This window comes from Demequina soli, from assembly GCF_000971195.1.
Taxonomy (GTDB): domain Bacteria; phylum Actinomycetota; class Actinomycetes; order Actinomycetales; family Demequinaceae; genus Demequina; species Demequina soli.
In genome coordinates, this window is record NZ_BBLZ01000001.1 from 279810 (window position 1) to 335105 (window position 55296).

55 protein-coding genes, 4 tRNA genes and 1 other RNA gene (1 of these 60 cut by a window edge) are annotated in these 55296 nt (G+C 72.5%); 26 read left to right on the forward strand and 34 right to left on the reverse strand.

All coding sequences use genetic code 11. From position 1 onward, the window contains the following. Positions 1-30: 30 nt before the first annotated feature. The 6 genes from AOM04_RS01340 to AOM04_RS01365 all read left to right on the forward strand — a co-directional run bounded on the left by AOM04_RS01340 (position 31) and on the right by AOM04_RS01365 (position 5973). Positions 31-1116: a mechanosensitive ion channel family protein gene (locus AOM04_RS01340; protein ID WP_062461153.1), complete on the forward strand. Its 1086-nt coding sequence runs from the start codon at positions 31-33 to the stop codon at positions 1114-1116. Positions 1117-1127: 11 nt separating this feature from the next. Beyond that, complete coding sequence (locus AOM04_RS01345) at positions 1128-1550, forward strand: globin (RefSeq protein WP_062462287.1); 423 nt, start codon at positions 1128-1130, stop codon at positions 1548-1550. Further along, entirely contained in the window at positions 1550-2422 is an 873-nt protein-coding gene (locus tag AOM04_RS01350) for an acyl-CoA thioesterase (protein WP_062461156.1), read from the forward strand. Before AOM04_RS01345 ends, AOM04_RS01350 begins: the two co-directional genes overlap by 1 nt. 340 nt (positions 2423-2762) lie before the next feature. After that, a complete protein-coding gene (locus AOM04_RS01355) occupies positions 2763-4061 on the forward strand; it encodes a quaternary amine ABC transporter ATP-binding protein (protein WP_062461159.1) in 1299 nt (432 codons plus the stop codon). Next, positions 4061-4969 carry an ABC transporter permease gene (locus tag AOM04_RS01360; protein ID WP_062461162.1) on the forward strand — a complete coding sequence of 303 codons (909 nt, stop codon included), beginning with the start codon at positions 4061-4063 and terminating at the stop codon, positions 4967-4969. Before AOM04_RS01355 ends, AOM04_RS01360 begins: the two co-directional genes overlap by 1 nt. A gap of 107 nt (positions 4970-5076) precedes the next feature. Continuing rightward, the gene (locus AOM04_RS01365; protein WP_082104265.1) at positions 5077-5973 is read left to right on the forward strand and encodes a glycine betaine ABC transporter substrate-binding protein; all 897 of its coding nucleotides are present in this window, start codon (positions 5077-5079) and stop codon (positions 5971-5973) included. A gap of 204 nt (positions 5974-6177) precedes the next feature. Here the strand turns inward: AOM04_RS01365 and AOM04_RS01370 are convergent, their stop codons facing one another. The 5 genes from AOM04_RS01370 to AOM04_RS01390 all read right to left on the reverse strand — a co-directional run bounded on the left by AOM04_RS01370 (position 6178) and on the right by AOM04_RS01390 (position 12365). Then, a complete protein-coding gene (locus AOM04_RS01370) occupies positions 6178-6657 on the reverse strand; it encodes an acyl-CoA thioesterase (RefSeq protein WP_062461168.1) in 480 nt (159 codons plus the stop codon). Between the two features lie 135 nt (positions 6658-6792). Then, positions 6793-8475 carry an energy-dependent translational throttle protein EttA gene (gene ettA, locus AOM04_RS01375; RefSeq protein ID WP_062461171.1) on the reverse strand — a complete coding sequence of 561 codons (1683 nt, stop codon included), beginning with the start codon at positions 8473-8475 and terminating at the stop codon, positions 6793-6795. A 141-nt stretch (positions 8476-8616) separates the two neighbouring features. Beyond that, positions 8617-9171: a single-stranded DNA-binding protein gene (locus AOM04_RS01380; RefSeq protein WP_062461175.1), complete on the reverse strand. Its 555-nt coding sequence runs from the start codon at positions 9169-9171 to the stop codon at positions 8617-8619. Between the two features lie 144 nt (positions 9172-9315). Further along, the gene (locus AOM04_RS14740) at positions 9316-10776 is read right to left on the reverse strand and encodes a GTPase (protein WP_062461178.1); all 1461 of its coding nucleotides are present in this window, start codon (positions 10774-10776) and stop codon (positions 9316-9318) included. After that, positions 10773-12365 carry a dynamin family protein gene (locus AOM04_RS01390; protein WP_062461181.1) on the reverse strand — a complete coding sequence of 531 codons (1593 nt, stop codon included), beginning with the start codon at positions 12363-12365 and terminating at the stop codon, positions 10773-10775. Before AOM04_RS01390 ends, AOM04_RS14740 begins: the two co-directional genes overlap by 4 nt. A gap of 115 nt (positions 12366-12480) precedes the next feature. Here AOM04_RS01390 and AOM04_RS01395 point away from each other — a divergent pair. The 3 genes from AOM04_RS01395 to pntB all read left to right on the forward strand — a co-directional run bounded on the left by AOM04_RS01395 (position 12481) and on the right by pntB (position 15642). Further along, positions 12481-12553: transfer RNA gene (locus AOM04_RS01395), tRNA-Arg, on the forward strand. Positions 12554-12682: 129 nt separating this feature from the next. Then, positions 12683-14236, forward strand: coding sequence for a Re/Si-specific NAD(P)(+) transhydrogenase subunit alpha (locus AOM04_RS01400; protein ID WP_062461185.1), 1554 nt, complete (start codon positions 12683-12685; stop codon positions 14234-14236). Next, a complete protein-coding gene (gene pntB, locus AOM04_RS01405; protein ID WP_062461188.1) occupies positions 14236-15642 on the forward strand; it encodes a Re/Si-specific NAD(P)(+) transhydrogenase subunit beta in 1407 nt (468 codons plus the stop codon). Before AOM04_RS01400 ends, pntB begins: the two co-directional genes overlap by 1 nt. Before the next feature lie 19 nt (positions 15643-15661). Here the strand turns inward: pntB and AOM04_RS01410 are convergent, their stop codons facing one another. Next, entirely contained in the window at positions 15662-16354 is a 693-nt protein-coding gene (locus AOM04_RS01410; protein ID WP_062461191.1) for a DUF4386 domain-containing protein, read from the reverse strand. A gap of 102 nt (positions 16355-16456) precedes the next feature. On the opposite strand from AOM04_RS01410, the gene AOM04_RS01415 reads away from it, so the two are divergent. From AOM04_RS01415 to AOM04_RS01425, 3 genes are all read left to right on the forward strand, one after another. After that, on the forward strand, positions 16457-17164 hold the full coding sequence (locus tag AOM04_RS01415) for a TetR/AcrR family transcriptional regulator (protein WP_062461194.1): 708 nt from the start codon (positions 16457-16459) through the stop codon (positions 17162-17164). 43 nt (positions 17165-17207) lie between these two features. Further along, a complete protein-coding gene (locus tag AOM04_RS01420; protein ID WP_062461197.1) occupies positions 17208-17807 on the forward strand; it encodes a TetR/AcrR family transcriptional regulator in 600 nt (199 codons plus the stop codon). A 106-nt stretch (positions 17808-17913) separates the two neighbouring features. Next, positions 17914-19023, forward strand: a complete 1110-nt coding sequence (locus AOM04_RS01425) for an NADH:flavin oxidoreductase/NADH oxidase (RefSeq protein ID WP_062461200.1) — start codon at positions 17914-17916, stop codon at positions 19021-19023. Positions 19024-19029: 6 nt separating this feature from the next. On the opposite strand, the gene AOM04_RS01430 is transcribed toward AOM04_RS01425, so the two are convergent. The 9 genes from AOM04_RS01430 to AOM04_RS01470 all read right to left on the reverse strand — a co-directional run bounded on the left by AOM04_RS01430 (position 19030) and on the right by AOM04_RS01470 (position 28605). Next, positions 19030-20052, reverse strand: coding sequence for a LacI family DNA-binding transcriptional regulator (locus tag AOM04_RS01430; protein ID WP_062461203.1), 1023 nt, complete (start codon positions 20050-20052; stop codon positions 19030-19032). A 3-nt stretch (positions 20053-20055) separates the two neighbouring features. Continuing rightward, positions 20056-21573, reverse strand: a complete 1518-nt coding sequence (locus tag AOM04_RS01435) for a sugar ABC transporter ATP-binding protein (protein WP_062461206.1) — start codon at positions 21571-21573, stop codon at positions 20056-20058. A 55-nt stretch (positions 21574-21628) separates the two neighbouring features. Continuing rightward, on the reverse strand, positions 21629-22660 hold the full coding sequence (locus tag AOM04_RS01440; protein WP_228373580.1) for an ABC transporter permease subunit: 1032 nt from the start codon (positions 22658-22660) through the stop codon (positions 21629-21631). Next, positions 22660-23709 (reverse strand): ABC transporter permease, encoded by a 1050-nt coding sequence (locus AOM04_RS01445; RefSeq protein WP_062461209.1) that lies wholly within the window; start codon positions 23707-23709, stop codon positions 22660-22662. The genes AOM04_RS01440 and AOM04_RS01445 overlap by 1 nt, the downstream gene beginning before the upstream one ends. Continuing rightward, positions 23706-25241: a sugar ABC transporter ATP-binding protein gene (locus tag AOM04_RS01450; RefSeq protein WP_062461211.1), complete on the reverse strand. Its 1536-nt coding sequence runs from the start codon at positions 25239-25241 to the stop codon at positions 23706-23708. The genes AOM04_RS01445 and AOM04_RS01450 overlap by 4 nt, the downstream gene beginning before the upstream one ends. Positions 25242-25348: 107 nt before the next feature. Further along, on the reverse strand, positions 25349-26347 hold the full coding sequence (locus tag AOM04_RS01455) for an ABC transporter substrate-binding protein (RefSeq protein ID WP_062461214.1): 999 nt from the start codon (positions 26345-26347) through the stop codon (positions 25349-25351). 274 nt (positions 26348-26621) lie between these two features. Next, positions 26622-27371, reverse strand: coding sequence for a hypothetical protein (locus tag AOM04_RS01460; RefSeq protein WP_062461217.1), 750 nt, complete (start codon positions 27369-27371; stop codon positions 26622-26624). Then, positions 27368-28252, reverse strand: a complete 885-nt coding sequence (locus AOM04_RS01465; RefSeq protein ID WP_062461220.1) for an ABC transporter ATP-binding protein — start codon at positions 28250-28252, stop codon at positions 27368-27370. Before AOM04_RS01465 ends, AOM04_RS01460 begins: the two co-directional genes overlap by 4 nt. Next, positions 28249-28605, reverse strand: a complete 357-nt coding sequence (locus tag AOM04_RS01470) for a GntR family transcriptional regulator (protein WP_062461223.1) — start codon at positions 28603-28605, stop codon at positions 28249-28251. Before AOM04_RS01470 ends, AOM04_RS01465 begins: the two co-directional genes overlap by 4 nt. Before the next feature lie 214 nt (positions 28606-28819). Here AOM04_RS01470 and orn point away from each other — a divergent pair, with 214 nt between their 5' ends. The 3 genes from orn to AOM04_RS01485 all read left to right on the forward strand — a co-directional run bounded on the left by orn (position 28820) and on the right by AOM04_RS01485 (position 30343). Further along, the gene (gene orn / locus AOM04_RS01475) at positions 28820-29437 is read left to right on the forward strand and encodes an oligoribonuclease (RefSeq protein WP_062461226.1); all 618 of its coding nucleotides are present in this window, start codon (positions 28820-28822) and stop codon (positions 29435-29437) included. 43 nt (positions 29438-29480) lie between these two features. Then, positions 29481-29556: transfer RNA gene (locus tag AOM04_RS01480), tRNA-His, on the forward strand. 121 nt (positions 29557-29677) lie between these two features. Further along, on the forward strand, positions 29678-30343 hold the full coding sequence (locus tag AOM04_RS01485; protein WP_082104268.1) for a DUF4126 domain-containing protein: 666 nt from the start codon (positions 29678-29680) through the stop codon (positions 30341-30343). 38 nt (positions 30344-30381) lie between these two features. On the opposite strand, the gene AOM04_RS01490 is transcribed toward AOM04_RS01485, so the two are convergent. Then, the gene (locus AOM04_RS01490; RefSeq protein WP_082104269.1) at positions 30382-31137 is read right to left on the reverse strand and encodes an ABC transporter ATP-binding protein; all 756 of its coding nucleotides are present in this window, start codon (positions 31135-31137) and stop codon (positions 30382-30384) included. A 57-nt stretch (positions 31138-31194) separates the two neighbouring features. Between AOM04_RS01490 and AOM04_RS01495 the strand changes: the two genes are divergently transcribed. From AOM04_RS01495 to AOM04_RS01505, 3 genes are all read left to right on the forward strand, one after another. Then, positions 31195-31899 (forward strand): ABC transporter permease, encoded by a 705-nt coding sequence (locus AOM04_RS01495; RefSeq protein ID WP_228373581.1) that lies wholly within the window; start codon positions 31195-31197, stop codon positions 31897-31899. After that, positions 31896-32627 (forward strand): ABC transporter permease, encoded by a 732-nt coding sequence (locus AOM04_RS01500; protein ID WP_082104343.1) that lies wholly within the window; start codon positions 31896-31898, stop codon positions 32625-32627. The genes AOM04_RS01495 and AOM04_RS01500 overlap by 4 nt, the downstream gene beginning before the upstream one ends. Positions 32628-32759: 132 nt before the next feature. Beyond that, positions 32760-33752, forward strand: a complete 993-nt coding sequence (locus AOM04_RS01505; protein WP_062461235.1) for a glycine betaine ABC transporter substrate-binding protein — start codon at positions 32760-32762, stop codon at positions 33750-33752. 73 nt (positions 33753-33825) lie between these two features. Here the strand turns inward: AOM04_RS01505 and AOM04_RS01510 are convergent, their stop codons facing one another. Further along, positions 33826-34875 (reverse strand): NAD-dependent epimerase/dehydratase family protein, encoded by a 1050-nt coding sequence (locus tag AOM04_RS01510; RefSeq protein WP_062461238.1) that lies wholly within the window; start codon positions 34873-34875, stop codon positions 33826-33828. A gap of 390 nt (positions 34876-35265) precedes the next feature. After that, on the reverse strand, positions 35266-35721 hold the full coding sequence (locus AOM04_RS01515; RefSeq protein ID WP_062461241.1) for an Lrp/AsnC family transcriptional regulator: 456 nt from the start codon (positions 35719-35721) through the stop codon (positions 35266-35268). A 154-nt stretch (positions 35722-35875) separates the two neighbouring features. Here AOM04_RS01515 and AOM04_RS01520 point away from each other — a divergent pair, with 154 nt between their 5' ends. Both AOM04_RS01520 and AOM04_RS01525 read left to right on the forward strand, forming a co-directional pair. Beyond that, entirely contained in the window at positions 35876-37306 is a 1431-nt protein-coding gene (locus AOM04_RS01520; RefSeq protein ID WP_062461244.1) for a DUF6421 family protein, read from the forward strand. A 2-nt stretch (positions 37307-37308) separates the two neighbouring features. Then, positions 37309-37980, forward strand: coding sequence for an SDR family NAD(P)-dependent oxidoreductase (locus AOM04_RS01525; protein ID WP_062462294.1), 672 nt, complete (start codon positions 37309-37311; stop codon positions 37978-37980). Positions 37981-38055: 75 nt separating this feature from the next. On the opposite strand, the gene AOM04_RS01530 is transcribed toward AOM04_RS01525, so the two are convergent. Continuing rightward, positions 38056-38128, reverse strand: a tRNA-Lys gene (locus tag AOM04_RS01530). A 130-nt stretch (positions 38129-38258) separates the two neighbouring features. On the opposite strand from AOM04_RS01530, the gene bcp reads away from it, so the two are divergent. From bcp to AOM04_RS01545, 3 genes are all read left to right on the forward strand, one after another. Further along, positions 38259-38729 carry a thioredoxin-dependent thiol peroxidase gene (gene bcp / locus AOM04_RS01535; protein ID WP_062461247.1) on the forward strand — a complete coding sequence of 157 codons (471 nt, stop codon included), beginning with the start codon at positions 38259-38261 and terminating at the stop codon, positions 38727-38729. 33 nt (positions 38730-38762) lie between these two features. Beyond that, a tRNA-Leu gene (locus tag AOM04_RS01540) sits at positions 38763-38847 on the forward strand. A 73-nt stretch (positions 38848-38920) separates the two neighbouring features. Then, the gene (locus AOM04_RS01545) at positions 38921-39550 is read left to right on the forward strand and encodes a LysE family translocator (RefSeq protein WP_062461251.1); all 630 of its coding nucleotides are present in this window, start codon (positions 38921-38923) and stop codon (positions 39548-39550) included. A 102-nt stretch (positions 39551-39652) separates the two neighbouring features. Here the strand turns inward: AOM04_RS01545 and trxA are convergent, their stop codons facing one another. Beyond that, on the reverse strand, positions 39653-40024 hold the full coding sequence (gene trxA, locus AOM04_RS01550) for a thioredoxin (protein ID WP_062461254.1): 372 nt from the start codon (positions 40022-40024) through the stop codon (positions 39653-39655). Between the two features lie 130 nt (positions 40025-40154). On the opposite strand from trxA, the gene AOM04_RS01555 reads away from it, so the two are divergent. Continuing rightward, the gene (locus tag AOM04_RS01555) at positions 40155-40697 is read left to right on the forward strand and encodes a DUF4916 domain-containing protein (RefSeq protein WP_156160559.1); all 543 of its coding nucleotides are present in this window, start codon (positions 40155-40157) and stop codon (positions 40695-40697) included. Here AOM04_RS01555 and AOM04_RS01560 read toward each other — a convergent pair. From AOM04_RS01560 to AOM04_RS01605, 10 genes are all read right to left on the reverse strand, one after another. Next, positions 40694-41230, reverse strand: coding sequence for a mismatch-specific DNA-glycosylase (locus AOM04_RS01560; protein WP_082104272.1), 537 nt, complete (start codon positions 41228-41230; stop codon positions 40694-40696). The genes AOM04_RS01555 and AOM04_RS01560 overlap by 4 nt on opposite strands. 1 nt (position 41231) lies before the next feature. Further along, positions 41232-41843: an RdgB/HAM1 family non-canonical purine NTP pyrophosphatase gene (gene rdgB, locus AOM04_RS01565; RefSeq protein WP_082104273.1), complete on the reverse strand. Its 612-nt coding sequence runs from the start codon at positions 41841-41843 to the stop codon at positions 41232-41234. A gap of 2 nt (positions 41844-41845) precedes the next feature. Beyond that, complete coding sequence (gene rph, locus AOM04_RS01570) at positions 41846-42577, reverse strand: ribonuclease PH (RefSeq protein ID WP_228373582.1); 732 nt, start codon at positions 42575-42577, stop codon at positions 41846-41848. 158 nt (positions 42578-42735) lie between these two features. Continuing rightward, the gene (locus AOM04_RS01575; protein ID WP_062461260.1) at positions 42736-43518 is read right to left on the reverse strand and encodes an MBL fold metallo-hydrolase; all 783 of its coding nucleotides are present in this window, start codon (positions 43516-43518) and stop codon (positions 42736-42738) included. Further along, positions 43515-44336 carry a glutamate racemase gene (gene murI / locus AOM04_RS01580; protein WP_062461263.1) on the reverse strand — a complete coding sequence of 274 codons (822 nt, stop codon included), beginning with the start codon at positions 44334-44336 and terminating at the stop codon, positions 43515-43517. Before murI ends, AOM04_RS01575 begins: the two co-directional genes overlap by 4 nt. Continuing rightward, complete coding sequence (locus AOM04_RS01585) at positions 44333-44965, reverse strand: DUF2017 family protein (protein ID WP_082104274.1); 633 nt, start codon at positions 44963-44965, stop codon at positions 44333-44335. The genes murI and AOM04_RS01585 overlap by 4 nt, the downstream gene beginning before the upstream one ends. Continuing rightward, positions 44962-45249, reverse strand: coding sequence for an ATP-dependent Clp protease adapter ClpS (gene clpS, locus AOM04_RS01590; RefSeq protein ID WP_062461265.1), 288 nt, complete (start codon positions 45247-45249; stop codon positions 44962-44964). Before clpS ends, AOM04_RS01585 begins: the two co-directional genes overlap by 4 nt. 36 nt (positions 45250-45285) lie before the next feature. Further along, complete coding sequence (locus AOM04_RS01595; protein ID WP_062461267.1) at positions 45286-45564, reverse strand: DUF3039 domain-containing protein; 279 nt, start codon at positions 45562-45564, stop codon at positions 45286-45288. 61 nt (positions 45565-45625) lie between these two features. After that, on the reverse strand, positions 45626-47215 hold the full coding sequence (locus AOM04_RS01600; RefSeq protein WP_062461271.1) for a hypothetical protein: 1590 nt from the start codon (positions 47213-47215) through the stop codon (positions 45626-45628). Further along, positions 47197-47958: an ABC transporter ATP-binding protein gene (locus tag AOM04_RS01605; RefSeq protein ID WP_062461274.1), complete on the reverse strand. Its 762-nt coding sequence runs from the start codon at positions 47956-47958 to the stop codon at positions 47197-47199. Before AOM04_RS01605 ends, AOM04_RS01600 begins: the two co-directional genes overlap by 19 nt. Positions 47959-48147: 189 nt before the next feature. Here AOM04_RS01605 and AOM04_RS01610 point away from each other — a divergent pair, with 189 nt between their 5' ends. After that, the gene (locus AOM04_RS01610; protein ID WP_062461277.1) at positions 48148-49218 is read left to right on the forward strand and encodes a fatty acid desaturase family protein; all 1071 of its coding nucleotides are present in this window, start codon (positions 48148-48150) and stop codon (positions 49216-49218) included. Between the two features lie 9 nt (positions 49219-49227). Here AOM04_RS01610 and AOM04_RS01615 read toward each other — a convergent pair whose 3' ends face one another. The 3 genes from AOM04_RS01615 to AOM04_RS01625 all read right to left on the reverse strand — a co-directional run bounded on the left by AOM04_RS01615 (position 49228) and on the right by AOM04_RS01625 (position 51259). Beyond that, positions 49228-50061 (reverse strand): formate/nitrite transporter family protein, encoded by an 834-nt coding sequence (locus AOM04_RS01615; protein ID WP_082104276.1) that lies wholly within the window; start codon positions 50059-50061, stop codon positions 49228-49230. A 196-nt stretch (positions 50062-50257) separates the two neighbouring features. Continuing rightward, positions 50258-50626, reverse strand: a transfer-messenger RNA (tmRNA) gene (ssrA, locus tag AOM04_RS01620). A gap of 72 nt (positions 50627-50698) precedes the next feature. Then, a complete protein-coding gene (locus AOM04_RS01625; RefSeq protein ID WP_062461280.1) occupies positions 50699-51259 on the reverse strand; it encodes a TetR/AcrR family transcriptional regulator in 561 nt (186 codons plus the stop codon). A gap of 180 nt (positions 51260-51439) precedes the next feature. Between AOM04_RS01625 and AOM04_RS01630 the strand changes: the two genes are divergently transcribed. Beyond that, entirely contained in the window at positions 51440-54049 is a 2610-nt protein-coding gene (locus AOM04_RS01630) for an MMPL family transporter (RefSeq protein ID WP_062461283.1), read from the forward strand. Positions 54050-54373: 324 nt separating this feature from the next. On the opposite strand, the gene AOM04_RS01635 is transcribed toward AOM04_RS01630, so the two are convergent. Then, positions 54374-55296: the 3' portion of a DUF2207 domain-containing protein gene (locus AOM04_RS01635; protein ID WP_062461285.1), read on the reverse strand. It continues 889 nt past the right edge of the window; the window shows 923 of its 1812 coding nt (coding positions 890-1812); its start codon lies off the right edge, out of view; the stop codon is at positions 54374-54376.

Below are 55296 nucleotides of genomic sequence, written 5' to 3' on the forward strand. Positions count from 1 at the left end.
GGGACGCCGCGCGCCCTTTACCCTGGTGCAATGCTCCGGTTCGCCGCCACCCCCGCACCGACCCCCTCGCTCGAGGGCACCGCGAAGGACCTCAACGACACGTGGTCGCAGCTCACGTCGGGACGCAACGGCCAGCTCATCGGGCTCGGGATCGCCATCCTGCTCCTGGTGATCGCGTGGTTCGTGGGCCGCGCCCTGATCCGCGGCATCACGCTGGGGATCGAGCGCGGCACCCCGCTCGACGGGCGCGCGCGTCGCGCGCTGCGCAAGGCGAAGATCCCCGTCGCCGAGCCCCCGACCATGGAGCTGCGGCTCGAGGCGGAGCGCCGCCGGCAGCGCGCCCACACCATCCAACGCGTGCTCAACTCGACGCTCGCCATCGTCCTGATCGCGGTCGGCGTGACCACGGTGCTGTCCGTGATCGGCATCCCCGTGGGACCGATGCTCGCGTCGGCCGGCATCGCGGGCGTGGCGCTCGGCTTCGGCGCGCAGTCGCTGGTCAAGGACGTCCTCAGCGGCGTGTTCATGCTGCTCGAGGACCAGTACGGCGTCGGCGATGTGGTCAACCTCGGCGAGGCGACCGGCACCGTCGAGGAGATCGGGCTGCGGTGCACGCGGCTGCGCTCGCTCGACGGCACCGTCTGGTACGTCCCCAACGGCGAGATCACCCGCGTGGGCAACATGACGCGCCTGTGGTCGCGCGCGCTCGTCGAGGTGCGCTTCGCGTACGACACCGACATCGAGGCCGCGCGCCAGGCGATGCTCGACTCCGTCGCGGCCGCCCGCACGGACTCGAAGAAGGTCGCGGCCGCGATCCTCGGCGACGCCGAGGTGGCCGGCATCGAGTCGCTCGAGTACAACGCCGTGATGCTGCGCCTGCTGGTGCAGACCAACCCCTCCACGCAGTGGGACGTGCAGCGCGTGCTGCGCCGCGAGATGCGCCGCATCTTCGCCGAGCGCGGCATCGAGCTCGCCGTCCCAGGCGAGGCCATGGTGGTCGACAGCCGCCCGCCCGCCCGCGCGATGCGCGACGTCGCGCGCCCCACCGACGACGACCTGCCCGCCGACAGCGACGGGCGCCCCCTTCCCCCCGAGAACGACGAGGACGACGAGTGACCACTCCCGGCATGAGCGTGGGCGCCGGGCCCGCGCAGGACCAGGGCCAGAGCCTCTACGACGCGGTCGGCGGCCACGCGACCTTCGAGGCGATCGTGCGCGACTTCTACGCGGGCGTCGCCGACGACCCGGTGCTGTGGCCCATGTACCCCCACGACGACATGGAGGGCGCCGTCGAGCGCCTCACGATGTTCCTCGAGCAGTACTGGGGCGGCCCCACGACGTACTCCGAGCGCCGCGGCCACCCGCGCCTGCGGATGCGGCATCAGCCGTTCCGCGTCAACCCCGACGCGCGCGACCGGTGGATCGCGCACATGCGCGAGGCCGTCGCCCGGCGCAACCTGGCCCCGCTGCACGCGGTGACCCTCATGGACTACCTCGAGCGCGCCGCGCACTCGATGGTCAACACGTTCGACGCCACCGAGGAGGCCTGATGTCCGTGACCGAGGATGCCTGGGCGGATCCCGCCGTCACCGCAGGCCTGGCGGCGCTCACGCTGCGCCGCGACGGCGACACGAGCTTCGAGGGCGACTCGATGCCGATGCCCGGCGGCCGCGTGTTCGGCGGCCAGGTGCTCGCGCAGGCGCTGCTCGCCGCGGGCGCCACCGTCGAGGACGACCGTTTCGCGCACTCGCTGCACGGCTACTTCCTGCGCGCCGGCGACGCGTCGAAGCCCATCCAGTTCGAGGTCGAGGTGCTGCGCGACGGCCGCTCGTTCTCCGCGCGACGCACGCACGCGCTCCAGGAAGGGCGCCCGATCCTGTCGATGATCGCGTCGTTCCAGGTCGAGCAGGAGGGGCCCGAGCACGCGGTGCGCATGCCCGAGGTGCCCGGCCCCGACAGCGTCCGCTCGGGCGTCGAGATCCTCGCGCCGTTCCGGGGCGTCCCGGCCGCCGACTTCTGGCTCACCGAGGCGCCGTTCGACGTGCGCCACGTGGAGGGGTCGCTGTTCCTCGGGCCCGACAAGCGCCCGAAGCAGTACCAGACGGCGTGGATGCGCCTGCGCCGGCCGATCGAGGGCTCGGACCTGCTCCACCGCGCGCTGCTCGCGTTCGGCTCCGACCAGGTGATGCTCGAGCCGCTGCTGCGCCGCCACGGCGCCTCGTGGGTCACGCCGGACATCTCCTTCGCGAGCCTCGACCACGCGATGTGGTGGCACCGGCCGGCGCGCGCCGACGAGTGGCTGCTCTTCGTCCAGGACTCCCCGACCGCCCAGGGCGGACGGGGCCTCACGGGCACGTGGATCTTCTCGGAGGACGGCCGCCTCGTCGCGTCCGCCGCCCAGGAGGGCATGATCCGGCTCTAGAAAGGCCGCCTTGCCAGGGACGATGCGCCGCGCGCGCATCGTCCTTTGCATATCCGCAATTATTTCGATTCCATAACGAAGCCCGTCTCGGCTGGACAGGACACAGGTCCCGGTTGTTACGGTCCAAGGGCCGTTCCGACCGGCAAGAACCGGTCAAGGGAACGTCAATGACCAGCCAAAGGCCTCCTGGCGCTGCCCTCCCCGGGCGATGCGCCGGAGTGTTAGTAGCGGCGCCCTCGCGGCGTCGCCCGGCGGGCCCGTGATTGCCGTCCGACGGCTGCGAGTCCCCTCGCTAGCCGAGGCCCTTGCGCACCTGAGAGAACCCAGGAGCCGAAGGACCATGAACGACGACACGATCGCCCTGCGCGCGGAAGGCCTGTACAAGGTCTTCGGCCGCCACGCCGACGAGGCGGTGATCGCGCTCCACCGGGGCACGCCGCGCGACCGGCTCGGATCGGGCACCACGGCCGCCGTGATCGACGCCTCCTTCGACGTGCGCCGCGGCGAGATCTTCGTGGTGATGGGCCTGTCCGGATCCGGCAAGTCGACGCTGATCCGCATGCTCAACGGCCTCCACAACGCCACGGCCGGCACCGTCGAGATCGGCGGCGAGCACATCACCGGCATCCCCGCCAAGCGCCTGCGCGAGATCCGTCGCGCGCGCATCTCGATGGTGTTCCAGCACTTCGCGCTGCTGCCCCACCGCACCGTGCTCGACAACGTCGCGTACGGGCTCGAGATCCAGGGCGTCGCGAAGGCCGAGCGCGAGGCCAAGGCCCGCAAGGTGACCCGGATCGTGGGTCTCGCGGGATGGGAGGAGAGGCTTCCCAGCCAGCTCTCCGGCGGCATGCAGCAGCGCGTGGGCCTGGCCCGCGCCCTCGCCGCCGACACGGACGTCCTGCTCATGGACGAGGCCTTCTCCGCGCTCGACCCGCTGATCCGCCGCGAGATGCAGGACCAGCTGCTCGAGCTCCAGGCCGAGCTCGGCAAGACCATCGTCTTCATCACCCACGACCTCAACGAGGCCATGTACCTCGGCGACCGCATCGCCGTCATGCGCGACGGCCGCATCGTGCAGATCGGGGCCCCCGAGGACATCCTCACGAACCCCGCCGACGACTACGTCGAGCAGTTCGTCCAGGACGTCGACCGCACCAAGGTGCTCACGGCGGAGTCGGTCATGCGCAAGCCGCGCGCCGTCGTCCACGTGGGCGCCGGCCCCCGCGCCGCTCTCACCCTCATGCGCGACGAGCAGCTCGCCGGCGCGTACGTGGTCACCAAGGACCGCAGCATCGTCGGCTGGGTCCGCGACCGCGACGTGTTCGAGCTGGTGCGCCGCGGGGACAAGGACCTGGCCTCGGTGATCCGCTCCGACCACGGCGCCGTCGCGACCGACACCGCGCTGGCCGAGCTGTTCATCCCCTCGCTCGAGGCGGCGCTGCCCCTCGGCGTGCTGGACACGCGCGACCGCCTCGTGGGCGTCATCCCCCGCGTGACCCTGCTCGCCGCGCTCGGCGGCGAGCCCGAGGCCGCCGTCCAGGCGGCGCCGCGACCCGACCCGTTGCCCACCGAGGTGGTCGACCGGGTCCTGGAGGCCGCCGTCGGCACGGGCGCCGCCGGCGCGAAGGAGGCGCTCTGATGGACGTCCGCATCCCTGTCGGCAGCTGGATCGAGTCGGGCATCGACTGGATCGGCGACAACCTCACGTGGCTGCTCGACCTGCTCGGCACGGTCTGGACGTCGCTCTACGACGCCGTGGAGTGGGTGGTGATCACCCCGCCCGCGATCGCGGTGATCGTCGTCCTCGCGGCGCTGGCGCTGGTCGCCCGCGGCTGGAAGTTCGCGCTCGGCACCGCGCTCGGCCTCGCCTTCATCATCGGCGTGGACCAGTGGGACAACGCGATGAGCACGCTCGCGCTCGTCCTCGTGGCGGCGGGGCTCGCGCTCGTCGTCGGCATCCCGCTGGGCATCTGGGCCGCGCGAGACACGCGCGTGTCGGCCACGGTCAAGCCCCTCATGGACTTCCTCCAGACGATGCCGGCGTTCGTCTACCTCATCCCCGCGATCGCGTTCTTCGGCATCGGCGTCGCGCCCGCGATGTTCGCGACCATCCTGTTCGCCATCGCGCCGGCCGTGCGCCTCACCGAGCTGGGCATCCGCGGCGTGGACCGCGAGGTGGTCGAGGCCGGCCAGGCGTTCGGCGCCACCCCGGGCAGGATCCTGCGCCAGATCCAGCTGCCGCTCGCGCTGCCGTCGATCATGGCCGGCGTCAACCAGGTGATCATGCTCTCGCTGTCGATGGTCGTCATCGCCGGCATGGTGGGCGCGGGGGGCCTCGGCGGCGACGTCACCAAGTCGCTGTCGGCCCTCGACACGGCGCTCGGCTTCGAGGCCGGCCTGTCCGTCGTGATCCTCGCGATCATCCTCGACCGCTTCACCGGCGCGTTCGGCCAGAAGCGCGGCCTGCACCTCGTCACCCGCCTGCGGTCCGCCGCGGCGAGCCGCGCATCGTCCCCCGCCGCGGAGACCGAGAAGGTCCCCGCCTGACAGACCTGGCGGCCTCCCCGGGGGCCGCACGCACCCCGCCCCGACCGATGGGCGGCCGGTGCTCATGGCGTGGGGAGACTCCCCGCGCCTGGAAAGGAACCACCACCATGAAGATGCGCTCCTTCGCGCCCTTCGCCCTGGCGGCCGGCGCGGGCCTCGTGCTCGCCGGCTGCTCCTCCTCCGACGCGGACACCGATGCCTCGGCGTCCGGCGACTCCACGACCGGCGGCGCCATCACGCTCGGCGTGTTCAACGGCTGGGACGAGTCGGTCGCCTCGTCGCTGCTGTGGCAGAACGTCCTCGAGTCGAAGGGCTACGACGTCTCGCTCGAGTACGCCGACCCGGCTCCGACCTTCCAGGCCCTCGCCGACGGCGACTACGACCTCGTCACCGACGTGTGGCTGCCCACGACGCACGCGTCGTACCTCGAGAAGTTCGGCGACGACATCGAGGAGGTGGGCGCGTGGTTCGACAGCGCGAAGCTCACCGTCGCCGTCAACGCCGACGCCCCCGTGGACTCCCTCGCGGACCTCGCGGCGCACGCCGACGAGTTCGGCAACACCATCGTCGGCATCGAGCCCGGCGCGGGCCTGACCGCCGCGGTCGAGGGCGCGATCCCGGTGTACGGCCTCGACGGCATGGACTTCGTGACGTCGTCGACGCCGGCGATGCTCGCCGAGCTCGACTCCGCGACGTCGAAGGGCGAGAACATCGTCGTCACCCTGTGGGAGCCCCACTGGGCCTACGGGGCGTACGACCTCAAGAACCTTGAGGACCCCGAGGGCACGCTCGGCGACGCGGAGACCATCTCCACGTACTCGCGCACCGGATTCGCGGCCGACTTCCCCGAGGTCGCGGGCTGGATGGGCGGCTTCACCATGGACGCCGACCTGCTGTACGACCTCGAGAACCAGCTCCAGGGCGTCGACGCGGCCGGCCAGGCCGATGTGGTCGCCACCTGGGTCGCCGACCACCAGGAGTGGGTGGACTCGCTCACGGCCTGACCCCGCTTCCCCCGGCTCGCCTCGCCCCTCCCGGCCCCCTGCGGGGAAGCGGGCGGCGGTCGCGGGAGGACGTCGGCTCCCACGGGAGCGCGACGGACGGCGCCCCGCTCGGATCACCGGGCGGGGCGCCGTGGTGCGTGGGCGCTGGGTAGGCCTTGGTCGCCTTCGAGCGATCGCGGCGCCGCAGGGCTGGCGCGTCGTCGCTCAGCGCCGGCGGAACCGCACCGGCTCGTCCAGGTGCGGGCTCCACGCGTCGCGCTCGATGTCGCGCAGCCGCCTCGGCCGCTGGGTCTCGGCGTCGATCAGCACCAGCGTGGTCGCGGCGCGCGCGAACAGCACCGGGTCCTCGTCGCCGACGGGCGACCACACCTCGTAGCAGATCTCGAGGCTCGCGCCCCCGAGCCGGCCGATCCACAGTTGCACGTCCAGCGGGCGGCGCAGGTACGGGACGGGCGCGAGGTACTCGATCTGCTGGGCCGCGATGAGCGTGAGGGTCTCCGCGTCGGGACCCCCGCCGACGAGCGCCGTGTGCGGCACCTCGTGGCCCTCGGCCGCCGACCGGTCCGCCCAGAACACGCGGATGCGCGCCTCCTCGAGCAGCCGGAGCATCTCGGCGTTGTTGACGTGGCCGTACGCGTCGAGGTCGGACCACCGCAGCGTGATCGGGACGTGGATGCGGGTCATGGCCTCACGCTAGCGCGGACACGACGACGCCCCTCGCCTCCGAGGAGGCGAGGGGCGTCAAGGATCGACCCATCCGGCGCAGGGATCCGCCGAGACCGACCACCATCCACCCATTCGGGGATGGCGGGGGTCGGGTCAGTCGCGCGTGAGCTTGCGGTACGTGACGCGGTGCGGGCGCGCCGCGTCCGCGCCGAGGCGCTCGACCTTGTTGGCCTCGTAGGACTCGAAGTTGCCCTCGAACCAGAACCACTTGGCCGGGTTCTCCTCGGTGCCCTCGTACGCGAGGATGTGCGTCGCGACGCGGTCGAGGAACCAGCGGTCGTGCGAGACCACCACGGCGCAACCGGGGAAGTCGAGCAGCGCGTTCTCGAGCGAGCCGAGGGTCTCGACGTCGAGGTCGTTGGTCGGCTCGTCGAGCAGCAGGACGTTGCCGCCCTCCTTCAGGGTGAGCGCGAGGTTGAGGCGGTTGCGCTCACCGCCCGAGAGCACGCCGGCCGCCTTCTGCTGGTCCGGGCCCTTGAAGCCGAACGCGCTCACGTACGCGCGCGACGGCATCTCGACCTTGCCGACGTTGATGTAGTCGAGTCCGTCGGACACGACCTCCCACAGCGACTTATTGGGGTCGATGCCGCCGCGGCTCTGGTCGACGTACGAGACCTGGACGGTCTCGCCGACCTTGAGCTCGCCGTCGTCGAGCGGCTCGAGGCCCACGATGGTCTTGAACAGCGTGGTCTTGCCGACGCCGTTGGGGCCGATGACGCCGACGATGCCGTTGCGCGGCAGCGAGAACGACAGGTTGTCGATGAGGACGCGGTCGCCGAAGCCCTTGCGCAGGTTCTTCGCCTCGATGACCGTCGAGCCGAGGCGCGGGCCCGGCGGGATCTGGATCTCCTCGAAGTCGAGCTTCCTGGTGCGCTCCGCCTCGGCGGCCATCTCCTCGTAGCGGGCGAGGCGCGCCTTCGACTTGGTCTGGCGGCCCTTGGCGTTCGAGCGCACCCACTCGAGCTCCTCCTTGAGGCGCTTCGCGAGCTTGGCGTCCTTCTTGCCCTGGACCTGGAGGCGCTCCTGCTTCTTCTCGAGGTAGGTCGAGTAGTTGCCCTCGTACGGGTAGAGGCGGCCGCGGTCGACCTCGCAGATCCACTCCGCGACGTGGTCGAGGAAGTAGCGGTCGTGGGTGACGGCCAGCACGGCGCCGGGGTACTTCGCGAGGTGCTGCTCGAGCCACAGCACCGACTCGGCGTCGAGGTGGTTGGTGGGCTCGTCGAGGAGCAGCAGGTCGGGCTTCTCGAGGAGCAGCCTGCACAGCGCGACGCGACGACGCTCACCGCCGGAGAGGACCGTGACGTCCGCGTCGGGCGCGGGGCAGCGCAGCGCGTCCATCGCCTGCTCGAGCTGGGCGTCGAGGTCCCACGCGTTGGCGTGGTCCAGCTCCTCCTGGAGCGTGCCCATCTCCGCCAGCAGCGTGTCGTAGTCGGCGTCGGGGTTCGCCATCTCCTCGGAGATCGCGTTGAACCGCTCGAGCTTGCCGTAGATCTCGCCCACACCCTCGCGGATGTTGCCGATGACGTCCTTCTCCTCGTTCAGCGGCGGCTCCTGCATGAGGATGCCGACGGTGTAGCCGGGGCTGAGCCGGGCCTCGCCGTTGGACGGCTCCTCGATGCCGGCCATGATCTTGAGGATGGTCGACTTGCCTGCGCCGTTGGGTCCCACCACGCCGATCTTCGCGCCCGGGTAGAAGGCCATGGTGACGTCGTCGAGGATGACCTTGTCGCCGTGCGCCTTGCGCGCCTTCTGCATGGTGTAGATGAACTCTGCCACTGCTGCTCCGTCGGTTGTCCGTTGCGGGCGCGCGGGCGCCCGGATGCCGTCCCATAGCCTACGCGAGGACGATGCGCGGGAGGGGTCGGTGGGGGTGCCGCCCCTCCGCGCGCGCCGCCCCGGGAGCCGGGGCGCGTGTGCTCACGCGACCGGCTCGGGCTCCTCCTCGAACGACCGCTCGCGCTCGCCCGCGTCCGCCGCGGGCTCCGCGTCGAAGCTCGGCGGCTCGTCGTCCTGCTGGGGCGGGCCGTCCATCCCTGCCCCGTCCGCCGCGCGCGATGCCGCGATCGCCTCGCCGCCGGCGCTCATGTCCGACTCGGTCATGCTCGCGTCCCCCGTCGCGCGCGAGAAGCCGGTCACGAAGCCGCGCGTGCAGTCGGGCCCCAGCGCGGTCGCGTCGATGATGTGGTCGACACGCGTGCCGTCCTTCGCCTCCCACGTGCTGGTGCGCAGCCGGCCCGTCACCACGACGGGCATGCCCTTCTTGATCGAGGCGGCGACGGTGATCGCGGCGCCCCGGAACGCACGGACCGTGAACCACTCGGTGACGCCGTCGACCCAGGCGCCCTTGTCGCGGTCGAAGTACCGCGGGGTGGATGCCACCCGGAACGACGCGATGGCGAGGTCGCCCTGGCCCTTGAACAGCCGCACCTCGGTGGCCACCCACCCCGATGCGGTGATGATCAGCTCGTTCATGCTCTCCTCCCTGGTGCCGCACGGTGCGGCAGTCCCAGGGTGCGAGCGGACGCGGGGACGAGGCGAGGCGCGGGCGCGAGTCCGTGGAGGACACGCCAGGCCCCGGGGGCCGGGGACATCGGCCCGCACGGGGCGCGAGGAGGGTCAGTCCTCGAACTTGTGGTGGCGCTCGACGGGCGCCCAGATGTCGGCGGGCAGCGCCGGCTCGTCGACCTCGACCGCGGGGGCCGGGGCGTCCTCGCCGGCCGGCGCCTCGACGCCCTCGGGCAGCTCGGGCGCGGAGGCGCGCGCGATCACCGTGAGCTCGTCGAGGTTGCGATAGGCCTGGTGGATGAGCTCGGTGGGGCGCACCACGAGCGGCTCGATCGCATCGTGCACCGCCTCGCGGCCGAGCCGGAGCATCTCCTTGCGCACGCTCGCCGCGCCCGCGCGACGGCGCATGAAGGACCCGCGGTGCGGCATGGGCCACGCGACGGCGGCGAGCGCCTCGTCGATGCGGGAGGTGAGCTCGTCGGCGGGCGCGACGGCCTCGTCGATGACCACGCGCCACTGGACGGGCAGCCCCTCCGAGGCGGCGTCGACCCAGTCGAGCCGCTCGCGGTCGACCACCTCGGGACGCATCGGCGCCTGCGCGGGCACGCCCGATCCCTTGCCGTTGACCACGGCGGCGGCGGCCAGCGCGCGCGCGTCGACGCCGGCGGCGGCGGCCAGCGAGGTCACGAGCTCGGCGACGTCGGGCAGCTCGGGGTCCGCGTCGCGCGCCAGCGCCCGCTCGAGCGTGCGGCCGGCCGCCACGAGGTCCGCCGCCACCGCATCGGCCGCCACCGAGCGCGCCTGGACGGCGCCCTCGAGCTCGGCGCGCAGCACGTCGACGCCCTGGCCGGTGCGGCCGCTCAGCGGCACGACGGGCACCGACAGCATGCCGTCGTTCGCGATGAGGCGCTGCAGGTCGCGCGCGACCTCCCAGGCGTCCTCGGTGCTGAGCCGGTCGACGTGGTTGAGCACCACGAGCGACGGCTGCCCGGTGATCGAGGCCTGCTTGAGGTAGCCCTCGTGGATCGCGTTGTCCGCGTACTTCTGCGGGTCGACCACCCACAGCAGCAGGTCGACCATCGGGATGATGCGGTCGACCACCTCGCGGTGCTCGGGGTTGACCGAGTCGTGGTCGGGCAGGTCGAGCAGGACGAGCCCCCCGAGCGCGGGCTCCTCGGGCACGTCGAGGGCGTCGCTGCGGCGCAGGCGACGCTGCGGCAGGATGCCGAGCCAGTCGAGCAGCGCGTCCGCGCGCTCCGGGCCCCACACCGCGGCGCTCGCGTCCGACGTGGTGGGGCGCGCGACGCCGGGCACGGCGAACTCGACCGCCGTGAGGGCATTGAACAGGGTGGACTTGCCCGAGCCGGTGCCGCCCGCGAGCGCGACCACGGTCCAGTCGATGCCGAGGCGCAGGCGCTCCTCGCACCGGTCGACCGCCGCGTGGAGCTCGTCGCGGATGGGGGCGGGGATCGCCTCGCGCGCCCAGTCGAGCGAGGACCGCAGCCGGTCGACCCGCTCGCGCAGCACGCTCGTCTCGTCGCGCGGCGAGACGGCCTCGAAGCTGACGCTCACAGCAGCCCCCTCAGCTCGGCCCGCCGCAGGCGGATCTTCGAGGAGGAGTCCGGCATGAGCGACGGGATGTCCATCGGCCTCATCATCTCCAGCGACTCGCGGTTGAGGCAGTGCTTGCGCGCGGCCTCGAGCTCGGCGCGGGCCTCGTCGACGGCGGCGCCGACGGCCTGGGGCGAGGTGAGGATCATGAGCGCGGTGCGCGCCTCGTCGATGCCGAGCGCGGCGGACGCGAGCGCGGTCGTGAGGCCCGGCTCGCCGATGACCTGGATGCCGGCCTCGACGCCGGGGAGCTGCAGCACGATCTCCTGGCAGCGGTGCACCCACCGGCGGGACGCATCGGCCGCCTGCCGCTCGCGCGCCTGGCGGGCGTCGCGCGGGTCGCGGCGGCCGGCGAGCCACGGGCCCACGCCCGTGTCGGCGCGGCGCAGGGCCTCCTCCATCGCCTCCGCGACGGACGATGCGGCGAAGACCAGGCGCGACTCGACCGCACCGAGCAGGTCGCGGTAGATGGCGTGGAGCACCTCGTCGCGCTGCTCGCGGGCGTGGCCGCGGCGCACCCACATGGAGTTGCGCAGCTTGAACAGCGCGCCGCCGTCGGACGTCGCCTGCTCCCAGCGGGCGGTGAGCGCGCCGGTCGGGATGCTCTCCCACCACCGCTCCCCGCCCTCGTGCGTCACCTGCGCGGCGGCGCGGCGCACCTCGGAGCGGACGTCCTTGGCGGCGGCGGACTGGTCGTCCATCGCCTCGGCAAGGGTCTCGAGCCACTCCTTGAGCGACTCCGCGGCGCCGTGCAGGGTGCGCTCGACGATGGTGGTCGCCGACGCGGAGGCCACCGAGTCGAGCCAGCGGCCCAGGCCGCCGACGACGTCGCGCGGCACGGTCGCCTGGCGTGTGGGGTCCTCGGGGATGACGAACAGCGGCAGGGTCTCGAGGTGCTCGGTGGCGAGGCGGTCCACCAGCTCGCGACGCACCTGCGCGGCGACGTCGACTGTCACGCGGTTGAGCACGACGGCGATCGACGCGCCGCGGTCCGCGCCGCCCCGCAGCGCCTCCCACGGCACCGCGTCGCCGTAGCGCGCGGCGGTGGTGACGAAGATCCAGAGGTCGGCCGCCTCCATCATGAGGTGGGCGATCTCGCGGTTCTCGCCGCTGATCGAGTCGAGGTCGGGCGAGTCGACGATCGCGAGGCCGCGCGGCACCGCCTCGGTCGCGATGACCTTGCAGCGCTTGGCGACGTCGGTGAGCACCTGGGTGTCGAGCGGGTGGTGGAACAGGTGCGGGATGCGGGTGGTCGGGCGCAGCACGCCCGACGGCGTCAGCTGCTCCCCCACCAGCGCGTTCACGACCGTCGACTTGCCGGCGCCGGTCGAGCCGGCGACCACGACGATCGCGGGCGAGGCCTCCTCGCGCACGCGCGGGATGAGGTGGTGGTCGAGCTGGTCGAGCATCCGCTGGATGGTCGCGCGGGCGTCCTCGACGTCGGCGACCGGGAGGGGCAGCTGGACGCCGGCGACGACCTTGCGGGTGTCGACCAGGGCGTCCAGAAGGTTGCCAGGGTACGACCACGTCTTGATGGGTCGCATGCTCATGCGACGACGCACCCGGTCCGTACCATGCGTCAAGGGTAGCCGAGCGTCACTTACCAGGCGGCACAGGCGTGTCGGCGAGCGTCGGTACCCTGGTGCACGCGGCTTCACGCCGCCGGCCCCCGTAGCTCAGTGGATAGAGCAACGGACTTCTAATCCGCAGGTCGCTGGTTCGAATCCAGCCGGGGGCGCCGCCCGCATCGTCACCCGAACCGGGACCCTTGCCCGCACAGGTCCCAGGAATCCGCGCATCGTGCCCGCTAGCCTGCGAGTGAGGCAACCACGAGCCCTCCCCCGCGGGTGGGCGGACAGGACGGACGATGCGCATAGGAGTCCCCACCGAGACCCGCCCGGGCGAGCGGCTCGTCGCGGCGAGCCCCGCCTCGGTCGCCCAGCTGATCACGCTGGGCTACGAGGTGGCGGTCGAGCGCGGGGCCGGCGTCCACGCCGCGTTCCTCGACGCGCAGTACGAGGCCGCCGGTGCGACCCTCGTCGACGCCGCGACCGCGTGGGGCGCGGACGTCGTCACGTGCGTGAACGCCCCCTCGGCGGAGCAGATCGCGCACCTCACCCCCGACGCGGCCCTCGTGTCGCTGGTGGCGCCGCAGTCCAGCCCCGAGCTGCTCGAGAACCTCAAGGACCGCGGCGTGACGGCGCTCGCGCTCGACGCCGTCCCCCGCATCTCGCGCGCGCAGTCCATCGACGTGCTCAGCACGCTGTCGAACGTCGCCGGCTACCGCGCCGTCATCGAGGCCGCGGAGCAGTACGGCGGCATGTTCACGGGCCAGGTGACCGCGGCGGGCAAGACCGCCCCCGCGACGGTGTTCGTCATCGGCGCCGGCGTCGCGGGCCTCGCGGCCATCGGCGCCGCCTCGAGCCTCGGCGCGCAGGTGCGGGCCTTCGACGTCCGCCCCGAGGTCGCCGAGCAGATCGGCTCGATGGGCGGCCAGTTCGTGCACGCCCCCGAGGCGCAGCAGGCGGTGAGCGCCGACGGCTACGCCAAGCCCCTCACCCAGGAGCAGCAGGACGCCGCGATGCGCGTCTACGCCGCCGAGGCCGCCAAGGCGGACGTCATCGTCACGACCGCGCTCGTGCGCGGCACCGCCCCCACCACCATCACCGCCGAGGTGGTCGCGGGCATGCGCCCCGGCTCGGTCGTGGTCGACCTCGCGGCGTCGGGCGGCGGCAACTGCGAGCTCACGGTGCCGGGCGAGACGGTCGTGTCCGACAACGGCGTGACCGTGATCGGCTACACCGACCTCACGAGCCGCATGCCGCGCCACACGTCGACGCTGTTCGGCACGAACATCGTCCACCTCATGGAGCTGCTGACCCCGGGCAAGGACGGCACGCTCGTGCTCGACCTCGAGGACCCGGTGCAGCGCGGCATGACGGTCGCGCGCGCCGGCGAGATCATGTGGCCCCCGCCGCCGGTGGCCGTGTCGGCCGCGCCCGCGGCGCCCACCGGCCCCACCCCCGAGGAGCTCGCGGAGAAGGCCCGCCTCGCCCAGGAGCACGCCGTCGCGAAGGCCAAGCGCCGCAACCTGCTCTACGGCGGGGGCGCGATCGCCGCGCTGGTCCTGCTGTCGTTCGCCGACTCGGCGACCGTCCAGCACCTCACCGTGCTCTCGCTCGCGGTGATCGTCGGCTTCTACGTGATCTCCAACGTCAAGCACTCGCTGCACACGCCGCTCATGGCCCAGACGAACGCGATCTCCGGCATCATCCTGGTCGGCGCGCTCCTCCAGATCGGCTCCGCCGACGCCCTCGTGTCGACCCTCGCGTTCGTCGCCGCGGCCGTCGCCAGCATCAACATCTTCGGAGGCTTCCTCGTGACCTACAGGATGCTCGGCATGTTCCGGAAGGACGCGTGATGACCCTCACCTCGCTCGCCCAGGCGACCTACCTCATCGCGGCGGTCCTGTTCGTGCTGTCCCTCGCCGGCCTGGCGAAGGAGGAGACGGCCCGCCGCGGCAACATCCTCGGCATGGTCGGGATGGGCCTCGCGCTCGCCGCGACCGTCGTCCTGTCGCTCGACCAGTCCGAGCGCCCCGTGCTCGTGACCGCGCTGCTCATCGCGCTGGTGTTCGCGATCGGGGCGGCCGTCGGCACGTGGCGCGCCCGCACGGTCGAGATGACCCAGATGCCCGAGCTCATCGCGATGCTCCACAGCTTCGTCGGCGCGGCCGCCGTGCTCGTGGGCTTCAACTCGCACCTCACGGAGGAGGCGGATGCGGTCCACCAGATCGAGGTGTTCCTCGGCGTCCTCATCGGCGCCGTCACCCTCACCGGCTCGATCGTCGCCTACCTCAAGCTGTCCGCGCGCATGAAGTCCCGCCCGCTGACCCTGCCCGGTCGCAACCTGCTCAACCTCGGCGCGCTGGTCGCGAGCGCGGGCCTGCTGGCCTGGTACCTGGCGTCCGGCAGCATCGTCCCGCTGCTCATCATGACCGTCATCGCGCTCGCGCTGGGCTTCCACCTGGTCGCCGCGATCGGCGGCGGCGACATGCCCGTCGTCGTGTCGATGCTCAACTCGTACTCCGGCTGGGCCGCCGCCGCGGCCGGCCTCATGCTGAGCAACGACCTGCTCATCGTCACCGGCGCCCTCGTCGGCTCGTCCGGCGCGATCCTGTCGTACCTCATGTGCAAGGCGATGAACCGCTCCTTCATGAGCGTCATCCTCGGCGGCTTCGGCACCGAGGGCGGCACCGCATCGTCCACCGGCGAGCAGGGCGAGCACCGCGAGGTCCACCCGCCCGAGGTCGCCGACCTGCTCGCGACCGCGTCGTCCGTGGTCATCGTGCCCGGCTACGGCATGGCCGTCGCGAAGGCGCAGTACCCGGTCGCGGACCTGGTCGCGCACCTGCGCCACCACGGCGTCGAGGTGCGGTTCGGCGTCCACCCGGTCGCGGGCCGCCTGCCCGGCCACATGAACGTGCTGCTGGCCGAGGCGAAGGTGCCGTACGACATCGTGCTCGAGATGGACGAGATCAACGAGGACCTGCCCGAGACCGACGTGGTGCTCGTGATCGGCGCCAACGACGTGGTGAACCCCTCCGCGATGGAGGACCCGGGCTCGCCGCTCGCGGGCATGCCGGTGCTCGAGGTGTGGAAGGCGCGCCAGTGCATCGTCTTCAAGCGCTCGATGGCGACGGGCTACGCGGGCGTGCAGAACCCGCTGTTCTTCCGCGACAGCTCGGCGATGCTGTTCGGCGACGCCAAGAACCAGGTCGAGGCGATCCTCACCGAGCTGCGCTCGCGCGAGGGCGTCGGCGCCTGACCTTCGCCCCGCGGCCACGTCAGGCCGGCACGGCCTCGCGGGGGGACGATGCGCCGCTCGCCCGGGCGGGCAGCCGCAGCCCCCGCGCGAGCAGGGTCACGGCCAGCCCGAGCTCCCACGCGAAGATGGGCACGGCCGCGAGCGCGCGGGCCGTCGTGACCTCGCCCTGGACCCCCAGCAGCACCGTGAGGTTCGAGACCGTCACCAGCACCGCGCCGACGACGCCGAGCGCGGGGATCCAGCGCGGCACCGCCCGCAGCCGCCACAGCACCGCGGCCAGCACGACGGTATGGACGCCGACCACGAGACCGGGCCCCACGAGGAACGTCGCGGAGTACAGGCCGCGCAGCGCGAGGCCGGCGGGGCCGTCGGCGTCGCCCGCGGCGCGCAGCGCGACGAGCGCGATCACCGCGCACGCGCCGATGAGGATCACGCCCGCCTCCAGGGTGCGAAGCGCGACGTAGGCGAGCGCCCCGCCCGGCGCCGGACGCCGGAGCAGCGGGTGGAGGAGCAGCGCCGTGCCGACCACGGCGAGCGCGAGGACGACGTCGAGCAGCGCGCCGGCGAGCTGCGCCGTGCCCGGCCCGTCGCCGGCGAGCCACGCGTCGTCGTCGATCATCGGCCCGTACAGCAGCACGGCCGTCACCGAGGTGACGTGCGTGACGAGGTACAGCGCTCCCGCGAGCGCGGCGGTGCGGCGGTCGGTGGACATGGTCCCTCCCTCGTGTCGGCGCGGTGTACGGCGTACACCTTCGCCCTCTCGACACTAGGGTGTAGGGCGTACACCGTCAAGGGATCGCGACGAGGAGGAGCCATGGCGACACCGTCAGCCGCGCGACGCACGCCCCTCAGCCGCGAGCGCGTGCTGCGCGAGGCGGTCGCGTTCGCCGACGCGCACGGGCTCGAGGCGCTGAGCATGCGGGCGCTCGCCGACCGGCTCGGCGTGGTCCCGATGGCGCTGTACAAGCACGTGCGCGACAAGGACGCCCTGGTCGACGGCATGGTCGACGCGGTGCTCGCCGAGGTCCCCGCCCCGGCGGACCCGCCCGCCGGCCCGTGGAGGGCCGCCGCCCGCGCGCGGGTGCTCGACGCGCGCGCCGCGCTGCAGCGCCATCCGTGGGCCTGGCGGGCGCTCGAGACCCGCACCGCGCCGAGCCCGGCGATGCTCGACCACATGGAGGCGATGCTGCGGATCCTGCGCGACGGCGGCCTGTCGCCGCAGCTCGCGCACCACACCATGCACGCGCTCGGCAGCCGCGTCTGGGGCTTCACGCAGGAGGTGGCCTCGTCCGCGCCCGCCCCCACCGACCCCGCGCAGATCGCGGCGGCGATGGAGGCGATGGCGGCGCGCTGGCCGGCCGTCCTCGAGTCGGCGATGAGCGCGGGCCACGACGCGGCCACGACGGTGGGAGCCGCGTGCGACGACGACTTCGAGTTCGCCTTCGCGCTCGACCTCCTCCTCGACGGTGCCGAGTCGCTTCACGCACGCGGCTGGACCCCGTGGCAGGGGCCCGCGGCGTGAGAGCGCTCTCCCACCCGGGGACCTGCACGGATAGGCTGAGCGCGTGACCACCGACCCGCGGTTCGCCCGCAGCGCCGACGCGCTCGCCGAGGCGGTCCTCGCGCTCGCGTCCGAGCGCCCGATCGAGCGCATCGCCGTGACCGAGATCGCGCGCGCCGCCGGCGTCACGCGCGCCACGTTCTACAACCACGCGACCTCGCCCGCCGCGCTCCTCACCGGGGTCCTGCTGCGTGACCTCGACGCCATCCGCGGCACCTTCCTCGCGGATACCGCGCGCGAGCCCCACGACGTCGAGCAGGTGTGGCGCGAGAGCGAACGGACCCTGCTCGAGCACGTGCTGCACCACGAGGCGGTGTACCGCCACGGGCTCTCGTCGGCCGCGGTCGACCACGGCTCCGTGCTCGCCGAGCTGCTCGCGGGCCACATCGAGGCGAGCCTGCTGACCTTCGCCCAGGCCCAGGGCGCGTCGCTCGAGGGCGCCGAGGGCATGCGCCTCGCGATGGCGGCCGCGTTCGTCGGCCAGGGCACGATGGGCGCGATGCGCGTCTGGCTCGCGTCCGAGGGGCCGCACGATCCGCAGGCGGGCGTCGACGCGATCCTGGCCCTCATCCCGCCGCTGTGGTTCTCCCTCGCGCGGGCCTGAGCCGGCGCATCGTGCCGCGTCACGGAATCGCACGGGACCAAGGTGCGTTCTCGCACCCGGCGGGCCGCGCCATGATGGCCCCGTCCCCCTCCATCGAAGGAACCTCATGACGTCAGCCCTGTTCACCCCCCTGACCCTCCGCACCGTGGAGGCGCGCAACCGGCTGTGGGTGAGCCCCCTGTGCCAGTACTCGTGCGAGGCGCAGGACGGCGTGCCGACCGACTGGCACCTGGTCCACCTCGGCTCGTTCGCGCGCGGCGGCGCGGGGCTCGTCATGTCCGAGGCCACCGCGGTGCTGCCCGAGGGCCGCATCTCCCCGTGGTGCCCCGGCATCTGGAACGACGAGCAGCGCGACGCGTGGGCGCGCATCGTCTCCTTCATCCACGGCCAGGGCGCCGTCGCCGCGATCCAGCTCGCGCACGCGGGCCGCAAGGGCTCGACGCACCGCGAGTGGAGCGGCCGCGGCACCGTGCCCGCCGAGGAGGGCGGCTGGCCCACCGTCGCCCCGTCGGCGATCGCGTTCGGCGACTACGCCGAGCCCACCGCGCTCGACGAGGAGGGCATCGCCGCGATCGTCGACGGGTTCGGCGAGGCCGCGCGCCGCGCGCTCGAGGCGGGCTTCGACGTGCTCGAGGTCCACGCCGCGCACGGCTACCTGCTCCACCAGTTCCTGTCCCCCCTGGCGAACACCCGCACCGACCGTTGGGGCGGCGCGCTCGTGGGCCGCGCCCGCCTGCTGCTGCACGTGGTGCGCCGCGTGCGCGAGGTCGCCGGGCCGGACGTGCCCCTGTTCGTGCGCGTGTCCGCGACCGACTGGGTCGAGCCCGCGGGCTGGACCCTCGACGACACGGTGACCGTCGCGCAGTGGCTCCGCGAGGCGGGCGCCGACCTGGTCGACACCTCGACGGGCGGGCTCATCCCCGACGCGACCATCCCGACCGGCCCCGGCTACCAGGTGCCGCACGCGACCGCGATCCGCGAGCGCTCCGGCATCGCCGCGACCGCCGTCGGCATGATCGTGGACGCGCGGCAGGCGGAGGCCCTCGTGGCGTCCGGCAAGGCCGACGCGGTCTTCGTGGGCCGCGAGTTCATGCGCGACCCCCACCTGCCGCTGCGCGCCGCGCACGAGCTGGGCGAGGACATCGGCTACTGGCCCCCGCAGTACACGCGCGCGTCCTGGCGCTCGCGCCCCGCGGTCGCGCACGAGGAGGACTGACCCGCCCTACGCCCCCGGCGCGGCGGCGCGCGTGGAGTCGCGCACCACGAGCCGCGTCGGGAGCGGCGTGTCGGAGGTCTCCCCGCCGTGCTCCTCGAGCGCGACGAGCACCTTCTGCATGATCAGCCGCCCGTGCGCCTCGAAGTCCTGGCGGACCGTCGTGAGCGCGGGCAGCAGGTAGCCCGCCTCGGGGATGTCGTCGAAGCCCACCACGCTCACGTCGTCCGGCACGCGCAGCCCGCGCGCACGGAGCGCCGAGAGCACGCCGATGGCCATCTGGTCGTTGCCCACGAAGATCGCGTCCCCCGAGGCGACGTCGATCTCGAGGCCGATGCGGTGGCCGCCGGCCGCGCTCCAGTCGCCGTGCATGGGCTCGACCACCTCGAGCCGGCGCGCGGCGAGCTCCTCGCGCCACCCGCGCACGCGCTCCGCGGCGTCCGGGGCGTGCGCCGGGCCGGCGATGTGCAGGATGCGCGCATGCCCGAGCTCCGCGAGGTGAGCGACCGCGGCGCGGGCGCCGCGGTACTGGTCGATGGAGACGATGCGCGGGTCGCGGCGGGCGGTCGACGCGGCGGCCACGACGGGGATGGCGAGGTCGAGCCCGCGCACCACCTCGAGCGCGGCGGCGTCGGCGACGATCACGACGATCGCGTCGACGCGCTGGCGCAGGAGCGCCTCGACGGCGGCGCGCACCACCGCGGGATCGCCGTCGACGGTGCTCACCGCGTCGACGCTGTAGCGCGCCGTGCGGGCGGCGATGTTGAAGTGCATCGCGATGGACGCCGGTCCGTAGTCGACCACGCCGGGCGTGATGAGGCCGATGGTGCGGGTGCGGCGGGTGACGAGCGCGCGTGCCGCGGGCGACGGGCTGTAGTGGAGCTGCGCGATCGCCTTGTCGACGCGCTCCTTGGTGGCCGGGCGCACGTTCGGCATGCCGTTGATGACGCGCGACACCGTCTGGTGCGACACCCCGGCCAGGCGCGCGACATCGAAGATGTTCGCCGCGCGGGCGCCCTGATCCTCCGCCACGGGCTACCCCTCGTCCTCGCCGGGCTGCGCGACGAGCGCGAGCAGCGAGTCCGCCGTGAGGTCCGCCGCCGCGACGGTGTCCGTGATGCGCCCGTCGCGCACGACCGCGACGCGATCGCCGACCCGCAGCACCTCCTCGAGCTCCGCGGAGATGAACACCACCGACATGCCGTTCTCCGCGAGCTCGGCGACCAGGTTCTGGATCTCCACCTTCGCGCCGACGTCGATGCCGCGCGTCGGCTCGTCGAGCACGAGCACGCGGGGCGACAGCGCGAGCAGGCGCGCGAGCAGCACCTTCTGCTGGTTGCCGCCCGAGAGGGTGCCGGCGGGGCGGTCGAGGTCGGGCGGGCGGATGTCGAGCGCCTCGACCCAGCTCGCGGCGAGGTCGCGGCGCCGTGCGGCGGGGATCTGCCGCAGCATGCCCTGCTCCGACTGGAGCGCGAGCGTGATGTTGTCGAGCACGCTGAGCTCGGCGACGATGCCGTCGCGGCGCCGGTCCTCGGACGAGTAGACGACGCCGAGCGACATCGCACGTCGCGGCGAGTCGAGGTGCACGTCGGCGTCCTCGATGCGGATCACCCCCGACTCGAGGCGCGTCACGCCGGTCAGCGCCCGCGCGAGCGAGGTCCGGCCCGAGCCGAGCAGCCCGGCGACCCCGAGCACCTCGCCCTCGCCCAGGTCGAGGTCGGCGTCCTGGATGCCGCGCGCCGAGGACACGCCCCGGGCGCGCAGGACGGCCTCCCCCGCCGGCGCATCGTCCACCGCGCGGCCTCGCGCGCGGACCTCGGCGACGCCGCGACCGAGCATCTTCTGGACGAGGTCGATGCGGAGCAGCTCGTGCGTGAGGTACTCCCCCACGAGCGCGCCGTCGCGCAGCACGGTGACGCGGTCGCAGATCTCGTACACCTGGTCGAGGAAGTGCGACACGAAGAGGATCGCGACGCCGCGGGACTTGAGCTCGCGGATGATCCGGAACAGCTCGGCGACCTCGTCGAGGTCGAGGCTCGACGTCGGCTCGTCGAGCACGAGCACCCGCAGGTCGGCGGAGATGGCGCGCGCGATCGCGACGAGCTGCTGCACCGCCACCGAATGGCCGCCGAGCAGCGACGCGGGATCCACCTCGAGGCCCAGGTCGGCGAGGAGCGCGGCCGCGCGCGCGTTCATGAGGCGCGTGCTGATGACGCCGCCGCGGCGCGGCTCGCGACCCAGGCAGATGTTCTCCGCGACCGTCATGTTGGGCAGGAGCTCGACCTCCTGGTAGACGGTCGAGATCCCCGCGCGCTGCGCGGCGTGGGGGTCCGCGAACTCCACGCGGTCGCCCGCGAGGGTGAGCGTGCCCTCGTCGAGCCGCAGCGCGCCCGTGATCGCCTTGATGAGCGTGGACTTGCCCGCGCCGTTCTCGCCCATGAGCGAGTGGACCTCGCCGGGGAAGAGCCGGAAGTCGACGCGGGACAGCGCCGCATCGGCACCGAAGCGCACCGTCGCGCCGGTGAGCTCCAGCAACGGCCGCACCTCGTCCACGGCCCCATTATGTGGGCGCGGACGAGGTGCGACGGTCGACGCGGCTGGCAGACCGCTAACGACGGCCCTCCGAGCGGGCCACGATCGCACGCTGCACCACGATGAAGAGCAGCAGCAGCGCGCCCACGATGATCTGCATCCAGGACTGCTCGGCGCCCATGTAGTTGATGATCGTCTTGATGGTGCCGTAGACGAACACGCCGATCATCGAGCCGACCACGTAGCCGCGCCCGCCCGTGAGCAGCGTGCCGCCGATGACGACGGCGGAGATCGCGTCGAGCTCGGTGCCGATGCCGTTGCGGGGGTAGCCCGCGCCCGAGTAGGCGGTGAGGATGAGGCCGGCGAGGCCCGCGCACGAGCCCGAGATCACGTATGCGGCGATCTTGGTGCGCCCCACCTTGAGTCCCATGAGGCGCGCCGACTGCTCGTTGCCGCCGATCGCGTAGATGGTGCGGCCGAACCGCGTGAGGTGGAGCACGAACGCCGCGATCGCGACCGTCGCGAGCGCGATGATGCCGGTGGGCGTGAGGTACCAGTCGCCCAGCTTGATGCGGGTCGACTGCAGCCACAGCACCGCATCGTTCTCCACCTTGATCGACGACAGGCTCACGATGTACGCCAGGCCGCGGCCGAGGAACAGGCCCGCGAGCGACGCGATGAACGGCTGCACCCCGAAGTACTGCACGAGGATGCCGATCATCAGGCCGATCGCGGCGCCGCCGAGCAGCATCACGGGCACCGCGACGAGCGCGGGCACCCCGGCGCCGAGCATCTTGGCGCCCAGGATGCCGGTGAACGCCATCACCGAGCCGACCGACAGGTCGATGCCGCCCGTGAGGATCACGAACGTCATGCCGACCGCGAGCACCAGCAGGTACGCGTTGTCGAGCAGGAGCGCGGAGATGTTGCGCGGCGTGATGAAGTCGCCCCGCAGGAAGGCCTCCGCGCCGATGAACAGCAGCACGAGGATGAGCGCCGCCGCGAAGGTCGGCATCATGCCGCCGTGGCGGCTGAGGAACGTCTGCACCGCGGAGGGCTTCCGCTCGGCGGTGCCCCGGGGCGCGCGCGCCATGGTCGTCGCGGCCATCACGCCACCTCCACCTTGTCTCGGTCCTGTGCGCTCTCGCGTCGCGCGCGCAGCCGTCCGCTCATCGCCGCGAGCCCGTCGCGCAGCCGCGCGGACTGCACGATCACCACGACCACCACCACGACCGCGAAGAACACGGGGCTCTGCGCGGACTTCACGCCGAGGAAGAGGATGGTCGAGTCGAGGGTCTGGATGATGAGCACGCCGATCACCGTGCCGGCGATCGAGAACTTGCCGCCGTTGAGCGACGTGCCGCCGAGCACCACCGCGAGGATCGCGTAGAGCTCGATGAACACGCCCGCCGCGTTCGCGTCCGCCGCCTTGATGTTCGAGGCGTAGATGAGGCCCGCGACGCCCGCGAGCGTGCCGCTCATGATGTACGCGCCCCAGATGATGCCGCGCGAGCGCACGCCGGCGAGGCGGCTGGCCTCCGGGTTGATGCCGACGGCCTCGGTGAGCACGCCCAGCGCGGTGCGGCGCTCGACGATGCTCAGCACCACGATCGCGACGACGCCGATGAGGAACGCGAACGGCAGCCCGATCACGTAGCCCGACGCGATGAAGGAGAACGGGTCGGAGTTGACCGTGGTGATGAACCCGCCCGTGATCAGCAGCGCGACGCCGCGGCCCGCGAGCATGAGGACCAGCGTCGCGATGATCGGCTGGATGCCGACCACCGACACGAGGAAGCCGTTCCACACGCCCAGCACGAGCGACACGAGGATCGCCACGACGATCGCGATCGTCACGGTGCCCATGTTGCTCGGGTCCGAGGCGCCGTCGATGATCGTCAGCGCGACCGCGCCGGACACGGCCATGATCGCGCCCACCGACAGGTCGATGCCCCGGGTCGCGATGACGATGGTCATGCCGAGCGCCACCAGCATGAGCGGCGCGGACTCGCGCAGGATGCTGATGAGCGGGCCGTACAGCTCGCCGTCGCGCACGGTGATCTTGAGGAACTGGGGCCGCGCGATGAAGTTGATGACGATGAGCGTCAGCAGCGACACGAGCGGCCAGAACAGCCGGTGCTTGTAGATGGCGGTCATGCCGCGCTCCCTTCGCCCTCGTTGGCGATGTAGGCGATGAGCCCGTCGAGGTCCGTCTCGGCCGAGTCGAGCTCGCCGATCTTCCGGCGGTCGCGGAGCACCACGACCCGCTGCGCCAATCGAAGCACCTCCTCCAGCTCGGAGGAGATGAAGATGACGGCGAGCCCCTGAGCCGACAGCTCCGCGACCTTCTTCTGGATGTCCGCCTTGGCGCCGACGTCGATGCCGCGCGTGGGCTCATCGAGCACGAGCAGCTCGGGCGCGGTGGCGAGCCACCGGGCGAGCAGCACCTTCTGCTGGTTGCCGCCCGAGAGGTTGCCCACGAGCGCGTTCGGGTTGGCCGGGCGCACCCCGAGCGCCTCGATGTACTCCTGGACGACCGCGTCCTGGTCCTTCTTCGGGATCTTGCGCAGCCAGCCCTGGCGCGCCTGCATCCCCAGCACGATGTTCTCCGCGACCGTGAGGTCCGCGACCACGCCCTCCTCGCGCCTGTTCTCCGACGACAGCGCGATGCGGTGCTCGATCGCGTGGCGCGGCTGGTGGAGGCGCGCGGGACGGCCGTGCACCTCGACGGCGCCGTCGTCCGGCCTGTCGGCGCCGTAGAGCAGGCGAACGAGCTCGGTGCGGCCGGAGCCCAGCAGGCCGGCGAGGCCGACCACCTCGCCCTCGTAGACCTCGAGGTCGGCGGGCTCGAGCACGCCTCGCCGGCCCAGCCCGGTCGCCTTCACCACGGGGGTGCCGGTGCGGTCGATCTCGCGGTGCGAGGACGATGCGATGGTCGCGAGGTCCTCGAGCTCGCGGCCGATCATCTTGGTCACGAGCGCGTCGCGCGGCAGCTCCGCGATCGGATGCTCGCCCACGAGCGTGCCGTTGCGCAGCACCGTGATGCGGTCGGAGATCTCGTAGACCTGCTCGAGGAAGTGGGACACGAAGAGGATCGCGACGCCCTTGTCCCGGAGGTCGCGAATCACGCCGAAGAGCTGCTCGACCTCGCCGCGGTCGAGGCTCGAGGTGGGCTCGTCGAGGATGAGCACCTTCGCGTCGAGCACCATGGCCCGGCTGATCGCGACCAGCTGCTGGATCGCGATGGAGCAGCTGGCGAGCATCGACCGGGTGTCGAGCGCGAGCCCCAGGCTGTCGAGGTGGCGGGCGGCGGCGGCGTGCGTCGCCTTCCAGTCGATCCCGGCGCCGCGCCGCACCTCATGGCCCAGCATGACGTTCTCGCCGACGCTGAGGTTGGTGCAGAGGTTGACCTCCTGGTACACCGTCGAGATGCCGGCGGCCTGGGCGTCGGCGGCGCTCGAGAAGGTGCGCCGCTCCCCCGCGACCACGATCTCCCCCGCGTCGATCGCGTAGACGCCGGTGAGGGCCTTGATGAGGGTGGACTTCCCGGCGCCGTTCTCGCCCATGAGCGAGTGCACCTCGCCGGGCCGCAGCGTGAAGTCGACGCCGTCCAGCGCCAGCACTCCCGGGAAGCGGATGGTGATCCCGCGCATCTCGACGAGGGGTTGGACTTCGGTGTCCGCAGGCATGAGGGGCAGCTTTCTGTTCCGTGCCGCGGGGCCCCGGCGGGGAGCCGGCCGTAGCCGACCCCCCGCCGGGAGCGCCCGCGCCTACAAGGGTCCTGGTCCGCGAGGGATCAGTACTTGCGGTCCGGCAGGGCCGCCTCGGCGGCGGCCTGGTCGAAGGCCTCGTCGACCGCGAAGGTCTGCTTCTCGACCGTGTCGCCGGCGATGACCGACTTCACGAGCGACGCGGCCTGCTCGCCCAGCAGCGGGTTGCACTCGACGATGTAGTTGATCTTGCCGTCGACGAGCGCCTGCATGCCGTCGTGGACGCCGTCGATCGAGACGATCTGGATGTCCTTGCCCGGGGTGGCGCCGGCCGCCTCGATCGCCTCGATGGCGCCGAGCGCCATGTCGTCGTTGTGCGCGAAGACGAGGTCGATGCCGTCGACGCCGTACTTCTGGAGGAAGCCCTCCATGACCGACTTGCCGCCGTCACGCGTGAAGTCGCCCGTCAGCGAGTCGATCTTCTCGATCTTCGTGCCCGCGATGGCCTCGTCGAAGCCCGCCGCGCGGTCGTTGGCGGGCGCCGAGCCGGTGGTGCCCTCGAGCACGACCATCTTGGTGGCCGTGTCGCCGAACGTCGTGGCGGCCCACTCCCCGGCCGTGGTGCCCTCGGCCTTGAAGTCGTCGCCGACCCACGCCGCGTAGAGGTCGTCGGCGGCGGACACGGTGCGGTCCTCGAGGATCACCGGGATGCCGGCGTCCTTGGCCTCACCGAGCACGTCGTCCCACCCGTCCTCGACGATCGGCGCGATGACGATCGCGTCGACGCCCTGGTTGATGAAGCCGCGGACGGCCTGGATCTGCGCCGCGGTGTCGTTGTCCGCCGCGTTGAAGATCAGGTCGAAGCCGTTCTCCGCGGAGAACGCCGCCTTCATCGAGTCCGTGTTCGCCGAGCGCCAGCCCGACTCGGAGCCGGTCTGGGCGAAGCCGACGGTGATGACGTCGCCGCCGCCTCCGGCCGCCCCAGCCGAGCCGCTGGCTCCCGGGTCCGCATCGGACGAGCACGCCGACAGCGCGACCGCCGCGGCCCCCGCGATGGCGATGGTGGAAAGAAAACGCTTCTTCATTCTCAGAACCTCCCTGTTCTGGCCCGGCGTCCTTGCCGGTAGTCGAGCGCGTTGCCCCCGACGCCCCGAGGGACGCCGTGACTCGAATATTAGCGCTCACAATGTGAACCCTCACAAGAGGCGAACAGTCACGGTTGCATAACGGCGCGACGGGGGCACGACGGCAGGGAGTGCCTGCGCGGCGGTGAGGAATGTGAGTGCTCACCCGGTACGGCGTCCGGCGCGCGAGGAGGGGCGGCGGGCCGAGGCCCGCCGCCCCGCGGGGCGAGCGACGCTAGTCGCGCACGGTCGCGCGGCTCAGCAGCGCGTACCCCGCCCCCACCGCGAGCGCGGTCACGGGCAGCGTCCACGCCACCAGGACGGCGACCGAGGTGTCGACGAAGAAGCTCCCGACGGGTCCCCACGCATCGGCCCAGGTGAGGAGGAAGGCGCCGCCGACCGCGAGCACGCCGATCGTGAGGAGCATCGTCACGAGGCCGGTCGCACGCCACCGCACGAACACGGCACCCGCGGCGATGCCGATCGCGAGTGTCAGCATCATCAGCCCGAAGAAGAACCACGCGACCTGCCACAGCGGGACGTCGAACAGGAAGGCCGGCGCGAAGAACGCGCCGTGCACACCCCAGCCGTCCGTGGCCCGCTCGGCGGCGGCGAGCACCGCGATCCCGAGCGCGTAGCCCGCGGAGGCGCCCAGGAAGTACAGGCACGTGCCGGCGAAGTAGTCGCGGCGGGTCTGCGACAGGCCCATCGCGAAGCGGAAGGTCTGGTTCATCGCCTGCGCGGATACGGTGACCATGTAGCCGAGGATCCAGGTGACGCCGCCCGCGTAGCGGAACGCGTCCGCGTCGAGCTCGCCGACGCCGCCCGCGGCCCACGCGACGATGCGCCAGATCGAGTACGTGAGCCCGAAGACCGCGACGAGGATCACCCAGGGCAGGCCCAGCGTGGTCCAGGGGTTGGCCGCGTGCACGCGCGCGCCGTTGAGGACGCGGCGGGACACCGGCGGATAGGCGATGGCGGTCATGACCCCTCCTCCTCGCGGCGGCCGCCCGTGCGGGCCACCACCAGCTCCTGCAGCGACACGGGCGCGAGCTCGAGGCCCGCGGCGAGCGCGGCGGCGCGCCCCGCATCGTCCACCCCCGCGACCGTCGCGGAGGCGATGCCGCCGATGCGCTCGCGCCGCAGCACGTCGCGTCCGGAGGCGAAGGCGTCGACGTCGTCGGAGCGGCCCACCACCGTGACGGCGGTGCCGCGCAGCGCGTCGGCGGACTCGTCGATGAGGATGCGGCCCGCGTCGATCACGACGACGCGATCGAGCAGGTGCGACGCCTCGTCGATCAGATGCGTGGACATCATCACCGTGCGCGGGTGGGCGGCGAGGTCCTCGACCAGCAGGTCGTAGAACAGCCGGCGCGCCACGGCGTCGAGGCCCGCGTAGGGCTCGTCGAACAGCGTGAGCTCGGCGCGCGAGGCGAGCCCGACGATCACGCCGATCGCCGAGCGCTGGCCGCGCGACAGCTTCTTCATGCGGCGGTCGAGCGGTACCGCGAGCTCCCGCGCCAGGCGCGCGGCGTATGCGGCGTCCCAGCCCGGGAACGACCACGCGGCGGCGCGGAGGACGTGGCGGCCCTTGACCGGGTCCGGGTAGGTCTGCGACTCCTTGACGAAGCACGTGCGCCCGAGCACCCGCGGGTTCTCGAGCGGCGCCTCGCCGAACACGCGGGCCTCGCCGTGGGTCGCGAACTCCTGCCCCGTGAGGAGCTGGAGCAGCGTGGTCTTGCCGGCCCCGTTGCGGCCCAGGAGGCCGCACACGGAGCCCTCCTCGACTGCGAACGTCACGTCGTCGACGGCACGCACGTCGCCGTAGCGGCGGCCGAGCCCGACGGTCTCGATGATGGCGGTCATCCCTCCGCCTCCTTCCTGATCATCTCCACGAGGCGCTCGGGGTCGAGCCCGAGCGTCGCGGCCTGCCGCACGAGCGGCCTCACGTAGGCGTCGCGGAACGCCTCGCGGCGGCTCGCGAGCAGCTGCTCCCGAGCCCCGTCCGACACGAACATGCCGATGCCCCTGCGCTTGTGGAGCACCCCTGCGTCCACCAGTCGGGTGACGCCCTTGAGCGCCGTCGCCGGGTTGATGCGGTGGAAGGCGGCGAGCTCGTTGATGGAGGGCACCTGGGACCCCTCCGGCATGGAGCCGTCGAGGATGCGCTCCTCGAGCTGCTGCGCGATCTGCTGGAAGATCGGCCGGCCGTCGTCCACGGCACCTCCCGGTTCCTTGGTTAGTTACTTCACCAACTAACCAATCATGCAAGCGAACGAAAGTCAACCCCACGACTTCCAATGGCAGATGTGACGGATGTGACTGCGCCCGGACCGCGCCCGGACCGCGTCGGGCCCGGCGCTCCCCGTGCGTTCACACCAGCCCCACGGTTCACATCTGTCATTGCCAATCGTCCTCGATAGGGTGAGGGGCATGACCGACACCCCCCTCGTATGGATCGACTGCGAGATGACGGGCCTCGACGTGGGCGCGGACGCCCTGGTCGAGGTCGCGTGCCTCGTGACCGACTCCGACCTCAACGTCCTGGGCGACGGCGTCTCCGTGGTGATCAAGCCCTCCGACGAGGCGCTCGCCGGCATGGGCGACTTCGTGAGGACGATGCACGAGACCTCCGGCCTGCTGCCCGAGCTCGAGCACGGCACCACCATGGAGGACGCGCAGGAGCAGGTCCTCGCCTACATCAGGAAGCACGTGCCCGTGGCGGGCAAGTCCCCCCTCGCCGGCAACACCGTCGGCATGGACCGCATGTTCCTCGAGCGCGACATGCCCGACGTCGTCGGCCACCTGCACTACCGGGTCGTCGATGTCAGCTCGATCAAGGAGCTCGTGCGCCGCTGGTACCCGCGCGTGTTCTTCCAGGCGCCCGCGAAGACGGGCGGCCACCGCGCGCTCGGCGACATCCGCGACTCGATCACGGAGCTGCGCTACTACCGCGAGACGGTCCTCGTGCCGCTGCCCGGCCCGGACTCCGACCAGGCCAGGTCCGCGGCTCAGCGAGTGACGCCGGACGCGTCACCGGCGGCCTCGTAGACCGGGTACACTGGTCTCCGGCCTTCCTCGCGAGGGCCGGATGGTGGCTATAGCTCAGCTGGTAGAGCACCGCGTTGTGGTCGCGGGGGCCGCGGGTTCAAGTCCCGTTAGCCACCCCATCCCGAAGGCCCCGGCATCCCAGATGCCGGGGTCTTCGCCGTTCCCGGCCGTTCCCGCGCCGATGCGCGCGGACTATCCTTGCGTGGACGTCGCCGGGCCTCCGGTGTCGAAGGAGGTCTCATGCTCGCTGCGCTCACGGGAGCAGGCCTGTCCGCCGCGGCAGGCCTCAACGCGTTCATCCCGCTCGTCATGGTCGGGCTGTTCGCGCGCTTCACCGACTTCATCGTGCTGCCCGAGCAGCTCGACTGGCTCCAGTCGTGGCCGACGATCATCATCGGCCTCATCCTGCTCGCCACCGAGCTCGTGCTCGACAAGATCCCCGGCGTCGACCACATCAACGACCTCCTCCAGTCGCTCATCCGCCCGCTCGTGGGCGGAGTGCTGTTCGCGGCCACCGCCGCGTCGCAGGTGGTCGACCAGAGCAACTTCTGGCAGGACCACGCCCTCATCGCGGGCATGGTCGGCGCCGTCATCGCCGCCGGCGTCCACACCGCGAAGTCCGCCTCGCGGCCGTCGGTCAACGCGGCCACCGCCGGCACGGGCGCGCCCGTCGCGTCGTTCGCCGAGGACGCCACCGCCGTCGCGCTGGGCCTCATCGCGATCTTCGTGCCCGTGCTCGTCATCGTGGTGCTCGTCATCATGGCGGCCGTGTTCTACCGGATCGTCACCACCGGCCGCCGCCGCCGCCGGCGCCGCGCGCTGCTCGAGGCCGAGGAGCGCGCCGAGCGCGAGGAACGCGCCGCCGCGGGCATCAAGACACCGTGGTGGCGGGGACGCTGGCGCTGACCGCCCCCGCGCATCGTCCCCGGGGACGATGCGCGACCTCAGGCGGCGGGCGCCTCGCCGAAGTCCGCGAGGAAGTCCGCGACGAACGCGTTGGCCGGTGACCCGGTGACCTCCTCGGGCGTGCCGAGCTGTTCCAGCACGCCGCCGCGGGACAGCACCGCGATGCGGTCCGCGAGGAGCACCGCCTCGCGCATGTCGTGCGTGACCATCACCACGGTGGTGCCGAGCTCGCGCTGGAGCGCCTGGAACTCGCGCTGGAGCCGCCTGCGCCCCTGCGGGTCCACCGCGCCGAAGGGCTCGTCCATGAGCATCACCGGCGGTCGCACCGCGAGCGCGCGGGCGACGCCGACGCGCTGACGCTCGCCTCCCGAGAGCTCGTGCGGATAGCGCGGGCCGTAGGTGCCCGCGTCGAGGCCGACGAGGTCGAGCAGCTCGCGCACTCGCTCGGCCGTGCGCGCCTTGTCCCATCCCAGCAGGCCCGGCACGGTCGCCACGTTCTGCGCGACCGTGCGGTGCGGGAAGAGCCCGACGTGCTGGATGACGTAGCCGATGCCGCGCCGCAGCGCGACGGGGTCGCGGCCCATCACGTCCTCGCCCGCGACGAGGATCCGGCCCGCGCTCGGCTCGACGAGGCGGTTGATCATGCGCAGCGTGGTGGACTTGCCGCAGCCGGACGGCCCGACGAGCGCGAGCACCTCCCCCGCGCGCGCCTCGAGGTCGAGCGAGCCCACCGCGACGGTGCCGTCGGGGTAGACCTTGCGCAACGACTCGAGCACGATCCCGCTGGTGTCCATCGCCCCACCGTAGCGCGGACACCCGGCGGGTCCAGGGGCGACGTGTACGGTCGTGGGGTGGACAACCCATGGCTGTCGCTCGACTACCTCCGCCGCAACGGCGCCGAGGTGTGGGACCAGCTCGTCATCCACGCCACGCTCACGCTCGAGGCCGTGCTCATCGCGGTGGTGATCGCGCTCCCGCTCGCGGCGCTCGTGCACCGCTCGCCGCGGCTGTCCGGCACGATCATGGGCCTCACGGGCGTGCTCTACACGATCCCCTCGTTCGCGCTGTTCGCACTGCTCGCGCCGTTCACCGGGATCGGCCGCACCACCGTGCTCGTCGGCCTCGTCGCGTACGCGCTGCTGGTCCTCGTGCGCAACACGGTGGTCGGGCTCGCCGGCGTCGACCCCGACGTCGTGGACGCGGCGCGCGGGCTCGGGTACACGCGCACCCGGATGCTCGTCGCCGTCGAGCTTCCCAACGCCCTCCCCAGCATCATCGCGGGGCTGCGGATCGCCACGGTGTCGACGGTCGCGCTCGTCACGGTGGGGGTGGTGGTCGGCTACGGAGGCCTCGGGCAGCTGATGTTCCGCGGCATGCAGTCCAACTACCGCGCCCAGATCACGACGAGCGCGCTGCTGTGCCTCGCGCTCGCGCTCGTGCTCGACCTCGCGATCGTCGCCCTGGGGCGGCGGCTCACGCCGTGGACACGCGAGCGACGCGCGCGACGCGGCGGCCGGGCGGCACGGCCCGCGGGCGCCGCGGGGGCGGCCGCATGAGCACCGTCGGCGACGCCTGGACCTACCTCACCACGCCGGAGAGCTGGGTGGGCGCGAACGGCATGTTCGCGCGCGGCTTCGACGGCTCGCTGCGGTTCCAGCAGGACTCGATCCTCGCGCTGGCCATCGAGCACGTCTACATGTCGTTCGCGGCGGTCGCCATCGCCGCGGCGGTCGCGCTGCCGCTCGGCCTCTGGCTCGGGCACGTCCGCCGCGGCGGCGGCGTCACGACCGTGCTGTCCAACCTCTCGCGCGCCCTCCCGACGCTCGCGCTGCTCACCCTGTTCGCCGCCTCGGCGATCGGGTTCGGCGACCGCGCCGTCATCATCGCCGCCGCGATCTTCGCGTTCCCGCCGATCCTCACCAACACGTTCACCGGCATGGCCGGCGTCGACGCGGACGTGCGGGAGGCGGCGTTCGGGCAGGGCATGACGCGGCTCCAGGTCGCGCTGCGCGTCGAGCTGCCCCTTGCGGTGCCGCTCATCGCCGCCGGCCTGCGCACGTCCACGACCCAGACGGTGGCCACCGTGCCGCTCGCGGCGCTCGTCGCGGGCGGCGGCCTGGGCGTCATCATCAACACCGGCCTCGCCACGCAGCGGTACGGCCAGGTGCTCGCGGGCGGCATCCTGGTCGCCGCGCTGTGCCTCGCGGTCGACTGGGTCCTGGCCCGCGTGCAGCGGTCCGTCACCCCCGCCCCGCTGCGCCGCGCCGCCGTCGTCGCGGCCTGACCCCCCGCATCGTCCGCCCGTCCGCCCAAGCGCGGACGCCGAATGGTGAATACCCTGGAAACCGGGCCGCCCGGGAACAACGCGGCGCCCGCCGAGGTTGCGGCCCTTGACCGTCCCGACCCGAGGAGCGACATGCGAACCACCCCTGGACTCATCACGGCCGTCGCGGCGGGCGTGCTGCTGCTGGCCGGCTGCTCATCCGGCACCCCGTCGGCGGACGGCTCGTCGGCGTCCGCCTCGTCGTCCGGAGGGACGATGGCGCAGGCGTGCCAGCCCGTGCCCGGCGACACGCTCACCGTCCTCACCGACGACAAGCACCTGCAGAACTCCGACAACCTCATCCCCGCGGTCAACACCGACGCGGCGACGCCCGAGCTGCTGGGCGCGCTCAACGCGGTGTCGGCGGTGCTCACCACGGACGACCTGATCCAGCTCAACAAGGCCGTCGACATCGAGCACAAGACCTCGGAGGAGGTCGCGTCGCAGTACGTCTCCGACAGGTCCATCACCGCACCCGGCTCGGGCAGCGGCAAGGTGGTCGTGGGCGCGGCGAACTTCTCCGAGAACATCACCGTCGCGAACATCTACGCGGACGTCCTCAAGGCCGCCGGCTACGACACCGAGGTGCGCACCATCGGCAGCCGCGAGACCTACCTGCCCGCGCTGGAGAAGGGCGAGATCCAAGTGGTCCCGGAGTACGCGGCCACCGTCACCGAGTTCCTCAACCTCGCCCAGAACGGCGCCGACGCGGCGCCCGTCGCGTCGGGCGACATCGACGCGACCGTGGCCGCGCTCGAGCCGCTCGCGAAGGCCGCGGGCCTGACGTTCGGCGACCCCGCCGCGGCGCAGGACCAGAACGCGTTCGCGGTCACCCAGGCGTTCGCCGACCAGTACGGCGTCACCTCGCTCACGGAGCTCGCGCAGACGTGCGACTCCATCTCGCTCGGCGGCCCGCCCGAGTGCCCGGACCGCACGTTCTGCCAGATCGGCCTCGAGAAGGAGTACGGCCTCAAGGTCGCGCAGTTCGACTCGCTCGACGCCGGCGGCCCGCTGACCAAGAACGCGATCCTGCAGGGCCAGGTGATGGTCGGCCTGGTGTTCAGCTCGGACGGCTCGCTCGGCTGAGCCCCCTGTCACACGACGATGGCCCGGTCCTCGCGGACCGGGCCATCGTCGTGTGGACGGCGTGCGGGGCGGCTCAGGCGGCCGCGCGCAGGACGGGTGCCGGCACCGCGTAATACGCGGCGGCCTGGATGCGGGTGGCCTCCGCGGGTGTGATGCCCGCGTCGACGGCGCGGACGTACTCGACGATGCGCTCGGCGGAGCGGCGCAGGTCGAAGGCGTGGTGCCAGTCGAGCAGCGCGGCGGCCTTGGAGCCGTCGAGCCACAGGAGCTTGTCCTCCGGGAACGCGCACGCGTCGCACTCGGGGCTGATGAGCGCCTCGTCGCCCCAGGCGCGGGCGAGCTCGAACACCATCTCCCCCGCCGTGTGACCCGACGTGGGCGGCGCGAAGTTGAGCGCGTCGACCACCTCGCCCTGCGACGTCATGAGGCGCTCGCCCAGGCGGACGAACCCGTCGACCACGTCGAGGACGTGCTGGAAGGGCCGCACCGCGAGCGGGTCGCGCACGGCGAACACGTGGTCGGCCTGGAAGGCGCGGATGCAGTTCGGCACGAGCCGGTCCGCATCGTCGCCGCCGCCGATGACGTTGCCCAGGCGGACCGAGCCCATGCGGTGCGGGGCACCGTCGATGCGCGGCAGCTCCGCGTACTCGGCGAAGAGCATCTCGGCGATGGTCTTCGAGGCCGGGTACGGGCTGTGCCCGCCGAGCGGGCTCGACTCGGTGAGCATGCCGCCGCCGGCCTTCATCGGCACGTAGCACTTGTCCGACGTCACGTGCACGATCGCCGGGGTGAGCCCCAGGCGCGCGGCCTCGAGGACGTTGAGCGAGCCCCGCAGGTTGACGTCGAACGTCAGGTGGGGCTCGTCGAAGCCGGTGCAGAGCAGCGCCTGCGCGGCGAGGTGGAAGACGATGTCGGGCTTGGCCGCCGCGATCGCCCCCAGGAGCGCGTCCTTGTCGCGGACGTCGCCCTCGATCTGGTCGGTACACACCTCGGACAGCCACACGGCGCGCTCAGCGGCCGACGGGTCGTCGTGGGTGGAGTATCCGATCACGTCGGCGCCGAGGTGCTTGAGCACCGTCGACAGCCACGCGCCGATGAAGCCGCTGTGTCCCGTGATGAACACGGTCCTCCCAGCGTAGGTAGAGCTGCCCCCAGCGTGCTCAGCCACGTCCATCACGTTCCCCCATAGTTGTGATCCCCCCTGGACGGCCAGTCCCCCGCGCGCCACGCTCAGCCAACGTGACCCCGGGACCCTCGCCGCGCGGACTCCGCCGGATTCCGTCGGTACCGAAGTTCCGATCAGTCCGTTTTGTCCACGTTCATACTTCTAACGCAGTTATGGGCGATTCGGCAATGGCAATCGCGGCGATTCGCGCCTCGCGCAGGATTCGTGTGCGGGCGCCGGGCGCGCGTCAGGCGCCGCCGAGCGGAAGGCCTCGCGGCGCCCTTCCCACGATCCTCGCACCGGTCGCGGCGGGGCGCACGGCGAGCACCGGCCAGGCCTCGCGCGAGGTCAGCCCCGCTCGGCGGGGACCAGCGGGCGGTTCTCGTAGAAGGTCTGCAGCACGACGGTGGTGCGCGTGTTCACGCGGACCGCGCGTCGGATGTCACGGATGAGCGCCTCGAGGTCGAGCGGCGAGCCGACGCGGACGAAGAGCATGTAGCTCGCGTCGCCGGCGATCGAGTGGCACGCCTCCACCGCGTCGAGGTGCTCGAGGAGCTCGGGGACGTCGTCGGCCCGTTCGGGGTCGAGCGGCGTGATCTCGATGAACGCCGACAGGGGCCGACCCGCGGCCTCGGGATCGACGAGCGCGCGGTAGCCGGTGATGACGCCGCCGGCCTCGAGGCGGCGCAGGCGCGCCTGCACCGCGGACGTCGAGAGCCCGACGTGCGCGGCGAGCTGCGCGAGCGTGGCGCGACCGTCCCTCGACACCTCCGCGACGAGGCGCGCGTCGACCGGATCCTGCATGACACGGACGGTACCGCATCGGCCGCTCGATGGGCCGATTCGACACCGCCGCGCACCGGCAGATTCCTTGACCCTCGTATCGTCCGATGAAATGCTTCCAGCAATGCGCATCATGCGCAGGAAAAGTTCCATCTCGACGTCGAGGGAGGTCCCCATGTCCCCGTCCACTGCAGCAGCGCAGGCGATCATCGGCGAGCCCGAGGTCGTCGAGGACGTGCGCACCGTCGAGACGAGCGGCACCTGGGCCCGGCTCAAGGAGGCGGCGACCGCGTTGCAGCCGCTGCAGGCCAGGGACGGCTCCATCCCCGACGCCGCGCGGCACGGCGCGGCCCGCGGCCACGTGGAGACGATGATCGACGCGATCCGCGCGCTCGCGCCGCTGTTCCCCCACGACGCCGCCTACCTGGCGGCGCTGCCGCGCGACCTGAGCCGCTGGGCCGACGGCGGCTTCGGGGTGCCCGACTTCCTCGACTCGCTGGTCGAGTTCCAGCCGCAGCAGCACCGCGTCGACGGCATCCGTCACCTCGTGGTGTTCCCGATGTACACGCAGAACGGCTCGCCGGACCGGCACATGGAGGCCCTCATCGTCGAGGCCATCTGGCCCGACTTCGTGGCGGCGCTCGAGGCCGGCGACTACGGCAACCGGCTGTTCGTCTCGCTGCGGCTCGTCGACTTCACGCCCGGCTACGACTCGAACTCGGCCGTGCTGTTCCCCGAGACCATCGCGATGCGCGAGGTCCCGCCGTTCACGTGGGGCGCGATCTTCCAGGACCGCGAGGCCGCCCGGTACCGGCGCGTCGTGGCGGCCGCCGCCGCCATCACCCGGCTGGACCTGCCCGACGAGGCCGCCGCGATGCTCGAGGACCAAGCGCTCGCCGAGCGGACCTTCGTCATGTGGGACCTCATCCACGACCGCACCCACATGCGGGGCGACCTGCCCTTCGATCCGTTCATGATCAAGCAGCGCATGCCGTACTTCCTCTACACGCTCGAGGAGCTGCGCTGCGACCTCACCGCGTTCCGCGAGGCCGTCGCGATCCAGCGCGCGCTCGACGCGCGCGTGGCCGCCGGCGAGGAGCTGGCCCCGTTCGAGGCCGACACCCGACGGCACGCACGGCTGGTCCAGCACGCGATCCTCTTCGACCGGATCTTCCGCTTCCCGATCACCGGGACGCGGGTGCGCAACTACGACGGTCTGGGCGGGCAGCTGCTGTTCGCGTGGCTGCACCGTGCTCGGGTGATCGAGTGGCGCGACGTCGAGCTCAGCATCGCCTGGGACCGCGTCGCGGACGCGGTCATCGACCTGAGCGACGCGATCAACACCCTGTACTGGGAGTCGATCGACCGGCCCAAGACCGCGCACTGGCTGCGCGCGTACGCGCTCGTGTCGGGGATCGTCACGCCGAACCCCGCATCGGTGTGGGCCGAGGGCCTCCCGCGCGAGGTGCTCGCGGGGCCGCCGAAGGGGTATACCGATCTGGTGATGGACGACGAGTTCCCGCTGTCGATGTTCTACGAGGCCCTCGACCGCAAGATGCGCGGCGTGATCGAGTCGACCGCCGGCATCCGGGCGGGCGCCGCGTGACGATGCGCGGGGCGGCCGGGCGCACGGTGCTGGTCGCGGGCGCGACGAGCGCGGTCGGGCTCGCGGCGACGCGCGCGCTCGTCGCGGCAGGCGCGCGGGTCGTGGCGACGGGCCGGAACGAGGCCCGGCTCGCCCCGCTCGCCGAGCTCGGCGCTCGCACCGAGGCGCTCGACCTCGCCGACGAGGCGGCAGTGCTGAGGCTCGCGGGGCGGCTCCATGCCGACGGGATCGCGCTGGACGGCGTGCTCCACCTCGTGGGCGGCTGGCGCGGCGGCGGCGGGCTGGCGGGCCAGACCGAAGAGGACTACCGCGTGCTCGAGGCGTCGTTCACGGCGCTGCGCCACGTCTCGCGGGCCTTCGACGACGACCTGGTGCGCTCCCCCGCGGGCCGCCTCGCGATCGTCTCGTCGACGGTCGTCGCGCGGCCCTCGGCGGGCGGGGCGAGCTACGCCGCGGTCAAGGCGGCGAGCGAGGCGTGGGTGCGCGCGGTCGCGCAGGGCTACGCCAGGCACGCGCGGGACGCGGGCGAGCCGGTGCGCGCCGCCGCGGTGGTCTTCCGCGTCGCGAGCCTCGCCGGTCTCGAGGAGGCGGTGGCCGATGCGTTCGTCGAGCTGTGGGACGAGGATGCGGCGATCAACGGCTCGACCCTCGAGCTCCCGGATCCCGTGGACTGAACGGCTCTCACGGCACCCAGTCGAGCCCGGAAAGCACGAAGGCCCGGTCCAGATGGACCGGGCCTTCGCCTTCCGTACGCCCCCAGGGACTCGAACCCTGAACCCGCTGATTAAGAGTCAGCTGCTCTGCCAGTTGAGCTAGAGGCGCATCGCTCCGCTACCGCGGCGCGAGAAAAAACTATACCCGACTCTCGGCGCAAAGTGAAATCGGCACCCGGGGGCCCGGGCGCCCCGGCGGACCAGGGTCTCATGTCGGCCCCTCCGGATACGGTGGACCCATGACCGACACCCGTCTGAGCGTGGGCGACACCGCCCCCGAGTTCACCGCCCCGACCGACTCCGGCACCTTCTCGCTCGCGGACCTCCGCGGCCGCAAGGTGATCCTGTACTTCTACCCCGCCGCGATGACGCCGGGCTGCACCACGCAGGCGTGCGACTTCCGCGACTCCCTGTCCGCGCTGCACGCGTCCGGCTACGAGGTCGTGGGCATCTCCAAGGACGCCCCCGCGAAGCTCGCGCAGTTCCGCGAGCAGGAGGGCCTCACCTTCACGCTCGTGTCGGACGAGGACCTCGCGATCCAGAACGCGTACGGCGCGTGGGGCACCAAGATGAACTACGGCAAGGAGATCGAAGGCTCGATCCGCTCGACCGTGGTGGTCGACGAGGACGGCAGGATCGCCCTCGCGCAGTACAACGTCAAGGCCACCGGCCACGTGGCGCGCCTGCGCCGCGAGCTCCAGGTCGACTGACCACCCCCGCGCGCGCCCTATCCTGGTCACCGCGCGCGAGTGGCGGAATTGGCAGACGCGCTGGATTTAGGTTCCAGTGTCTTCGGGCGTGGGGGTTCAAGTCCCCCCTCGCGCACCACATGGCTCGGTCCCGGCATCGCCGGGGCCGAGCCTCGCGCGTTTCCAGGCACGATGCCGCCAGACTGGGCGCCGTGACCCACGACCTCCTCGCCCTGGCCGCCGCCGGCCTCGTCGCCGGCTTCGCGATCGCGATGCCGCTCGGCGCCATCGGCGTCCTCATCCTCCGGGAGGCCATGGTGCAGGGACTGCGCCCGGGCCTCGCGGCGGCCGCCGGCGTCGCGACCGTGGATCTCGCCTACTGCGCCGTCGCGGTGGGCCTGGGCGCCTACGTCGCCGACGCGCTCCAGCCGTGGTTCCGGACCATCGGCGTCTTCTCCGGGGTGGTGATCATCGGCATCGGTGCGATGCTCCTGCGCTCGGCCCTGCGCCCGCCGGCCGAGGCCGGCGAGACCGTGCCTGGGCGGCCGTGGCGCGTGTACGCGCGCTTCGTCGCACTCACGGCGCTCAACCCCGCGACCGTCGTGTACTTCCTCGCGCTCGCCGCCGTGGTGACGAGCATCACCACCGCCGCGGCGGGCCCGGCGGTCTTCGTCGTCTCCGCCGGGCTGGCATCGCTCCTGTGGCAGACCGGCCTCGCCGCCGTGGGCGCGGCGGTCGGCGCGCGCGTGTCGCCGCGCGTGGTTCACGTGCTCGGGATCGTCGCGGCGGTCGCGGTCATCGGGCTCGGCGTCGCGGCGATCGCAGCCACGCGCGCCGTCTGACGGCCGACAGGACCCACCCCGCGCATCGTCCCGTGGGAACGACGAGGGCCCGGCCCCTCCCCCGTCAGGAGGAAGGACCGGGCCCCGGCGAGGCGGCGGGCGTCAGCCCTGCGCGCCCTCGTGCTCCGCGATCTTGGTACGGACCTCGTCCATGTCCAGGCCCTCGACGGCCTCGACGAGCTGCTGCAGCGCCGGGCCCGGCAGCGCGCCGGCCTGGTTGAAGACCATGATGCCGTCGCGGAAGGCCATGAGCGTGGGGATGGCGGTGACGCCGAACTTCACGCCGAGCTCCTGCTGAGCCTCGGTGTCGACCTTCGCGTGGACGATCTCGGGCTTGGCCTCCGAGGACTGCTCGAAGATGGGCGCGAAGCGCTTGCACGGGCCGCACCAGTCCGCCCAGAAGTCGACGAGGACGATGCCGTCCTTGCCGACGGTCTCGTCGAAGGTGTCGGTGGTCAGGTCGATCGTTGCCATGGGTTCCTCTCTTCGGCATATACCCCTGGGGGTATTTTACCATTCCCCTCAGTGCGTTCTTTCGGTATCCAGGTTGTCACGCCTCGGCGCGGTTGACGGACCACACACGGCCACACGGTAGAAAAGAACCATGACCGACATGGCCGAGCTGCCCGACGAACCGACCGGCTGGCTCTCCGATCGCGAGCTGCATCACGTGCGATCCGAGCTCCCGATGGTGTACCTCAACGTGATCCCCGTGCGGATTAATCCCATGGGCGAGATCACCGAGGTGGGCCTGCTCCTGCGGGCCTTCGACGGCGTCATCTCGAGGGCCGTGGTGGCGGGGCGGGTGCTCTATCACGAGCGCATCCGCGACGCGATCGTGCGCAACCTCGAGAAGGACCTGGGCCTCGCGGCGATGCCGCAGGTGCCCCTCTCCCCCGTGCCCGTCGCAGTCGCCGAGTACTTCCCCACCAAGGGCGTCACCCCGTTCCACGACTCGCGCCAGCACGCCGTCGCCCTCGCCTACGTGGTGCCGGTGGACGGGCACTGCGAGCCGCAGCAGGACGCGCTCGACCTCACGTGGATCACGCCCGAGGAGGCCGCGAGCGACGACGTCGCGGCCGAGATGGCCGGCGGGCAGCACGTGCTCCTGCGCCAGGCTCTCGCCCACGCGGGCGCGCTGCTCTAGGATTCGGCGAGCAGCGCGCCGAGCTCCTGCCACCACTCGAGCCGCGTCGCGCGCCCGTCGTAGTCGGCCCTGCCCTGGTTGCGCCCGCTGGGGCTGGGCAGCACGCACACGCGCGCGCCGGCGAGGGTCCACCCCTGCACGCCCAGGGCCGGGCGCGGCTCGCCGAGCCAGCGGGCGGCCTGCGTCCCGGCCTCCTTCGACGTGAAGGCCACCCACGCGGGACGATGCGCGTCCACCTTCGCGGCGAGCGCCGGCACGTCGTAGGGCAGGCCGCGGTCGTGGCTCTGTGCGAGGGTCTTCACGAGGTCGGTGAGGCCGATGCGCCACTCGCCCACGCGCGCATCGTCCTCGGGGTGCAGGCGCACGGGCACGATGCCGGCCTCGTGCAGGTAGCCCCAGAAGCGGTTGCCGGGGCCCGCGTAGTAGTGGCCCCGGGCGGCCGAGATCAGGCCCGGCGCGGTGCCGCAGAACACGGCCCGCAGGCCCGGCCCGAGGCGGTCCGGGAGGACCGGCTCGGGCGCGGACTCGGACACGTCAGGCCCCCAGCACCTCGGCGACGCGCGGCGCGAGGGCGCGGAAGGCCCGGCCGCGGTGGCTGATCGCGTTCTTCTGCTCGGGGGTGAGCTCGGCGTTGGACACGGACTCGCCGTCGGCACGGAAGATCGGGTCGTAGCCGAAGCCGCCGACCCCCGCGGGCTCGCGCAGGAGCGTCCCGCGCGACTCCTCGACCACCACGTGCTCGGTGCCGTCGGGGGTCACGAGGACCGCGGCGCACACGAAGGCCGCGGCGCGGTGCTCGTCCGGGATGTCCGCCATCTGCGCGAGGAGCAGCTCGAGGTTCTCGCGATCCGCGCCGTGGCGGCCGCTCCACAGCGCGGAGAAGATGCCGGGCGCGCCGCCCATGACGTCGACCGCGATGCCGGAGTCGTCGGCGATGGCGGGCAGCCCGGTCGCCGCGGCGAGCGCGCGCGCCTTGATGAGCGCGTTCTCGGCGAAGGACGTGCCGTCCTCGACCGGCGACGGTGCGCCCAGGTCGCGCGCGGACGCCGCATCGTCCCTGCTCAGGCCGGGGAGCGCGGGGGCGAGGATGGCCCAGATCTCGTCGACCTTGTGGGCGTTGTGGGTGGCGATCGCGAGGCGCGCCATGGTCAACCCTCGAGCGCCATCGCCTGGAGCACGGCGAGGTCGGCGTTGCCCTGCGTCGCGAGCGCGAGCAGCGCGTCGAGCTCGTCCTTGGAGAACGGCGCGCCCTCGGCGGTGCCCTGCACCTCGACGAAGCCGCCCACGCCGGTCATGACGACGTTCATGTCGGTCTCGGCGCGCACGTCCTCCACGTAGGGCAGGTCGAGCATCGGCGTGCCGTCGATGATGCCGACGCTCACCGCCGACACCGAGCCGGTGAGCGGCTTCGCATTCGCCTTGATCGCGCCGTTGGCCTTGCCCCACGCGATCGCGTCCGCGAGCGCGACGTAGGCGCCCGTGATGGCGGCGGTACGGGTGCCGCCGTCGGCGTCGAGCACGTCGCAGTCGAGCACGATCGTGTTCTCACCCAGCGCCTTGACATCGATGATCGCGCGCAGCGAGCGGCCGATGAGGCGGCTGATCTCGTGCGTGCGGCCGCCGATCTTGCCGCGCACCGACTCGCGGTCGTTGCGCGTGTTGGTCGCGCGCGGCAGCATCGCGTACTCCGCGGTGACCCAGCCCTCGCCCGAGCCCGTCTTCCAGCGCGGGACGCCCTTGGTGAACGAGGCGGAGCACAGCACCCGCGTCCCGCCGAACGTCACGAGGCACGAGCCCTCGGCGTTCTTCTGGAAGCCCCGCTCGAACGAGATGGGGCGGAGCTGGTCGGGGGTGCGGCCGTCGGCGCGGGTGATCGTCATGGTGACGAGCCTATCCGGGCTGCCGGTGCCGCTCGCCTCGACCGTCTCCCACACACGCGCCGGCCTGGGAGCGGTCCCGTGATGCAACTCGCGTGGCAAACCCCGACCGGGGAGCCGCGAGTCGCGGATCTTGTGTGGGAAGAGGTCCAGGGGCGCGGTCAGAGCACGTGCGTCTCGCCCGGCGTCGCGAGCGCGACCGGGGCGCCGTAGGCGACCGCCGCGAGCTCGAGCGTCGACGCGGGGTCCACCCACGACGCGACGTGGGTCACCACGAGCTCGCCCACGTTGGCGTCGCGCGCGAGCGTGCCCGCCTGCGTGCCGTTCATGTGGATGCCCTCGGGGTTGACGCGCGAGTACGCCCAGCCGGCCTCGGCGAGCAGCACGTCGCAGTCGCGCGCGAGCTCGAGCACCTCGTCGCACCGGTCGGTGTCGCCGGTGAACACGAGCGTCGCCTCGCCGCCCGACGCCGACGGCCCCGTCACGCGCACAGCGTTGGCCGGGACGGGATGCCACGCGGTCGCGAAGTCGAGCGTGAACGGCCCGACGGTCGCGGCGTCGCCGCCGCCGACGGCGCGGAAGTCGAACGTCTCGACGTCCTTCCGGTCCTCGGCGCCCGCCACCTGGACGATGCGCGCGTCCAGCCCCGTGGGCCCGTACAGCGGCATCGGGTCGAGCCCGGAGTCGGCGTGCGGGCCGTAGCGGCGCAGCACCGACAGCGAGGCGAGGTCGGCGCAGTGGTCGGGGTGGCCGTGCGAGACGACCACCGCGTCGACGGTCGCCGGATCGCAGTGCCTCTGCAGCGGACCGATCGCACCCGACCCGAGATCCAGGACGATGCGCCACGTGCGACCGCGCGCATCGTCCGCCTCGAGGAGGTAGCAGGACGCCGGCGACTCCGGCCCGGGCAACGATCCCGCCGAGCCGACGACGGTGAGCCTCACCGCGTGGCCTCGACCGCGGGCAGCTGCTCGACCTGGGTGACGACGGGGCCGAGGAAGCGCTGCGCGAGCGCCTCGAAGCGGTCCCGCGGGCCGGTCGCGTAGAAGCGGTGCCGGGGCGGTGTGACGGTGGACGCCTCGAGCCCGTTGGCCGCGAGCACGCGGTACACGTCGCGCGCGGTCTCGGAGGCCGAGTCGACGAGCGTGACGTCCGGCCCCATGACGTAGCCGATGGCGCCCGCGAGCAGCGGGTAGTGGGTGCAGCCGAGGATGAGCGTGTCGACGCCGGCCTCCTGCAGCGGCGCGAGGTACTCCTGCGCGACGCGCAGCACCTCGGGGCCCGACGTCTCCCCCGCCTCGACGAGCTCGACGAAGCGCGGGCACGCGTGGCTGGTGACCTGGATGTCCGGCGCGGCCGCGAGCGCGTCCTCGTAGGCGCCCGACGTGACGGTCGCGAGGGTGCCGATCACGCCGACGTGCCGCGAGCGCGACAGGGCGGCGGCGCGGCGCGCCGCGGGGATGATGACCTCGACGACGGGGACGCCGCGCTCGTGGGAGAAGCGCTCGCGCGCGTCCCTCAGCACCGCGGCGGAGGCGGTGTTGCACGCGATGGCCAGCATCTTGACGCCGTCGGCGACGAGCGCGTCCATGATGTCGAGCGCGTGCTGCCGGACCTCCGCGATCGCGAGCGGCCCGTAGGGGCCGTGCGCGGTGTCGCCGACGTAGTGCACCGACTCGTGGGGCATCGTGTCCATGATGGCGCGCGCGACGGTGAGGCCGCCCACGCCGGAGTCGAACACGCCGATGGGCGCGTCGTTCATGCCTGTCCTCCTAGGGTCAGCGACACGAGGCTCTCCTGGAGCCACGTGAGCGCGTCGTAGAGCATGCCGAGCCACATGCGCTCGGGATCGATCCCCACCTCGGCGGGCGAGCCCTCCTCGAGCGCCGCGGAGGCGCGCTGGATGTCGGCGTGCAGGCTCTCGGCGTCCTCGTCGCGCTCGATCCCGAGGCGGGCCGCGATGACGAGGCGCACGTCCGTGAGCGCGGCGGCGGTGGCCATCACGTCGCCGGGCGGGATCACCCAGTCGTCGCCGTCGTCGCTGAGGTCGTCCCAGATCTGACGCAGGCGCGACAGCTTGACGGCGCGCAGGTCCTCCTGGGTGAGGCGGCGGAACTCGTCGGCGACCTCGCGGTCGTCGGGCGCGGCGTTGGGCAGCAGGCGCAGCAGCGCGGGGTCGTCGGGCTCGGCGAGGTTCTCCTCGAGGTCATCGAGGAAGCGCAGCGACTCGGCGAGGTCCTCGCGGTGCGGCAGGCCGGAGTGGCGCTCGGCGCCGAAGTCCTCGCCGCCGAGGAGCATGCCCACGTCCGCGACGATGCGCGCGATGACCAGGCGCTCGTCCTCGTCGAGGGACGCGACGGCGGCGCCGTCGCGCTCGGCGAAGCCCTTCACACGCCGCTCCGCTCGAGCGTCGCCCAGAGGCCGTACGCGTGCATCGCCTGCACGTGCACCTCCATCTGCTCGCGGCTGCCCGTCGACAGGACCGAGCGGCCCTTCTCGTGGACCTCGCGCATGTGCTTCTCGGCCTCCGGGCGGGGCAGCCCGAAGTACTCCTGGAACACGCGGGTGACGTAGCTCATGAGGTTGACGGGGTCGTTCCAGACCACCGTGACCCAGGGGTCGGCCAGGCGCGTGGCCTCGCGGGCCTGGATGTCGAGCTGCTCCCGGGTGCTCACGGGACCAGCGTACGGCCGGGACCGGCCGTGACGGCGCTACTCGCCGCCGTCCTCCGGGCCGAACGCCGCGTCGAGGATCTCCTTGCACGCGGGGCACACGGGGAACCGCTGGGGGTCGCGGTTGGGGATCCACACCTTGCCGCACAGCGCGATGACCGGCTCGCCCGACAGAGCGGACTCGAGGATCTTCTCCTTCTTCACGTAGTGGGAGAAGCGCTCGGCGTCGCCGGGCTCGACCGCCTCGCGGATGTCGGTCCGCTCGATCGTCGCGGTGCCGCCCTGGGGCTGCGTCATCGGCTCAAGGGTCTCGCTCATGCGGACCATCGTACGCGTGGGCCCGCGCCGGGACGATGCGCGGCTCGCCTCCCGGGGGACGTCACGCCACCGCGGCGAGCAGGCGGCCAGCGCGGCGGTCGTAGATGGCCCCGGCGGCGCGCAGGCCGCCGACGTACGCGCCGACGCCCGCGGCGAGCCCCAGCACGCACGCCACCCAGCCCCACTGCGAGGCCAGCGTGAGCGACAGCACGAACGGCACCACCACGACCGGCACGAGCCCGAGCGCGACGAGCGAGGAGACGAGCTGGGCGGCCAGGCCCGCGCCGACGGCTCCGACCTCGGCGCCGAACGGGCTGGCCCCCGGCGCCGGGGCGCGGTACGGCAGCAGCACCGCGCTCACGGCGGCGACCCCGAGGCTCACGCCGAGCACGCCGACGGACGCGCCGAGCAGCCCCGGCGCGTCCTGCCACGCGCCGGTCCACGCGAGGATCCCGACGGCCGCGACGAGCACGACGGGCAGGGCCCAGCCCGCGACCGCGGCGATGCGCCCGGCCATCACCTGGCGCCCCAGCCGGCCCGACACGAGGTCGAGCCACAGGGCGGTCGAGTCGAACGCGACGTCGTTGTGACGGCCCCAGCCGATGGTGGTCGCGAGGATGATCGGCACGAGGTACGCCCAGCGGCGGTCGAGGTCGAACACCGGCATGACGAGCACGAGGAACGTGGCGGGCAGCAGCAGCACGCCCGCGAGCGACGCGAGGTAACGCGGGTCCGAGGACCACGTGCGCAGCAGCCGCGCGTGCACGGCGCCCGTCGCGGCGTCGCGCGGCGCCCCGGGCAGGCGCACGGGATCGAGCACGCGGTCGTGGCGCCGGCGGGTGCCGCCGCCGCGGCCGACCGGCGCGACCAGCGCGGCGGCGACGTTGACCCGCCACACCCCGAGCAGCGCGAGCGCCCACCCGGCCTGCAGCGCGAGCCGCCAGGCCACGCCCCACCAGTCGCCCCGCGCCGCCGCCGCCGGGGCGGCAGCGCCGGCGCCCAGGGGCGTGAGCGCGAGCTGGTGGAGCACGATCTCGACCTCGCTCGCCAGCACCTCGGTCAGGCCGTCCCGGAACAGCACGAGAGCGACCGGGGCGACGGCGGCGAGCCCGAGCGCCATCACGCCGAAGGTCGCGAGCTTGGCGCGCCGCGAGGACAGCACCCGGGCACCCCACGCCGCGCTCACGCGGGCGCCGAGCACCATGCCCGCGACGCCGAGCGCGAGCCCCACGAGCCCGACCGCGAACACCGCGGGCCCGTCGACCCGCCACGAGGACCCCAGGATCGCGAGCATGACCGCGAGGAAGAGCGCGGGCAGGGTGAGGAACGCCGCCGCGACCAGGCCGGGCATGATCGCGCGCATCGACACGCCGAGCATGCGGAAGCGAGCCGGCTCGAGCGTGTCGTCGAGGCCCGCGACGATGAGCGGGACGATCGCCCAGCCCAGCGCGAGGCACGCCGCGATGACGACCATCGCATCGGCCCTCACCCCGGCGTCCTGGCCCGCGAGCGCGGCCTGGGCGATGAGCAGGGACGGCAGCATCGCGAGCGCCCACAGCACGCCCAGCCCGAGCACCACGGCCCGCCACCACTCGCGGCGGATCAGGTGCGCGGTGGTGCGCAGCCGGATCCCTACGACTGCCGCAACCACGTGAGATCCCGCTGGTCGCGCACGTCGCCGACGAGCTCGACGAACCGCCCCTCGAGGTCGCCGCCGCCGCGCACCTGGTCGAGCGTGCCGGCCGCGAGGACGCGCCCCGAGCCGACGACCGCGACGTGGTCGCACAGCCGCTCAACGAGCGCCATCACGTGGGAGGACATCACGACGGTGCCGCCCGACTCGACGAACGCCGCGAGGATGCGGCGGATGGCGCCCGCGGAGACCGGGTCGACGGCCTCGAAGGGCTCGTCGAGGACCAGCACGCGCGGCGCGTGGACGAGCGCGCACGCGAGCCCGATCTTCTTGGTCATGCCCGCCGAGTAGTCCATCACCAGCGTGGACCCGGCGTCCTCGAGGTCGAGCGCGGCGAGCAGGTCGTCGCGCCGGCCCCGCACCGTCGCGCGGTCGAGGCCGCGCAGCCGCGCCGCGTACGAGATGAGCTCGGCGCCGGTGAGCCGGTCGAACGTGTGCAGCCCGTCGGGCAGCACGCCGAGCAGCGGCTTCGCGCCCGCGGGGGCGGCCCACAGGTCCACGCCCAGCACCGTCACGGAGCCGGCGTCCGGCTGGAGCAGGCCGGTCGCCATCGACAGCGTGGTGGTCTTGCCCGCGCCGTTGGGGCCCACGACCCCGTAGAAGGAGCCGGCCGGGATGTCCAGGTCGATGCGGTCGACGGCGAGCGTGGCGCCGAAGCGCTTGGAGAGGCCGCGCAGGGCCAGCGCGGGGACGGAGGTCACCCGGTCAGCGTATCGCCCGCCCGCGGGCCGCGGCGGCGCAGGCGGCAGACGCCGTCATCCCTGGCTGTCGCACCATCGGGCGCGTTCCCGTGACACCTAACCTACGGTCGCGTAGGGTTGCCGCATCCGCACACCGGGCGCGTGCGCTCACCGTCGGATGGGAAGCTGTCCCCCACCCCCCGGAGAGGCATGTCTGCCACGCAACCGCCCGCATCGTTCCCCCTCAACCGCATGACCTCGTCGTTCGCCGAGCTGTCCGCGACCATCCGCGAGACCGGCCTCATGCGCCGCGCGTACGGCTTCTACGCCGGCTTCGGCGCGGCGCTCCTGGTCGCGCTCGCGGGCATCGTCACGGGATTCGTCCTGCTGGGCGACTCGTGGTTCCAGCTGCTCATCGCAGCGGCGCTCGGCATCGTGCTCACGCAGGTCGCGTTCCTCGGGCACGAGGCGTCGCACCGCACCGTGCTCGCGTCGGGCCCCGCGAACGACCGCCTGGGCCGGTTCCTGTCGACGATCGTCGTGGGCATCAGCCACCAGTGGTGGATGCACAAGCACACGCGCCACCACGGCAACCCCAACAAGGTGGGCAAGGACCCCGACATCGAGAAGGACACCATCTCCTTCCTCGAGGACGACGCGGCGACCGCCCGCGGCCCGATCCGCTGGATCACGCAGCGTCAGGGCTGGCTGTTCTTCCCGCTGCTCACGCTCGAGGGGCTCAACCTCCATTACCGGTCGATCGCGTCGCTCGTGACGTCGGGCACGCGCCGCCAGCGCTGGATCGAGCTGCCATCGATCGCGCTGCACTTCGTCCTCTACCTGGTGCCCGTGTTCTGGTTCCTGCCGCTGGGGATGGCGTTCGCGTTCGTGGGCGTGCAGATGGCGGTGTTCGGCGTCTACATGGGCGCGTCGTTCGCGCCCAACCACAAGGGCATGCGGATCATCGGGCGCGACGAGAAGGTCGACTTCCTGTCCAAGCAGGTGCTCACGAGCCGCAACATCCGCGGCGGCTGGGCCATGTCGATCCTCATGGGCGGGCTCAACTTCCAGATCGAGCACCACCTGTTCCCGTCGATGGCGCGCCCGCACCTGGGGCGCGCGCGGGAGATCGTGCGCGAGCACTGCGCGACGCTCGGGGTGCCCTACACGGAGACGTCGCTGGTGGAGTCCTACGGGATCGTGATCCGCTACCTCAACCGCGTCGGCCTGGCCGCACGCGACCCGTTCGACTGCCCCGAGCGCGTGGCGATGGGACGGTAGCCGCCGCCCTCAGCGGGCCTCGACGAGCGCGGCATCAGCCGGCGCGTCGTACGCGGCCTCGACCGGCGCATCGTCCCGGCCGGCCTTCCCGGCCACGAACGCGTACGCGAGGCCGATCACGATCGCACCTCCGACGAGGTTGCCGAGGCCGACGAAGGTCATGTTGGTGCCGAAGTCGGCCCACGACACGTCACCCTGCATGAGGCCGATCGCGAAGGTCGTCATGTTGGCCACCACGTGCTCGAACCCCGACGCGATGAAGGCGAGGACGCCCCAGAAGATGATGATCGCCTTCGCCGCCTCGGACTTGAGGCGGGCGGCGGCCCAGATCGCGACGGACACGAGGACGTTGCACAGGACGCCGCGCCAGAACAGCTCGGACGGGGTGTGCTCGACCTTGCCCGCGAGATAGTCCTGGAAGAAGTCGGCGGCGGGCCCATGTGCGAGCACCCCGGTCTGGATGAGCACCCACGCCAGCGCGAACGCGCCGAGCATGTTGGAGAAGAAGATCCCCAGGAGCACGCCTGCCCCGCGCAGCCACGAGATGGTGCCGCGGAGCGCGCCGAGCGGCAGGATCATCATCGCGCTGGTGGCGAGCTCGGAGCCCGCGAAGACCACGATGGTGAGCGCCGCGGCGAACACCGAGCCGGCGATGAGCTTCTCGAACGGGTTGCCCGCGACGTGCAGCGGGCCCGCGGCGGACCACATGAGCACGTCGCCCACGCCGATCCACATGCCCGCGAGCATCGCGGACACGATCAGCCGCGCGGGGGTGCGGGAGAGCTTCGCCTTGGCGGCCGCGGCCTTGGCGTGGACATCGACGGTCTCGGGGAGCGTGAGCACGTTCCGAGGGTAAGCGGGGGTTGCGCGCCGCGGCCGGTACGGAGGTCCCGGCGCTCCGCGCGCTGTGAGGCGCTCAGTGCTCGAAGCGGCCCGTTTCGGGCGCTGAGCACCTGCCAGCGCGACACGGCGGCCAGAGCCGGCCGGCGCAAGGCGCGCGAAGGCCCCCGACACCGAGGGTGCCAGGGGCCTTGCCTAACCGTGGAGATGCCGGGAATCGAACCCGGGTCCGCATGTCCAAACCGAAGTCTTCTCCGGGCGCAGCCTGAGGTCTATTTCTCGGCCCCCGACCCGCATCAGGCGAGCAAGTCGGATAGGCCCAGTCACCTAGAAGTCCCGCAGCCCCCGATGACGAGGAGCTGAAGCAAGTTCCCTAGTCGACGCCAGGATCCAGGACGGGAACACGCCTGGGCTGACGGACTTCATGGCGCTCGCTTAGGCAGCGAGGGCGAAGTCGGTGCGCTTGGAATCGGCACCTATTGGTTTGCAGGGGTCGTTTACGAGATAACCCTGCGTTCTCGGCCCGCTTCCCTTCGGAAGTAAACACACGTCGAAACCGATCATCCCCTGTGCAGTTATGACATCAGTCTACCGGGAGGTCCGACAGTGCCCAAGACCCCGGGACGATGCGCGGCCCGGGTCAGGCGCCCGGCTGCGCCCCCGGCACGCCGAGGACGATGCGCCACACCCACTCCGCGGCGGTCGCAGCGGGCGGGCGGCGCTCCATCCCGAGCCACTCCCCCATCACCCCGAGCACCATGCCCGTGATGCCGGCCGCGACGACGTCGACGGGCAGCTCCGCGCGCACGATCTCGTCGACCTGGGGTGCGAGCCCGCGGATCGCCTCGCGCATCCGCAGCCGCAGCCGCGCGAGGACCGCGCCGTAGCCCGGCTCGGTGAACACGCGCAGGTACATGTCCGCGTGCTCCTCGACGTGCTCGAGGAAGCGCACGAGCGCGCGGGGCGGGCCCGCGTCGAACTCGATCGCGTCGAGGTCCGCGCCCGCCTCCTGCGCCATGAGGTCGAGCGCGTCGGCGAGCAGCGTCTCCTTGTCGGAGTAGTGCTGATAGAAGGTCGAGCGGTTGATGCCCGCCCGGGCGGCGATGTCGCTCACGGAGATCTCGTCGACGCCGCGCTCGCGCGCGAGCACGAACAGGGCCTCCTGAAGGCTCCTGCGGGTCCTGACGATGCGCGCGTCCACGCCGCGATTGTGGCACCTCCGCCCGGCCTTCACCAAGCGATAACCAACACCTGTCGTGAAACTCGCGATCCTGTCCTACACTGGCCGGAGGCGCGTCGGCCGGCCCGGGCATCGTCCCGAGCGGCCCGCCGACCTGCCGGGCACCGTCGCCATCCCAGACCCCGTGAGAAAGGCGCCCCCGTGGCCAACCTCCTGTACCGCATCGGACGCGCGTCGTCGATGCGACCCTTCGTCGCGATAATCGCGTGGCTGCTCGCGCTCGGCCTCGCCGGTGGCGGGTTCGTCGCGTTCGGCGGCACGCTCACCGACTCGTTCTCCATCCCCGGCACCGCGAGCCAGGAGGTGGCCGACCAGCTCGCCAAGAACATCGAGGGCACGGGAGGCGCGACCGCGCGCATCGTGTTCCAGTCGACCGACGACAAGCCGCTCACCGACGCGCAGAAGCAGCAGGTCTCCGCCGCGCTCGCGTCGGTGGCGGGCTTCGACTCCGTGTCCGCCGTGATCGACCCGTTCGCGACCGCGGAGCAGGCCGCCGCGCAGCTGCAGCAGCTCGAGGACGGCCGCACGCAGATCAAGGACGCGCAGGCGCAGCTCGACGACGGCCAGACCCAGCTCGACGCGGGCCAGCAGCAGCTCGACGCCGCCAAGGCGCAGCTCGACGCGGGTCAGCAGCAGCTCGACGCCGCGATCCAGCAGGCCAAGGACTCCGGCACGTACGAGCTCGCGAAGCCGCAGCTCGACGCGCAGCAGGCGCAGATCGACGCCGGCCGCGACCAGCTCGCGCAGCAGCAGGCCCAGCTCGACGACAAGCAGCAGCAGATCACCGACGGCCTTGCCGAGCTCACCGTGAAGTCCGAGCAGCTCGAGCTCGGTGCGGAGCTCGCCAAGAACGCCTCCGCCATCACCACCATCTCCGCCGATGGCACCACCGCGCTCGGCGCGGTCACGTTCCACGACGACGCGCTCACCCTGTCCCAGGAGGACAAGGACGCGGTCATGACGTCCATCGAGTCCGCGCCGCTCGACGGCGTGAACGTCTACTTCTCCGCGGAGATCGCGACCGAGGTGTCCGGCCTGCTGGGAGTCGGCGAGATCGCGGGCGTGTTCCTCGCGCTCGTCGTCCTGTTCGTCATGATGCGCGTGGTGTGGCCCGCCCTCACCCCGATCATCACGTCCGTCATCGGCGTCGGCGTCGGCGTGGCGTCCGCGATGGCGCTGTCCGGCACCATCGACATGTCCTCGGTCACCCCGGTCCTCGGCGTGATGCTCGGCCTCGCCGTCGGGATCGACTACGCGCTGTTCATCATCAACCGCCATCGCCTCAACCTCAAGCGCGGCATGGAGGTCCACGAGTCGATCGGCCTCGCGAACGGCACCGCCGGCAACGCGGTCGTGTTCGCCGGCACCACGGTGCTCATCGCGCTGCTCGCGCTCAACGTCACCGGCATCCCGTTCATCGGCGTCATGGGCAACGTCGCGGCGTTCTGCGTGCTGGTCGCGGTGCTCGTCGCCGTGACGCTCGTGCCGGCCGTGCTGGGTCTCGTCGGGATCAAGGCGATCTCCAAGCGCTCCCGCGCGCGCATCGGCCAGGCGGCCGAGCCCGAGGCGCCGTACACGCCCATGAAGACGGGCCGCGCGTGGCTCAACGTGCTCGCGGGCGTCGCCGTCCTCGCCGTCGTGGCGATCCCGGCGTTCTCGATGCGCCTGGGCCTGCCGGCCGGCGACACGGAGCCGGAGGGGTCGACGGCCTACATGGCCTACACGACCATCGACGCGAAGTTCGGCGAGGGCCTCAACGGCACCCTGCTGGTGACCGCCTCGCTGCCCGAGGCCGTCTCCGAGGACGCCCTGCTCGCCACGCAGGTCGCGATCGAGGACCAGCTCATGAAGAACGAGGACGTCACCGCGGTCGCGCCGGCCGGCGTGTCGGCGGACCGCAGCTTCCTCGCGTTCCAGGTCATCCCGCGTCAGGGCCCGACCTCGCTGTCGACCGAGCAGCTGGTCAACGACCTGCGCGCCGAGTCGCCCCTCGAGGACGGCACCGTGCTCGGCGTCGCGGGCTCCGCGTCGGCCAACATCGACATCTCGGCGAAGCTCTCCGACGCCCTGCCCGTCTACCTCGCGGTGGTCGTGGGCCTGTCGCTGATCATCCTCATCCTGGTGTTCCGCTCGATCCTGGTCCCGGTCATCGCGACACTCGGGTTCGTGCTGTCGCTGTTCGCGGCCTTCGGCGCCGTGACGGCGGTCTACCAGTGGGGCTGGCTGTCGGGCGTGTTCGGCGTGCACGCGCCGGGCCCCATCCTGTCGTTCCTGCCGATCATGCTCACCGGCATCCTGTTCGGCCTCGCGATGGACTACCAGCTGTTCATCACGTCGGGCATGCGCGAGGCGTACGTGCACGGGGCCTCGGCCCGCGAGTCCGTCACGGCCGGCCTGCGCCACGGGCGCGCGGTGGTCACGGCCGCCGCGATCATCATGGCGTCGGTGTTCGGCGGCTTCGTGTTCTCGGAGATCAGCATGATCCGCCCGATGGGCTTCGGGCTCGCGACCGGCGTCCTGTTCGACGCGTTCGTGGTCCGCATGCTCATCGTGCCGTCGCTCATGCACCTCATGGGTGAGGGCGCCTGGTGGATGCCGCGCTGGCTGGACCGGATCCTGCCCAACGTGGACGTCGAGGGCGCCGCGCTCGAGCGCCAGCACCCCGTGCCGCACGGTGAGGCTGAGGGTGGCGAGGCTGAGGGCGAGGCTGAGCCGGGCGACGGGTCCGCACCCGAGGCCGACAAGGCCTGACGCGACCGCGAGAGGGCCGCATCCCCGCGTGGGGGTGCGGCCCTCTCGCATGCGTGGGGTCCTGAGGTGCCGCTGCGGCAACGGCAGCACCTGGTGCGGTGGGAGGAGCTCCGGTGCGCTGTTGGCAGAGAACCGTGCGATCGCCCCGAGGACCCGAGCCGCGAGCTCCAGGGGCGGATCTCACCACTCGATGCCAGAACGGTGCATCACGCCCGATCCTCAGCACAATCCGATGCCGCTGCGGCGCCAGTCCTGACGCCGCAGGCCCGGACGGCGCGCCCGCGCTGGGCGCGCCCAGGCTGGCCGGTCCGGGAGCGGTTCGGCTCACCAGCCTCCGCCACCACCACCTCCACCGCCACCGCCGGAGAATCCTCCGCCGCCGAAGCCGGAGCCGCCCGAGCTGCCCGGCGTGGGCGCCGCCATCGCGGCGCCGGCCAGGACCGTGAACTGGTCCATGCGGTGCCCGAACCCGCCCGCGTGCGCCCAGAACATGCCGTAGTAGGCGCCGCGGTACCAGGTGGGCTCCGCGAGCGCGACGCCCTGCGCGGCGAGCTGCTCGAACTTCTTGGTCCACTGCTCCGTGACCCCGAACGCGATCGCGTAGGGCAGGTAGCGGCTGAAGATGTCCTGGCCCTCCTCGAACCGCAGCTGGTTGGCCTCGGCCGTGTCGAGGTAGAGCTTGAAGCCGCGGGTCTGCGCGAGGACCCGCGACCCGTCGGCGGTCCGCGCGGGCGCCGCACCCGTGGTCGCGAGCACCACGAGCCCGACGACGATCAGGGCGAGAGGCACCAGCGCCCACGTCGACACGTTCGCCGCGCCTATGGTCGCGAGCACGCCCGCGACGACGAGCGCGATCCCCACGCCCGCCCACGTGCCCCGCGTGCTCGACGGGTTGCCGCGGAACCACCCCTGCTGCGTGACGTCGCGGTAGAGCTCGCGCTTCACGACGGTCATGTCGCTGCTGAAGGTCGTCTTGAGCGCGCTCAGGGTGACGCGGTCACGACCCTCGAAGATCGCGTCGAAGAGCCTGCGCTCGTACTCGTGGAGGTCGTCGCCGGCGTCCTTGAGGCGCACGAGCGTGTAGTCGTCCTTGCCGGCCTCCTCGACCACGAGGTAGCCGCGCACCGCCAGGTCCACCATGGTCGCCGTGACGTCCCGCGTGTCGGCCTTCTCGTCGATCAGCGTGCCGAGCTGTCCGGGTCGCAGGCCCTCCGGCGGCGCGAACGCGACCGCCACCGGCGCGCGAC

What these genes read in the sequence shown, in the direction of transcription:
- AOM04_RS01340 (WP_062461153.1), top strand. Translation starts at nt 31, where the DNA reads ATGCTCCGGTTCGCCGCCACCCCCGCACCGACCCCCTCGCTCGAGGGC.
- AOM04_RS01345 (WP_062462287.1), top strand. Translation starts at nt 1,128, where the DNA reads ATGAGCGTGGGCGCCGGGCCCGCGCAGGACCAGGGCCAGAGCCTCTAC.
- AOM04_RS01350 (WP_062461156.1), top strand. Translation starts at nt 1,550, where the DNA reads ATGTCCGTGACCGAGGATGCCTGGGCGGATCCCGCCGTCACCGCAGGC.
- AOM04_RS01355 (WP_062461159.1), top strand. Translation starts at nt 2,763, where the DNA reads ATGAACGACGACACGATCGCCCTGCGCGCGGAAGGCCTGTACAAGGTC.
- AOM04_RS01360 (WP_062461162.1), top strand. Translation starts at nt 4,061, where the DNA reads ATGGACGTCCGCATCCCTGTCGGCAGCTGGATCGAGTCGGGCATCGAC.
- AOM04_RS01365 (WP_082104265.1), top strand. Translation starts at nt 5,077, where the DNA reads ATGAAGATGCGCTCCTTCGCGCCCTTCGCCCTGGCGGCCGGCGCGGGC.
- AOM04_RS01370 (WP_062461168.1), bottom strand. Translation starts at nt 6,657, where the DNA reads ATGACCCGCATCCACGTCCCGATCACGCTGCGGTGGTCCGACCTCGAC.
- AOM04_RS01380 (WP_062461175.1), bottom strand. Translation starts at nt 9,171, where the DNA reads ATGAACGAGCTGATCATCACCGCATCGGGGTGGGTGGCCACCGAGGTG.
- AOM04_RS01390 (WP_062461181.1), bottom strand. Translation starts at nt 12,365, where the DNA reads ATGAGCATGCGACCCATCAAGACGTGGTCGTACCCTGGCAACCTTCTG.
- AOM04_RS01400 (WP_062461185.1), top strand. Translation starts at nt 12,683, where the DNA reads ATGCGCATAGGAGTCCCCACCGAGACCCGCCCGGGCGAGCGGCTCGTC.
- pntB (WP_062461188.1), top strand. Translation starts at nt 14,236, where the DNA reads ATGACCCTCACCTCGCTCGCCCAGGCGACCTACCTCATCGCGGCGGTC.
- AOM04_RS01410 (WP_062461191.1), bottom strand. Translation starts at nt 16,354, where the DNA reads ATGTCCACCGACCGCCGCACCGCCGCGCTCGCGGGAGCGCTGTACCTC.
- AOM04_RS01415 (WP_062461194.1), top strand. Translation starts at nt 16,457, where the DNA reads ATGGCGACACCGTCAGCCGCGCGACGCACGCCCCTCAGCCGCGAGCGC.
- AOM04_RS01425 (WP_062461200.1), top strand. Translation starts at nt 17,914, where the DNA reads ATGACGTCAGCCCTGTTCACCCCCCTGACCCTCCGCACCGTGGAGGCG.
- AOM04_RS01440 (WP_228373580.1), bottom strand. Translation starts at nt 22,660, where the DNA reads ATGGCCGCGACGACCATGGCGCGCGCGCCCCGGGGCACCGCCGAGCGG.
- AOM04_RS01445 (WP_062461209.1), bottom strand. Translation starts at nt 23,709, where the DNA reads ATGACCGCCATCTACAAGCACCGGCTGTTCTGGCCGCTCGTGTCGCTG.
- AOM04_RS01450 (WP_062461211.1), bottom strand. Translation starts at nt 25,241, where the DNA reads ATGCCTGCGGACACCGAAGTCCAACCCCTCGTCGAGATGCGCGGGATC.
- AOM04_RS01455 (WP_062461214.1), bottom strand. Translation starts at nt 26,347, where the DNA reads ATGAAGAAGCGTTTTCTTTCCACCATCGCCATCGCGGGGGCCGCGGCG.
- AOM04_RS01460 (WP_062461217.1), bottom strand. Translation starts at nt 27,371, where the DNA reads ATGACCGCCATCGCCTATCCGCCGGTGTCCCGCCGCGTCCTCAACGGC.
- AOM04_RS01465 (WP_062461220.1), bottom strand. Translation starts at nt 28,252, where the DNA reads ATGACCGCCATCATCGAGACCGTCGGGCTCGGCCGCCGCTACGGCGAC.
- orn (WP_062461226.1), top strand. Translation starts at nt 28,820, where the DNA reads ATGACCGACACCCCCCTCGTATGGATCGACTGCGAGATGACGGGCCTC.
- AOM04_RS01485 (WP_082104268.1), top strand. Translation starts at nt 29,678, where the DNA reads ATGCTCGCTGCGCTCACGGGAGCAGGCCTGTCCGCCGCGGCAGGCCTC.
- AOM04_RS01490 (WP_082104269.1), bottom strand. Translation starts at nt 31,137, where the DNA reads ATGGACACCAGCGGGATCGTGCTCGAGTCGTTGCGCAAGGTCTACCCC.
- AOM04_RS01500 (WP_082104343.1), top strand. Translation starts at nt 31,896, where the DNA reads ATGAGCACCGTCGGCGACGCCTGGACCTACCTCACCACGCCGGAGAGC.
- AOM04_RS01505 (WP_062461235.1), top strand. Translation starts at nt 32,760, where the DNA reads ATGCGAACCACCCCTGGACTCATCACGGCCGTCGCGGCGGGCGTGCTG.
- AOM04_RS01515 (WP_062461241.1), bottom strand. Translation starts at nt 35,721, where the DNA reads ATGCAGGATCCGGTCGACGCGCGCCTCGTCGCGGAGGTGTCGAGGGAC.
- AOM04_RS01520 (WP_062461244.1), top strand. Translation starts at nt 35,876, where the DNA reads ATGTCCCCGTCCACTGCAGCAGCGCAGGCGATCATCGGCGAGCCCGAG.
- AOM04_RS01525 (WP_062462294.1), top strand. Translation starts at nt 37,309, where the DNA reads ATGCGCGGGGCGGCCGGGCGCACGGTGCTGGTCGCGGGCGCGACGAGC.
- bcp (WP_062461247.1), top strand. Translation starts at nt 38,259, where the DNA reads ATGACCGACACCCGTCTGAGCGTGGGCGACACCGCCCCCGAGTTCACC.
- trxA (WP_062461254.1), bottom strand. Translation starts at nt 40,024, where the DNA reads ATGGCAACGATCGACCTGACCACCGACACCTTCGACGAGACCGTCGGC.
- AOM04_RS01555 (WP_156160559.1), top strand. Translation starts at nt 40,155, where the DNA reads ATGACCGACATGGCCGAGCTGCCCGACGAACCGACCGGCTGGCTCTCC.
- rdgB (WP_082104273.1), bottom strand. Translation starts at nt 41,843, where the DNA reads ATGGCGCGCCTCGCGATCGCCACCCACAACGCCCACAAGGTCGACGAG.
- rph (WP_228373582.1), bottom strand. Translation starts at nt 42,577, where the DNA reads ATGACGATCACCCGCGCCGACGGCCGCACCCCCGACCAGCTCCGCCCC.
- murI (WP_062461263.1), bottom strand. Translation starts at nt 44,336, where the DNA reads ATGAACGACGCGCCCATCGGCGTGTTCGACTCCGGCGTGGGCGGCCTC.
- AOM04_RS01595 (WP_062461267.1), bottom strand. Translation starts at nt 45,564, where the DNA reads ATGAGCGAGACCCTTGAGCCGATGACGCAGCCCCAGGGCGGCACCGCG.
- AOM04_RS01610 (WP_062461277.1), top strand. Translation starts at nt 48,148, where the DNA reads ATGTCTGCCACGCAACCGCCCGCATCGTTCCCCCTCAACCGCATGACC.